Annotated in this window: 56 protein-coding genes, 1 tRNA gene and 2 pseudogenes (1 of these 59 running past the window's edge); 22 read left to right on the forward strand and 37 right to left on the reverse strand. The window is 63.0% G+C overall.

Features of this window, described 5'->3' with window-relative positions; genetic code table 11:
• Positions 1 to 200: 200 nt before the first annotated feature.
• On the reverse strand, positions 201 to 1889 hold the full coding sequence (aceB, locus tag CXY73_RS07660; RefSeq protein ID WP_104137800.1) for a malate synthase A: 1689 nt from the start codon (positions 1887 to 1889) through the stop codon (positions 201 to 203).
• Between the two features lie 267 nt (positions 1890 to 2156).
• On the opposite strand from aceB, the gene CXY73_RS07665 reads away from it, so the two are divergent.
• Positions 2157 to 3638, forward strand: a complete 1482-nt coding sequence (locus tag CXY73_RS07665) for an XRE family transcriptional regulator (protein WP_104137803.1) — start codon at positions 2157 to 2159, stop codon at positions 3636 to 3638.
• A gap of 49 nt (positions 3639 to 3687) precedes the next feature.
• Here the strand turns inward: CXY73_RS07665 and CXY73_RS07670 are convergent, their stop codons facing one another.
• On the reverse strand, positions 3688 to 4269 hold the full coding sequence (locus tag CXY73_RS07670; protein ID WP_104137806.1) for an HAD family hydrolase: 582 nt from the start codon (positions 4267 to 4269) through the stop codon (positions 3688 to 3690).
• Between the two features lie 325 nt (positions 4270 to 4594).
• Here CXY73_RS07670 and CXY73_RS07675 point away from each other — a divergent pair, with 325 nt between their 5' ends.
• Complete coding sequence (locus CXY73_RS07675) at positions 4595 to 5551, forward strand: ATP-binding cassette domain-containing protein (RefSeq protein WP_104137809.1); 957 nt, start codon at positions 4595 to 4597, stop codon at positions 5549 to 5551.
• Between the two features lie 88 nt (positions 5552 to 5639).
• Complete coding sequence (locus CXY73_RS07680) at positions 5640 to 7073, forward strand: aminobutyraldehyde dehydrogenase (protein ID WP_104177354.1); 1434 nt, start codon at positions 5640 to 5642, stop codon at positions 7071 to 7073.
• 190 nt (positions 7074 to 7263) lie between these two features.
• Here the strand turns inward: CXY73_RS07680 and rplA are convergent, their stop codons facing one another.
• From rplA to CXY73_RS07715, 7 genes are all read right to left on the reverse strand, one after another.
• The gene (rplA, locus tag CXY73_RS07685; RefSeq protein WP_104137815.1) at positions 7264 to 7953 is read right to left on the reverse strand and encodes a 50S ribosomal protein L1; all 690 of its coding nucleotides are present in this window, start codon (positions 7951 to 7953) and stop codon (positions 7264 to 7266) included.
• 122 nt (positions 7954 to 8075) lie between these two features.
• Complete coding sequence (gene rplK, locus CXY73_RS07690; RefSeq protein ID WP_104137817.1) at positions 8076 to 8507, reverse strand: 50S ribosomal protein L11; 432 nt, start codon at positions 8505 to 8507, stop codon at positions 8076 to 8078.
• Positions 8508 to 8626: 119 nt separating this feature from the next.
• A complete protein-coding gene (gene nusG, locus CXY73_RS07695) occupies positions 8627 to 9580 on the reverse strand; it encodes a transcription termination/antitermination protein NusG (protein ID WP_104137819.1) in 954 nt (317 codons plus the stop codon).
• Positions 9581 to 9680: 100 nt separating this feature from the next.
• Complete coding sequence (secE, locus tag CXY73_RS07700; RefSeq protein ID WP_104137822.1) at positions 9681 to 9953, reverse strand: preprotein translocase subunit SecE; 273 nt, start codon at positions 9951 to 9953, stop codon at positions 9681 to 9683.
• 42 nt (positions 9954 to 9995) lie between these two features.
• A tRNA-Trp gene (locus tag CXY73_RS07705) sits at positions 9996 to 10068 on the reverse strand.
• Positions 10069 to 10350: 282 nt separating this feature from the next.
• Complete coding sequence (locus CXY73_RS07710; RefSeq protein WP_104177355.1) at positions 10351 to 11805, reverse strand: NAD(P)/FAD-dependent oxidoreductase; 1455 nt, start codon at positions 11803 to 11805, stop codon at positions 10351 to 10353.
• A complete protein-coding gene (locus CXY73_RS07715) occupies positions 11802 to 12644 on the reverse strand; it encodes a UbiA family prenyltransferase (RefSeq protein WP_104137827.1) in 843 nt (280 codons plus the stop codon). The genes CXY73_RS07710 and CXY73_RS07715 overlap by 4 nt, the downstream gene beginning before the upstream one ends.
• A gap of 154 nt (positions 12645 to 12798) precedes the next feature.
• On the opposite strand from CXY73_RS07715, the gene CXY73_RS07720 reads away from it, so the two are divergent.
• The 3 genes from CXY73_RS07720 to CXY73_RS07730 all read left to right on the forward strand — a co-directional run bounded on the left by CXY73_RS07720 (position 12799) and on the right by CXY73_RS07730 (position 15874).
• On the forward strand, positions 12799 to 14001 hold the full coding sequence (locus CXY73_RS07720) for a pyridoxal phosphate-dependent aminotransferase (RefSeq protein WP_104137830.1): 1203 nt from the start codon (positions 12799 to 12801) through the stop codon (positions 13999 to 14001).
• 77 nt (positions 14002 to 14078) lie between these two features.
• Positions 14079 to 15023 (forward strand): ABC transporter ATP-binding protein, encoded by a 945-nt coding sequence (locus CXY73_RS07725; RefSeq protein ID WP_104177356.1) that lies wholly within the window; start codon positions 14079 to 14081, stop codon positions 15021 to 15023.
• Positions 15020 to 15874, forward strand: coding sequence for an ABC transporter permease (locus tag CXY73_RS07730; RefSeq protein WP_104137837.1), 855 nt, complete (start codon positions 15020 to 15022; stop codon positions 15872 to 15874). The genes CXY73_RS07725 and CXY73_RS07730 overlap by 4 nt, the downstream gene beginning before the upstream one ends.
• Positions 15875 to 15895: 21 nt before the next feature.
• On the opposite strand, the gene CXY73_RS07735 is transcribed toward CXY73_RS07730, so the two are convergent.
• Together CXY73_RS07735 and CXY73_RS07740 are read right to left on the reverse strand one after the other, a co-directional pair.
• Complete coding sequence (locus tag CXY73_RS07735) at positions 15896 to 16606, reverse strand: response regulator transcription factor (RefSeq protein WP_104137840.1); 711 nt, start codon at positions 16604 to 16606, stop codon at positions 15896 to 15898.
• The gene (locus CXY73_RS07740) at positions 16603 to 17985 is read right to left on the reverse strand and encodes an ATP-binding protein (protein WP_233198205.1); all 1383 of its coding nucleotides are present in this window, start codon (positions 17983 to 17985) and stop codon (positions 16603 to 16605) included. Before CXY73_RS07740 ends, CXY73_RS07735 begins: the two co-directional genes overlap by 4 nt.
• A gap of 113 nt (positions 17986 to 18098) precedes the next feature.
• On the opposite strand from CXY73_RS07740, the gene CXY73_RS07745 reads away from it, so the two are divergent.
• Both CXY73_RS07745 and CXY73_RS07750 read left to right on the forward strand, forming a co-directional pair.
• Positions 18099 to 19640 (forward strand): PspC domain-containing protein, encoded by a 1542-nt coding sequence (locus CXY73_RS07745; RefSeq protein ID WP_104177358.1) that lies wholly within the window; start codon positions 18099 to 18101, stop codon positions 19638 to 19640.
• Positions 19641 to 19649: 9 nt separating this feature from the next.
• Positions 19650 to 20063 (forward strand): hypothetical protein, encoded by a 414-nt coding sequence (locus CXY73_RS07750; protein ID WP_104137848.1) that lies wholly within the window; start codon positions 19650 to 19652, stop codon positions 20061 to 20063.
• A gap of 186 nt (positions 20064 to 20249) precedes the next feature.
• Here the strand turns inward: CXY73_RS07750 and CXY73_RS07755 are convergent, their stop codons facing one another.
• Genes CXY73_RS07755 through CXY73_RS07765 form a run of 3 tightly spaced genes read right to left on the reverse strand, consistent with a single transcriptional unit; the run spans position 20250 to position 22283 of the window.
• Positions 20250 to 21413 carry a UDP-N-acetylmuramate dehydrogenase gene (locus tag CXY73_RS07755; protein ID WP_104177359.1) on the reverse strand — a complete coding sequence of 388 codons (1164 nt, stop codon included), beginning with the start codon at positions 21411 to 21413 and terminating at the stop codon, positions 20250 to 20252.
• A 4-nt stretch (positions 21414 to 21417) separates the two neighbouring features.
• A complete protein-coding gene (locus CXY73_RS07760; protein ID WP_104137853.1) occupies positions 21418 to 21840 on the reverse strand; it encodes a MaoC/PaaZ C-terminal domain-containing protein in 423 nt (140 codons plus the stop codon).
• Positions 21837 to 22283, reverse strand: coding sequence for a MaoC family dehydratase N-terminal domain-containing protein (locus CXY73_RS07765; protein ID WP_104137856.1), 447 nt, complete (start codon positions 22281 to 22283; stop codon positions 21837 to 21839). Before CXY73_RS07765 ends, CXY73_RS07760 begins: the two co-directional genes overlap by 4 nt.
• A 207-nt stretch (positions 22284 to 22490) precedes the next feature.
• On the opposite strand from CXY73_RS07765, the gene CXY73_RS07770 reads away from it, so the two are divergent.
• Entirely contained in the window at positions 22491 to 22940 is a 450-nt protein-coding gene (locus CXY73_RS07770; RefSeq protein WP_158253135.1) for a GNAT family N-acetyltransferase, read from the forward strand.
• 17 nt (positions 22941 to 22957) lie between these two features.
• Here CXY73_RS07770 and CXY73_RS07775 read toward each other — a convergent pair whose 3' ends face one another.
• Positions 22958 to 23521 carry an ATP-binding cassette domain-containing protein gene (locus CXY73_RS07775; protein WP_369831226.1) on the reverse strand — a complete coding sequence of 188 codons (564 nt, stop codon included), beginning with the start codon at positions 23519 to 23521 and terminating at the stop codon, positions 22958 to 22960.
• Positions 23522 to 23807: 286 nt separating this feature from the next.
• Here CXY73_RS07775 and CXY73_RS07780 point away from each other — a divergent pair, with 286 nt between their 5' ends.
• On the forward strand, positions 23808 to 24413 hold the full coding sequence (locus tag CXY73_RS07780) for a HEAT repeat domain-containing protein (protein WP_104137863.1): 606 nt from the start codon (positions 23808 to 23810) through the stop codon (positions 24411 to 24413).
• A 48-nt stretch (positions 24414 to 24461) separates the two neighbouring features.
• Here the strand turns inward: CXY73_RS07780 and CXY73_RS07785 are convergent, their stop codons facing one another.
• The 8 genes from CXY73_RS07785 to CXY73_RS07810 form a co-directional block, all read right to left on the reverse strand.
• The gene (locus tag CXY73_RS07785; protein ID WP_368665901.1) at positions 24462 to 25142 is read right to left on the reverse strand and encodes a carbohydrate kinase family protein; all 681 of its coding nucleotides are present in this window, start codon (positions 25140 to 25142) and stop codon (positions 24462 to 24464) included.
• Positions 25133 to 25333: a PfkB family carbohydrate kinase gene (locus CXY73_RS23520; protein WP_368665902.1), complete on the reverse strand. Its 201-nt coding sequence runs from the start codon at positions 25331 to 25333 to the stop codon at positions 25133 to 25135. The genes CXY73_RS07785 and CXY73_RS23520 overlap by 10 nt, the downstream gene beginning before the upstream one ends.
• A 244-nt stretch (positions 25334 to 25577) precedes the next feature.
• A complete protein-coding gene (locus tag CXY73_RS07790) occupies positions 25578 to 26441 on the reverse strand; it encodes a hypothetical protein (protein ID WP_199185309.1) in 864 nt (287 codons plus the stop codon).
• Positions 26356 to 26550, reverse strand: coding sequence for a hypothetical protein (locus tag CXY73_RS07795; protein ID WP_233198206.1), 195 nt, complete (start codon positions 26548 to 26550; stop codon positions 26356 to 26358). The genes CXY73_RS07790 and CXY73_RS07795 overlap by 86 nt, the downstream gene beginning before the upstream one ends.
• 25 nt (positions 26551 to 26575) lie before the next feature.
• A complete protein-coding gene (locus CXY73_RS07800) occupies positions 26576 to 27058 on the reverse strand; it encodes a zeta toxin family protein (protein WP_104177361.1) in 483 nt (160 codons plus the stop codon).
• Positions 27024 to 27299, reverse strand: a complete 276-nt coding sequence (locus CXY73_RS22670) for a hypothetical protein (RefSeq protein WP_104137869.1) — start codon at positions 27297 to 27299, stop codon at positions 27024 to 27026. The genes CXY73_RS07800 and CXY73_RS22670 overlap by 35 nt, the downstream gene beginning before the upstream one ends.
• A gap of 173 nt (positions 27300 to 27472) precedes the next feature.
• Positions 27473 to 27595, reverse strand: coding sequence for a hypothetical protein (locus CXY73_RS23205; RefSeq protein WP_255411370.1), 123 nt, complete (start codon positions 27593 to 27595; stop codon positions 27473 to 27475).
• A gap of 51 nt (positions 27596 to 27646) precedes the next feature.
• A complete protein-coding gene (locus CXY73_RS07810; RefSeq protein ID WP_104137872.1) occupies positions 27647 to 27871 on the reverse strand; it encodes a hypothetical protein in 225 nt (74 codons plus the stop codon).
• 988 nt (positions 27872 to 28859) lie between these two features.
• Between CXY73_RS07810 and CXY73_RS07815 the strand changes: the two genes are divergently transcribed.
• Positions 28860 to 29312: an SHOCT domain-containing protein gene (locus tag CXY73_RS07815; protein WP_158254063.1), complete on the forward strand. Its 453-nt coding sequence runs from the start codon at positions 28860 to 28862 to the stop codon at positions 29310 to 29312.
• 205 nt (positions 29313 to 29517) lie between these two features.
• Positions 29518 to 33138, forward strand: a complete 3621-nt coding sequence (locus CXY73_RS07820; protein WP_104177363.1) for a hypothetical protein — start codon at positions 29518 to 29520, stop codon at positions 33136 to 33138.
• Positions 33139 to 33876: 738 nt separating this feature from the next.
• Here the strand turns inward: CXY73_RS07820 and CXY73_RS07825 are convergent.
• From CXY73_RS07825 to CXY73_RS07845, 5 genes are all read right to left on the reverse strand, one after another.
• The gene (locus tag CXY73_RS07825) at positions 33877 to 34263 is read right to left on the reverse strand and encodes a tautomerase family protein (RefSeq protein ID WP_104177364.1); all 387 of its coding nucleotides are present in this window, start codon (positions 34261 to 34263) and stop codon (positions 33877 to 33879) included.
• A gap of 170 nt (positions 34264 to 34433) precedes the next feature.
• Entirely contained in the window at positions 34434 to 35540 is a 1107-nt protein-coding gene (locus CXY73_RS07830) for an FtsX-like permease family protein (RefSeq protein WP_233198208.1), read from the reverse strand.
• Positions 35537 to 36184, reverse strand: coding sequence for an ABC transporter ATP-binding protein (locus tag CXY73_RS07835; protein WP_104177365.1), 648 nt, complete (start codon positions 36182 to 36184; stop codon positions 35537 to 35539). The genes CXY73_RS07830 and CXY73_RS07835 overlap by 4 nt, the downstream gene beginning before the upstream one ends.
• A 2-nt stretch (positions 36185 to 36186) precedes the next feature.
• Positions 36187 to 37266, reverse strand: a complete 1080-nt coding sequence (locus CXY73_RS07840; protein WP_104177366.1) for a peptidoglycan-binding domain-containing protein — start codon at positions 37264 to 37266, stop codon at positions 36187 to 36189.
• The gene (locus tag CXY73_RS07845) at positions 37259 to 37930 is read right to left on the reverse strand and encodes a hypothetical protein (RefSeq protein WP_104177367.1); all 672 of its coding nucleotides are present in this window, start codon (positions 37928 to 37930) and stop codon (positions 37259 to 37261) included. Before CXY73_RS07845 ends, CXY73_RS07840 begins: the two co-directional genes overlap by 8 nt.
• 671 nt (positions 37931 to 38601) lie before the next feature.
• Here CXY73_RS07845 and CXY73_RS07855 point away from each other — a divergent pair.
• From CXY73_RS07855 to CXY73_RS07870, 4 genes are all read left to right on the forward strand, one after another.
• Complete coding sequence (locus CXY73_RS07855; RefSeq protein WP_104177369.1) at positions 38602 to 38850, forward strand: hypothetical protein; 249 nt, start codon at positions 38602 to 38604, stop codon at positions 38848 to 38850.
• A gap of 222 nt (positions 38851 to 39072) precedes the next feature.
• A complete protein-coding gene (locus CXY73_RS07860) occupies positions 39073 to 39528 on the forward strand; it encodes a GNAT family N-acetyltransferase (protein WP_104177370.1) in 456 nt (151 codons plus the stop codon).
• A 241-nt stretch (positions 39529 to 39769) separates the two neighbouring features.
• Positions 39770 to 40003: a DUF2188 domain-containing protein gene (locus CXY73_RS07865; protein WP_104177371.1), complete on the forward strand. Its 234-nt coding sequence runs from the start codon at positions 39770 to 39772 to the stop codon at positions 40001 to 40003.
• 193 nt (positions 40004 to 40196) lie between these two features.
• Positions 40197 to 40703: a GNAT family N-acetyltransferase gene (locus tag CXY73_RS07870; RefSeq protein WP_104177372.1), complete on the forward strand. Its 507-nt coding sequence runs from the start codon at positions 40197 to 40199 to the stop codon at positions 40701 to 40703.
• 150 nt (positions 40704 to 40853) lie between these two features.
• Here the strand turns inward: CXY73_RS07870 and CXY73_RS07875 are convergent, their stop codons facing one another.
• Positions 40854 to 41501 (reverse strand): maleylpyruvate isomerase N-terminal domain-containing protein, encoded by a 648-nt coding sequence (locus CXY73_RS07875; RefSeq protein WP_104177373.1) that lies wholly within the window; start codon positions 41499 to 41501, stop codon positions 40854 to 40856.
• Between the two features lie 102 nt (positions 41502 to 41603).
• Positions 41604 to 42539: a uridine kinase gene (locus tag CXY73_RS07880; RefSeq protein WP_369831227.1), complete on the reverse strand. Its 936-nt coding sequence runs from the start codon at positions 42537 to 42539 to the stop codon at positions 41604 to 41606.
• 202 nt (positions 42540 to 42741) lie between these two features.
• On the opposite strand from CXY73_RS07880, the gene CXY73_RS21925 reads away from it, so the two are divergent.
• Positions 42742 to 43185 (forward strand): DUF4232 domain-containing protein, encoded by a 444-nt coding sequence (locus tag CXY73_RS21925; RefSeq protein ID WP_158254064.1) that lies wholly within the window; start codon positions 42742 to 42744, stop codon positions 43183 to 43185.
• Between the two features lie 23 nt (positions 43186 to 43208).
• Here CXY73_RS21925 and CXY73_RS07890 read toward each other — a convergent pair whose 3' ends face one another.
• Together CXY73_RS07890 and CXY73_RS07895 are read right to left on the reverse strand one after the other, a co-directional pair.
• Positions 43209 to 43637 (reverse strand): DUF6234 family protein, encoded by a 429-nt coding sequence (locus CXY73_RS07890; protein WP_104177375.1) that lies wholly within the window; start codon positions 43635 to 43637, stop codon positions 43209 to 43211.
• A 147-nt stretch (positions 43638 to 43784) separates the two neighbouring features.
• The gene (locus CXY73_RS07895; RefSeq protein ID WP_104177376.1) at positions 43785 to 44369 is read right to left on the reverse strand and encodes a recombinase family protein; all 585 of its coding nucleotides are present in this window, start codon (positions 44367 to 44369) and stop codon (positions 43785 to 43787) included.
• Between the two features lie 303 nt (positions 44370 to 44672).
• Here CXY73_RS07895 and CXY73_RS07900 point away from each other — a divergent pair, with 303 nt between their 5' ends.
• The 4 genes and pseudogenes from CXY73_RS07900 to CXY73_RS22675 form a co-directional block, all read left to right on the forward strand.
• Positions 44673 to 46619: a class I SAM-dependent DNA methyltransferase gene (locus CXY73_RS07900; RefSeq protein WP_104177377.1), complete on the forward strand. Its 1947-nt coding sequence runs from the start codon at positions 44673 to 44675 to the stop codon at positions 46617 to 46619.
• A 197-nt stretch (positions 46620 to 46816) separates the two neighbouring features.
• The gene (locus CXY73_RS07905; protein WP_146071686.1) at positions 46817 to 47833 is read left to right on the forward strand and encodes a restriction endonuclease subunit S; all 1017 of its coding nucleotides are present in this window, start codon (positions 46817 to 46819) and stop codon (positions 47831 to 47833) included.
• Between the two features lie 37 nt (positions 47834 to 47870).
• On the forward strand, positions 47871 to 50963 hold the full coding sequence (locus CXY73_RS07910) for a type I restriction endonuclease subunit R (protein ID WP_104177379.1): 3093 nt from the start codon (positions 47871 to 47873) through the stop codon (positions 50961 to 50963).
• Between the two features lie 178 nt (positions 50964 to 51141).
• Positions 51142 to 51359 (forward strand): annotated as a pseudogene (locus CXY73_RS22675) (transposase); the annotation flags it as partial.
• Positions 51360 to 51714: 355 nt separating this feature from the next.
• On the opposite strand, the pseudogene CXY73_RS07920 reads toward CXY73_RS22675, so the two are convergent.
• Positions 51715 to 51953: pseudogene (locus tag CXY73_RS07920) on the reverse strand (transposase); the annotation flags it as partial.
• A 29-nt stretch (positions 51954 to 51982) separates the two neighbouring features.
• Between CXY73_RS07920 and CXY73_RS07925 the strand changes: the two are divergent.
• Entirely contained in the window at positions 51983 to 52438 is a 456-nt protein-coding gene (locus CXY73_RS07925; protein WP_146071687.1) for a hypothetical protein, read from the forward strand.
• A 175-nt stretch (positions 52439 to 52613) separates the two neighbouring features.
• Here the strand turns inward: CXY73_RS07925 and CXY73_RS07930 are convergent, their stop codons facing one another.
• The 4 genes from CXY73_RS07930 to CXY73_RS07950 form a co-directional block, all read right to left on the reverse strand.
• Entirely contained in the window at positions 52614 to 52982 is a 369-nt protein-coding gene (locus CXY73_RS07930; protein WP_104177382.1) for a hypothetical protein, read from the reverse strand.
• Positions 52983 to 53144: 162 nt separating this feature from the next.
• On the reverse strand, positions 53145 to 53807 hold the full coding sequence (locus CXY73_RS07935) for a hypothetical protein (protein WP_104177383.1): 663 nt from the start codon (positions 53805 to 53807) through the stop codon (positions 53145 to 53147).
• Positions 53808 to 54233: 426 nt separating this feature from the next.
• Positions 54234 to 54476 carry a glutaredoxin family protein gene (locus CXY73_RS07945; RefSeq protein ID WP_104177385.1) on the reverse strand — a complete coding sequence of 81 codons (243 nt, stop codon included), beginning with the start codon at positions 54474 to 54476 and terminating at the stop codon, positions 54234 to 54236.
• A 256-nt stretch (positions 54477 to 54732) separates the two neighbouring features.
• Positions 54733 to 55694 carry the 3' portion of a hypothetical protein gene (locus CXY73_RS07950; protein WP_233198209.1) on the reverse strand. It continues 100 nt past the right edge of the window, so 962 of the gene's 1062 nt are visible here — the last part of the coding sequence; its start codon lies beyond the right edge, outside the window; the stop codon is at positions 54733 to 54735.

Genomic DNA, 55694 nt, shown 5'->3' on the forward strand with positions numbered 1-55694 from the left:
TTCGCCATGCTGCGAGACGGCACCCTCTACGAAACTGAACACCAACTCGCTGCTTGACAAAAACATAGGGGCACCCCCCCAACTAGGGGATGGAACGACCCGTCGCCCGAAAACAAAAAAGCGGGCAAACGGATGCTTCACCCCGGCATCATCACAGGGGTGAAGTAACTGTTTGCCCGCTTTCGCGAACGCCGAATAAGTTAGAAGAAGCGGGCGTACGCTCCGACCGTCAAAAAGGTCGGAAACTCGGGCTCGAGCGCTGAGGTGCGTAGCACCGTGAGGGCGTCGTCGAAGCGGTCGGAAGGTGTGCGCTCGAGGCCGTCGACGATCTCGTCGAGCACCTCTTCAACCCAGTCGGAGTCGATTCGGCGCCCCTCGGCGGTGATCGAGTTCTCGTGGATCCACTGCCAGAGCTGCGAGCGGGAGATCTCCGCAGTGGCGGCATCTTCCATCAGGTTATCGATTGCCGCAGCCCCAACGCCGCGCAGCCAGGACTCAATGTAGCGCAGCGCTATGAGCACGTTGCCGCGCACGCCGGCCTCGGTTATCTGACCGCCAACCGACGCGACATCGAGCAGCTGGGCGGCCGTCACGCTCACCTCTGGGCGAATGCGCTCGAGCTGGTTGGGCCGGTCGCCGAGCACCGCGTCGAACTCTGCCTGTGCGGTCGGAATCAGGTCGGGGTGCGCTACCCAGGAGCCGTCGAAGCCGTCGGTGGCCTCACGCTTCTTGTCGGCCGCGACCTGGGCGAGCGCCTGCTCAGTCACGGCCGGGTCGCGACGGTTCGGAATGAACGCGCTCATGCCGCCGATGGCGAAGGCTCCGCGACGGTGGCAGGTTGCCACGAGCAGCTCGGTGTAGGCCCGCATAAAGGGCACCGTCATGGTGATCTGCTTGCGGTCGGGAAAGACAAAGCGACTGCCGCGGGCACGGAACGTCTTGATGATGCTGAAGATGTAGTCCCAGCGGCCGGCGTTGAGGCCGGCGCAGTGGTCGCGCAGCTCGTAGAGAATTTCGTCCATCTCGAAGCCGGCCTGAATCGTCTCGATCAGCACGGTGGCGCGCACGGTGCCGTACTTGATTCCCAGACGCTCTTCGGCGTAGGTGAAGATGTCATTCCACAGGCGAGCTTCCTTGTGGCTCTCGAGCTTAGCGAGGTAAAAGTAGGGGCCGGTGCCGTTCTCGATGAGCTTCTGCGCGTTGTGGAAGAAGTACAGGCCGAAGTCGATCAGGCTGCCCGAGGACTTCATACGACGGTTGGCGCGGTCGACGAAGGTCACGTGCTTGTCCACCAGGTGCCAGCCACGCGGACGCACGACGATGGTCGGTGTCGTCTTATTCGTGATCTCGTACTTCTTGCCCTCGGGACTCGTGAAGCTCAGCTGACCGCGCACTTGGTCGAACAAGGTCAACTGGCCCTCGATCACATTGGCCCAGGTAGGGCTGGTGGCGTCTTCCTGGTCGGCGAGCCACACCTTGGCACTCGAGTTGAGCGCGTTGATGGCCATCTTGCGATCGGTCGGACCGGTGATCTCCACGCGGCGGTCCTCCAAACCGGGTCCGGCTCCTGCAACCCTCCAGCTTGAATCCAGACGGATGCTTTCGGTTTCGCTCAGAAACTTGGGGTCGCGACCATTCGCGGCATCCACTCGAGTCTGCAGTCGGGCGGCGAGCAGGTCGTGCCGAGTGCCGGCAAAACGCTCGTGCAGCTCGGCGAGAAATTCGAGGGCACCGGGCGTGAGGATCTCGTCATAGCGGTCACCGAGCGGGCCGGTCACCTCGAGGTGCGGGCGAATGGTGGCGAAGCTGCCGGTCGTGGTCTTCACCTTGTCGGTCTTGGTAGGCGCGGAGGCGACCGTCTGATCAATGGTCGGGTTTGGGGTGTTCATGGTCTGGCTCCTTGCGAAAGTAGGTGAAACCGACAGGGGACGAACCCGAATTGCTGTTCGCCCGATCTCAGGCTGAATGGTGGTGGAACGGTTCTGCTTCGGTCGAATCGATGGGCGCGAGGGTGGATGCGTTCAGTGTTCAAATCGACGTTACGGGCCTGTGGTCATACTCTGCCGGGTCTGCGCGGTGCAAAACCAAAATATACAGGCAGAAGAAACCCTGTTCTTCTGATTGTGGAAACTTTTGAATCGTGTGACACTGTGTGAATGGTTCCCGCTGAAGCCCTCGCCGCCCTGTCATCCCTCGCCGTCGATGAACCCGAGCTCGACGCGCTCACCCTCGGGCGGCGCATCCGCGAGCTGCGCACAGCCCGTCACCTGACGCTCGACACCCTCGCCGCCGCGATCGACCGCGCGCCGTCGCAGGTGTCGATGATGGAGAACGGTAAGCGCGAACCACGCCTCTCCATGCTGCGCACAATTGCCCTCGCCCTCGGCACGACCGTCGATGAATTGATGCGAACCGATGCCCCCTCCGAACGGGCCGCACTGGAAATCTCGGTTGAGCGCGCCCAGCGCGGCCCGGTGTTTCAAGCGTTGGGTCTGCCCCGCATTCGTGTGAGTAAGGGGCAGAGCGACGAAACCTTGCACACCATTCTGAGCCTGCACAACGAGATCGACCGACTCAACCGGGAACGAGCCGCGACCCCGGAGGAAGCCCGGCGGGCCAACTCGGCCCTGCGCCAGATCATGCGGCAGCAGGACAATTATTTTCCGGAGCTCGAGGCCCAGGCCCTCGAAATTCTCACCGCGGTGGGGCATTCCGGCGGGCCGGTATCGCAGCAGCTCGTTGCCGACATGGCCACCCATCTGGGCTTCTCGCTGCACTACGTCAACGATCTGCCGCACTCCACCCGGTCGGTTACCGACAAACGCAACGGGCGCATATACCTGCCGACAAACCGCTCGGCCTCGAGGGATTCCCGCTCCCCGATCGTACAAGCCTTCGCCAGCGAACTGTGCGCGCACGAGGAACCGAAGAATTATGCAGAATTTCTGCGTCAGCGGGTGGAGACGAACTATCTCACCGCAGCCATCCTGCTGCCGGAGCGTGACGCCGTGCGTATGCTCACCGAGGCGAAAACCCTGCGGCGCATCTCGATGGAAGATCTGCGCGACGCCTTTGCCGTCTCCTACGAAATGGCCGCGCACCGCTTCACCAACCTCGCCACCGCCAGGCTCGAAATTCCGGTGCACTTCATGAAGGTGCACGAGTCAGGCACCATCATCAAGGCCTACGAAAACGACAACGTGCGCTTTCCCAGCGACGCGCTCGGCGCGGTCGAGGGCACCACCGTTTGCCGCAGCTGGACGGCCCGTACAGTATTCGACGTTGCTGATCGCTTTAGCGCGTGGTATCAGTACACCGATATGCCGGCCGGAAGCTTCTGGTGCACTTCACGCGTCGAGAAGGCCAAGGAGGGCGAATATTCGGTGAGTGTTGGTGTTCCATTCGCCCACGTGAAGTGGTTTCGCGGGCGTGAAACGTCAAACCGCGCCGTGTCGCTCTGCCCGGACGAGTCGTGCTGTCGCCGGGCGCCCCACAACCTGGCCGACCGCTGGGCCGGGCAGTCCTGGCCGGCCGCGCGCACGCCGACGAGCCTGCTCGCCGCACTGCCCACCGGCACCTTTCCCGGCGTCGACCAGACCGAGGTCTACCAATTTCTTGAGGCCCACTCTCCGCGCTAATCCTCGATCGATTTGCGGAGGGCCAGAAGTTAGACGTTGGGCGTGAGATTTAGGCTGCATTAAACCGGTGAGCGTCGTTCACTCCGTCACCCACCATCGCCACGACGTAGCTCTCAGCCTGAAGACCGAACACAAGGTCGAGTTTGTCTTCGGGCAGGAACGAAGCGTGAATCTCATAAACGCCGGTGATAGACCCGACGACGTTCGCGGCCAGCGATGAGTCGCCGGTCAGCCTGACGACTCGTTTCGCACCGCCAGCGTGCAGGTTCGTGCCCATCTGGGCGGCGCCAGGTCGCACTTCATCGGCAACGCCGATAACACGAGCAGCGGTTTCGTCGATGGTGACAATCGTCGGCGTGCGGCCTGCCTCGGCCGGTTCGTTGGCGGCGCGCGCTGCGGCGCCCATATCCACGCTCCCGCACTGCGCGGGTGGCGCCGGATTTCCAATCACAACGCGGTGGACGTTGGTGGCGACCGCGATGCCCTGGTCGGGGACCGGTTCAGTTGACTCCGGCAAACCGGTGAGGTCTGGCCCTTCGTGTCGTACGGCATCCAGTATCGTGCGGGCCAGCGGATGCTCAGGGCCGGCTTCGGCGCGCCCCGCCCAACCCAGTACCTGCTCACGGGTCATGCTCGCTACAGCACGATCACGTCGGTTACCCACGAATCAACCGGGAAATGCTCAACGAAACAGCGTTGAGGCCAAGGCCCACGACGACCCGGCGCCGGGGGAATCACTGGGTTTACTGCTGGGGACTACTGGGGTCTGGGCATCCGCTTAAAAAGAAGAACAAACCGGTACGTTGTTGGCGTCAGTCCTAGCTAATATTGGTACACGTGAGGGTGGTGTCGGTCGAGGCACACGCTTACCGTTCCACGCACCAGAGAGTTTCGGTTGTGAACGTCAGTCCCACGTTTCAGTCGATGCTCTCGCCCTACTGAAATGCGAGCTGACCATGTGTGATGCTCGCGCTGTGCTGCGTCGGATCAATCTTGCCGTGCGGGCAGGAATCCCCTCGGCCGAGGCGGCACTCACTCCGCCGGACGAATGGCTCGACCCCGCCCCACCGGCTGCACCGACCGCGGAGACCACGGCTCCGCTGCCGTCCCACTGGTTTCGCTCGGCGGCTGTGCTGGACGTGCGCGGACTGCGCATTGCTGCGGGAGCCCGACCCGACGCACCGTTGCTGGTCAACGGCATCTCACTTTCCATTACCCGAGGTGAAGCGGTCGGGCTGGTCGGTGACGCCAGTTCCGGAGCCCTCGAGGTCGCACAGTGCATCGCCGGGCTGCTGCCGGCACCGGCGGTGATCCGTTCCGGGTCGATTCTGTTCAACGGCGGGGAGCTGGTTGGGCTGCCCCCACGACCGCGGGACCGGCCGCGGTACGCGAAGATCGCCTACCTGCCACGCGATCCACTCGGCAGTCTCGACCACGGAGTGACCGTCGGAACACAACTGACCGCACCGTTGCGCTTCCTCGGCCTGGCCAAGACGGCCGCCTATGATCGATCGTTAGCGCTGCTGGATCAGGCGGGTGTCGAGCGCCCCGAGCACACGTTCACGTCCTACCCGCATCAGCTGTCGCACCTGGTCGCGCAGCGCGTGCACATTGCCGCTTCACTTGCGGGCAAACCCGACCTCGTCGTGGCCGATAACCCCACAGACACCCTGGACGCGTCAGACAGCTCAGACATTTTGGACCTGCTGCGGGTGCTGCAGCGCGACAATGGGCTGACGATGATCATGGTGACGCGTTCGATCAGCGTGGCGGCGCTGACGTGCCAGCGGGTCGCCGTTGTTCAGGCCGGCGCAATCGTGGAATATGCCTCGGTCGCCGAACTCTTCGGCTCACCGAAGCATCCGTATTCCCGAGAGCTGCTGTCTGCGGGGCAGGCGCACCCCACCGTTTAGCTTGGGGATCTAATCATTGCATTCCGAATGATTTGCGGTATCGTCACGGTAGGGCGTCGCTGCCCACCCCGGCTTTCGAAAGGACCACATGTCTATCCGTGAACTCCGAAATTTTGTCAATGGGGATTACGCCGCGTCTACGGCCAGTGAGCAGCTGGACATCATCAACCCTGCCACGGAAGAGGTCTTCGCACGCACGCCGATCTCGACCGAAGCCGACGTGGCCGGGGCCTATGGGGCCGCCGCGACCGCGTTCGAGACCTGGGGCGAGACCACTCCGAGTGAACGTCAGCTCGCGCTGCTCAAGTTCGCGGACGCCCTGGAGTCGCGGGCCGAAGAACTCGCCGACGCCGAGTGTGAGAACACCGGTAAGCCCCGCGCCGGCATCGTGGGCGACGAGGTCGAGGTCATGATCGACCAGGTGCGCTTCTTCGCCGGAGCCGCCCGCCTGCTCGAAGGCAAGGCCGCCAGCGAGTATCTGAAAGACCACACCTCGTTCGTACGGCGCGAGCCGATCGGTGTTGTCGGCCAGGTTACGCCGTGGAACTACCCTATGATGATGGCGATCTGGAAGATCGCCCCAGCTCTGGCTGCCGGCAACACCGTCGTGCTCAAACCGAGCGACTCGACCCCGGTCTCGACCCTGCTGCTGGCCGAGATCGCCTCCGAGTTTCTGCCGGCCGGAACCTTCAACGTCGTGACCGGAAACCGCGACACCGGTCGAGCCCTGGTGACCAACCGAACCCCGCAGCTAGTGTCGATCACCGGTTCCGTGCGGGCGGGTATGGAGGTGGCCTGCGCCGCCGCGCTTGACCTCAAGCGCGTTCACCTGGAACTTGGCGGCAAGGCGCCGGTAATTGTGTTCAATGACGCCGACATCCAGCAAGCCGTCGAGGGCATCGCCGCCGCCGCGTTCTACAACGGCGGCCAGGACTGCACTGCGGCCACCCGGGTGCTCGTGCAGGAGGGCGTCCACGACGAGTTCGTCGCTGCCCTCGCTGCCTATGCCAAGGACAACGCCCGCACCGGCGCACCGCTCGACGAGGGCATTCTGTTTGGCGCACTGTCGAGCGCCGATCAGCTTGCGCGGGTGCAGGGCGTCATCGAACGCCTGCCCGCCCACGCCACACTCGCGCTCGGTGGCCACCGCCAGGGCAGCACCGGCTATTTTCACGAGGCGACCATCGTGTCGAACCTGCTGCAGACCGACGAGGCCGTGCAGAACGAAATCTTCGGCCCGGTCATCACGGCACAGAAGTTCACCGATGAGGCGCAGGCCCTGGCCTGGGCTAACGATGTTCAGTATGGGCTCGCTTCGTCGGTCTGGACCTCGAATCACGGTGTCGCGATGCGGATGGCGAAGAACCTCGACTTTGGCTGTGTTTGGATCAACACGCACATTCCGTTGGTGGCCGAGATGCCGCATGGCGGGTTCAAGCACTCCGGCTACGGCAAGGACCTTTCCATGTACGGGCTCGAGGACTATACCCGCATCAAGCACGTCATGAGCTACATCGGCTAATTCGCCGGCAGTCGACCGATGTTCGCCTTTCCCGGCTCTTGCGAGACGGAAGTTGCGCGACCGGCACGGCGTTGGGTCATTTGCACGCAGCGCAAGCCGCTATCGTCACCACCGTTTACCGCCAGCAGTATCCACTTAAATAAGGTCGGGCCCGTCCGAAGACGGGCCCGACCTTATTTCTAACGGTTACTTAGATGCTGTTCACATCGAGCGGGATACCAGGACCGAAGGTGGTCGAGACGACGCCCTTCGTGATGTAACGGCCCTTGGACGAGCTCGGCTTGAGACGAACAACTTCTTCGAGCGCTGCGGAGATGTTCTCGTTAAGCTGCTCGACGGAGAAGGATGCCTTGCCAACGACGAAGTGCACGTTGGAGTGCTTGTCGACGCGGAATTCGATCTTTCCACCCTTGATGTCGGACACGGCCTTGGCGACGTCGGGTGTCACGGTTCCGGTCTTCGGGTTCGGCATGAGGCCGCGCGGGCCGAGGACCTTTCCGAGACGACCTACCTTACCCATGAGCTCGGGGGTCGAGACGGCAGAGTCGAACGAGGTGTAACCAGCGGCTACCTTCTCGATGAGCTCGTCGCCACCGACCTCGTCGGCGCCGGCTGCGATAGCGGCTTCGGCGGCGGGGCCGGTTGCGAAGACGATGACGCGGGCGGTGCGGCCGGTACCGTGCGGGAGAATGACGGTTCCACGGACCATCTGGTCGGCCTTGCGCGGGTCGACTCCGAGGCGGAGGGCGACCTCAACCGTGGAGTTGAACTTTGCGGAGCCGGTCTCCTTGGCGAGGGCTACGGCCTCGGCGGGGGTGAAGACGTTGTCTTCGCCGATTTTCGCGGCGGAGGCGCGGTACGCCTTTGACTTGGTTGCCATGTGAAATCTCCTGTATGTACTTCAGAGTGTGGTGCGAGCCTGGCTGGCTCTTCCACTAATTGCTTAGGGTGCTCAGGCGCCGAATGGCGCCGAAACGGAGTTAGTGCTTGAGCGCTGCGTGCCTAGGCGCTGACCGTGATGCCCATGGAGCGGGCGGTTCCGGCGATGATCTTCGCGGCGGCGTCGATGTCGTTGGCGTTGAGGTCAACCATCTTCGTCTCGGCGATCTCGCGGACCTGGGCCTGGGTGAGGGTGGCAACCTTGACGGTGTGCGGGGTTCCGCTGCCCTTGGCGACTCCGGCGGCCTTCTTGATGAGCTCCGCTGCGGGCGGGGTCTTCAGGATGAAGGTGAACGAACGGTCGTCGTATACGGTGATCTCAACCGGGATGACGTTGCCGCGCTGAGCTTCGGTCGCCGCGTTATAGGCCTTGCAGAATTCCATGATGTTAACGCCGTGCTGACCCAGTGCCGGCCCGATGGGCGGTGCGGGGTTGGCTGCGCCGGCCTTGATCTGAAGTTTGATCAGACCGGTAACCTTCTTCTTCGGTGCCATTGTGTTGTCCTTCGTATTGATGTGCGAGCAGCCCGAAGGCGGCTCTCCCGGCGGCCCGGATGGGCCCCGGTGGTTTTGGGAAACCAGCGTGGATGACCCTTATCGGGGCATCCGTTTGGTTAGAGCTTGGTGACCTGGTCGAAGCTGAGCTCGACCGGCGTCTCGCGTTCGAACAGGGAAACGAGCACGATGAGCTTGCCGCTCTCCGGCTTGATCTCGCTGATCGAACCGGGCAGGCCCGCGAACGAGCCTTCCTTGATCGTGATGGTCTCGCCGATTTCGTAGTCGACCTCTGCAGCGATGACGCGCTGCGCCGACTTTCCGGGGGCACCGCCAGCCTTGGTCGGGGCTTCGACGATTTCGACGAGTCCCTTGAGCATGCCGAAGGCCTCTTCGAAGCGCAGCGGCGTGGGGTTGTGGGCGTTGCCGACGAAGCCGGTCACACCGGGGGTGTGGCGAACTACCGACCAGCTGTCTTCGTCGAGGTCCATGCGCACGAGCACGTAGCCAGGGATACGCACGCGAGTGACCATCTTGCGCTGGCCATTCTTGATCTCGACGACATCTTCCATGGGAACTTCGCACTGGTAGATGAAATCTTCCATCGCCATCGACTGCTTGCGGTTCTCAATGTTCGACTTCACGCGACGCTCGAAACCCGCGTAGGAGTGAATGACATACCACTTGCCCGGCAGAAAGCGTAATTCCTTGCGGAAGGCTTCGTAGGGGTCGACCTCGGCATCGTCTTCTGCATCTTCTGCGTTGACGAGCTTGTCCTCGTCTTCAACGGCTTCGACGGAGGCATCGGCCTCTTCGGCGGAATCAATGTCGAGAGCGTCGTCGACAATGGCGTCAGCTTCGGGATCTGCGGACCCTGCCAGGGCATCGAGAGCGGCGTCGAGGTTGACCTCAACGTCGTCGTTCTCACCCATGACGTGCAGGGCGACCTGCTCGGCGGCCTCTACGGAGTCTTCCTCGGCCGCGAGGGTACTGCCCTCTTGCGCTTCGTCGTCCTCGGAGGACTGCTCGGCGGCAGTGGCCCAGTCGACATCGTCGTGCTTCGTCTCAGTCACTAAATCTCAATCCTTATTTGTTCTACGTGTTCAAGTTGTGCGGGCACGGGTGCCGTTGATGCTTGGCGGTCCGATTCAAAGCGGATGCCGGTGGCGCGAGTTACCCCGGCGTTCCGAAGACGTAGAGAACGGCGAGGCCGAACACCCAGTCCAGGAGCGACACGATGCCCATCATGATGACAACGAAGACGAGCACGACGCCGGTATAGCTCAGCAGCTCTTTACGAGTCGGAGTGACTACCTTGCGCAGTTCTGCGAAGACCTGCTTGATAAACAGGGACAGCCGAGCGAAAGGACCGCGATGTGACTCGCGTGCCATTCGTGCGTTTGCGACGACTTCCTCACCGGGTTCGTCGACAACTTTTCGGGCCACCTGTTTACACCTCTCATGGTCGGCGGACTAACCACCGATGTGCAGGGCGGACAGGACTCGAACCTGCAACCTGCGGTTTTGGAGACCGCTGCTCTACCAATTGAGCCACCACCCTATAGGAGTAAACTTACCCTGCTTGCTGCACCTCAATTGCTTAGAAAAAGGCACAGAAAAGCATGGCAGAATTCAACTACCTTCAACCAGTCTAGGTCACGGACCGGCCACTGTAAAGCTGAGGCGAACTTACTCGAGGAGCGAGCCATCGCTTCCTTGTCAGCTTGGCACACGAACCCTCGAGGGCGCACCCCCGGAGGAGTAAGCTCTCATCGATTGATCTAGTGTCACGCACCCGAGCAGCGCTAACTTTCTCATGGGAACGCTCGGCCGGAACCCGGAATCAGGAATTATCGAGGCGACCGATCAGCTTGTGCATCGAGGTCATGGCGCCGCCGAGCACGGCCGGGATACCGCCGCCGGGGTGCACCGATGCGCCCACCCGCCACAGCCACGGGCGTGCGCGGCTTGAGTAGCCGGGGCGGTGGAACGGCCCGCTTTGCCAGAGCGGATGGGTGGCGCCGTACAGTGCTCCGCCGGCGGAACCCCAGCCGCCGAAGTAGTGCGGGTCGAACACGACGTGGTCCCGAAACAGCTCGCTGATCGGCCGGTCCAGGCCCACGGCGGCGCTCACCCGAGCAACCTCACGCGCCACCCACGGGCTGTCGAGGTCGTAGTGGCGGCCATCGGCGGGCGCGGTGAGGAGTACCGCCACGGTGGCGCGGTCGTTGGGATAGACCTCGTGCGGCCGGTAGTAGTTCAGGAATGCCATCGTCTGCTCTGGCACGAGTCCGGCATCGAGGCTGCGGTGCAGGGCGCCCGGGTCGTCGGGTAGCACGACGGAGTGCGTGGCCGTGCCCTCTGGCAGCAGCGTCTCGAGCGCTGCATAAATGGCCACCCCCGAGCACGAGCACGAGCGCGCCCGCGTCGGTGGCGCGCCGAGCAGGCCGTCGAGCACCGCGCTGTCGAGCCCGCTCACGATCACGTCGGACGGGTACGTCGCCAACGCCGTGGTCACGAGACCTTTCGACACGGATGTGACGGGCTCGCCGGTGTGCACGTTCGCGCCGGCGTGCAGGGCCAGCCGGTGCAATGCGAGCGGGAGCTCGTTCACTCCGCCCTCGGGAACCCAGACGCCGTCCCTGGCCATAATGGCTGGCATACTCGCGTACAGGGCGAGAGTCTGCCGGGGAGAGACGCCCGCGTTGAGGGTGTGGATGGCGATGACCTCGCGCAGTCCGTCGGGCATCCAGCTCAGGCCATCAAGAAAGCTGCGCGTGGTCAGGCGGGTGCCGTACAGGCGAAATACGCTGCGCACGGCCGGCAGCGACGCCGGATCCAACGGGTTGGCGGTGAGCATGCTCGTGAGTTGGGGCCCGAGGCCGCCGTGTTCCCTTTCGAAGCGGGTCCAGGCCGCGTACCAGGGGTGCCCGGCCGGCACCGGCAGGGTGGTTGCTTCTCCCCGGTAGAAGTACCGGCCCACTTCGGGCAGTCTTTGCAGCGTGACCCCGGCCACCGCGGCGGCCTCCGCGGGGGCAGAGCAGCGAGCTCCGAGCGCGTCGTAGCGAGCGAGCAGTTCCTCCCAGACCGGGGGGAAAGTCACCAGCGCCGGTCCGGTGTCCACGCGCTGCCCGTCGATCTCGAGGCGCCTGCTCTTGCCACCGATCCAGTCGGATCCCTCTAGTACGGTCACCGAATGGCCTGCACGGGCCAATAGGGCGGCGGCCGTGAGCCCGCCGATGCCCGCGCCGAGCACGGTGATGCGCTGCGGGGACGTATTCACGCGTGATCGGGTCATGGATAAACTCCCAGCAACATGGCTGCCACAATTTGGGCCCCGGCGACGGAACCGGCAACGTAGGGAAACACGATCGAGTATCGATACAGGCGGCGGGCCGTTGCCGGTGTGGGGCTGCGCCCCAGCGATACCACCAGCCAGCCGGCGATGAGTGCATTCACCGCGGCGACCGGCCAACTGATCAGCGCGAATCCCACGGTGGACAGAGCCCACCACACGCCGCTCCATACCGTGGCGCCGCGCGCACCGAGGCAGACGGCAGTGGTGTGAATTCCAGCGGCGCGGTCCTCGTCGATATCCTGCACCGCGTCGTAGGTGTGCTTGGCCACGCTCCACGCCATCAGCCCGATAGCCGCTGCCCAGACCGGCGACTTGCCGAAGGCCAGGGGTACGAAGATCAGCGGCAAGGCGTAGGCGGCGTTGCTGAGCGAGTCGAGGTAGCGCCGGGCCTTGAAACGCAGCGGGGGTGCCGAGTAGAAGATGAAGATGATCGTGTACACGGCAATCCAGGCGAGCGCCGCCGGCGGCAACGTGACGAGAAAATACGCCACAAACGGCACGTTGATCAGCACGACCGCGAGCACGATACTGCGAGTTTCCGAGCTGAGGATGCGAGCCCCTTCGAGGCCGCCCTTGCGGGCGTTCTGGGCATCCGTTTCCTGGTCGAAGATATCGTTCACGCCGTAGATCAGGAGGTTAAACGGCAGGGTCGCCCAGAGCAGCAGCGCAATGATGTCCCAGCGCCACAAATCCCCGATCAACCACATGCCGATGACGGTCGTTCCGACGGTGTTGACCCACAGCACCGGTCGGGAGATCTGAACCAGGCGGGTGATCATTTGATCACTCTATTCCTGCGGGAGACCCAATTTTTGCGGGCATCGCATCGCTCAGCCAACGCGCGACAGATCTGCGTCACCGGGGCCGACACGAGCGCTGGCACAGCCGGGGTTTCGCTAGCTTGCGCGCGGGTCGGGTAGCTAAACTCAACACGTGGATCACGAACTCAAGCGAATTTCAAGTCGGATCGGCTCTATTGCCGAGTCAGCGACCCTCAAGGTTGACGGCAAGGCCAAGGCGCTGCAGGCGGCGGGAAGGCCGGTGATCAGCTTCGCGGCGGGGGAACCCGATTTTCAGACCCCTGAACACATCGTGGAGGCGGCGCTGACCGCCGTGCGCGATCCGAAGAACTATCGATATACCCCCGCGGCTGGACTGCCCGAGCTGCGCGAGGCCATCGCGGCCAAGACACTGCGTGACAGCAGCCTCGCGGTCTCGCCGGGCCAGGTCGTTGTCACCAACGGTGGCAAGCAGGCCGTCTACCAGGCCTTCGCGACCCTGCTCGATCCCGGTGACGAGGTCATCGTACCGACCCCGTATTGGACCACGTACCCCGAAGCGATCCGCCTCGCCGGCGGCGTGCAGGTCGACGTCTTCGCCGGCAGCGACCAGGGCTACCTCGTGACCGTCGAGCAGCTCGAAGCCGCACGCACTCCGCGAACCAAGGTGCTGTTGTTCGTCTCACCGTCGAACCCCACCGGCGCCGTTTACTCGCCGGAGCAGACCCGTGCCATCGGCCAATGGGCTGAAGACAACGGTCTCTGGGTCATCTCCGATGAGATCTACCAGAACCTCACGTACGACGGCGTGCGCGCCGTTTCTATCGTCGAAGCCGTTCCGGCGCTCGCCGACCGCACGATCCTGGTCAACGGCGTCGCCAAAACGTATGCCATGACCGGCTGGCGCCTCGGCTGGATGGTCGGCCCCGCCGACGCCATGAGGGCGGCAGCAAACCTGCAGTCGCACCTCTCCTCGAACGTGTCGAACATCTCTCAGCGCGCCGGAATCGCTGCGTTGAACGGCCCGCAAGGCGCCGCCGAGGCCATGCGGGTGGCCTTTGACCGCCGCCGCAAGCTGATCGTGGCTGAGTTGAACAATATCCCCGGCGTCGTGACACCCACCCCGCAGGGTGCCTTCTATGTCTACCCCGATGTGACCGGCCTGCTCGGCCGCCAGTGGGGCGATGTGACGCCAACGACGTCACTCGAACTGGCCGACCTCATTCTCGATCGGGCCGAGGTGGCCGCAGTTCCTGGCGAAGCTTTCGGGCCGAGTGGATTCCTGCGCTTGTCATACGCCCTCGGCGATGACGCCCTGCTCGAGGGCGTGCAACGTCTGCAGCGCCTGTTCGCCTAGTACGGCATCCGGCGACTTGTGAACGGGGGACACGACCAACGGCGGCTTCGGGGGCGCGGGAGTAAGATTCTGAGTCCATGACAACCACAGCCCCGGTCGTGCAGGTGCGCGACCTGCAGAAATCATATGGCGGCGTCGAGGCGGTGCGCGGCGTGAGTTTCTCAATCGCGGCCGGTGAGACTTTCGCCCTGCTCGGCCCTAATGGCGCCGGCAAGAGCACGACGATCGAGATTCTCGAAGGTTACCGTGACCGTTCCGGCGGCGAGGTGAGCGTGCTCGGCATTGATCCGCATCGCGGAGGCCTGGACTGGAAAGCCCGCCTGGGCATTGTGCTGCAGACCAGCGGCGAGAGCGGCAATGCCACAGTGACAGAGCTGCTGCGCCACTTCGCCGGGTTCTATCCCCATCCCCGCGACGTCGACGAGGTCATCGACGCGGCGGGCCTGCGCGAGAAGGCCAAAACCCGCGTCGGCAAACTTTCCGGCGGGCAGCGTCGCCGAGTTGATGTCGCCCTCGGCATTATCGGACGCCCCGAGTTGTTGTTTCTCGACGAACCGACCACCGGCTTCGACCCCGAGGCCCGGCATCAGTTCTGGAGTCTGATTCGCGGGCTCAAGGCGGAGGGCACCACCATTCTGCTGACGACCCACTACCTCGACGAGGCCGCGCAACTCGGCGACCGAGCCGGAATCATCGCCGGTGGCCAGCTCATCGACATCGGTTCGCTCGACAAACTCGGCGGAGCGGATGCCCGCGTTCCGGTCGTGCGCTGGCGTGACGGCAACGGATTGGTACGCGAAGAGCGTACGAGCCGCCCGGCGCAGGTCGTGGCCGAACTCGTCCGCAGCTTGAACGGTGCCGAGCCCGCGGATCTCGAGGTAATCCGGCCAAGTCTCGAAGACGTGTACCTGTCGCTCGTGCGTGGTCACGAGGCAATGCCGGCTGGGAGCGGGGCGGCAGCATCCACCAATGAGGGTCGGTCGGATCCGAGCCGACGCATCTATAAGGACGTACGAGCATGAGCGCCACGGTTTTGGTCGCCCGCCCGCAGAACAAGGCTCCGAGCACACTCGTGCTCGGCCTGTCCCGCATCGGCTATGAAACGCGCCTGTACTTTCGCTCCCCCGATACCCTGTTGTTCACGTTCTTTTTTCCGTTCATCATGCTTGGCATATTCACCGCTGCGTTCAGCTCCTCCGGCAATATCGGTGCGAACCCCGACGGAACCGGCGGCGTCAGCGTGGGCGCCTACTATCTGCCCGGCATGCTCGCCGCCGGCATGCTTCTCTCTGGTGTGCAGAACCTCGCTGTCGATATCGCCGGCGAGAAGAGCGATGGCACCCTCAAACGCCTGGGTGGCACCCCACTGTCCCCGCTGAGCTATTTTCTCGGCAAGATCGGGCAGGTCTTCGTCACCGCGATTCTCCAGGCTGGCCTTCTGCTTCTCGTGGCGCGGCTTGTGCTCGATATCGCGCTGCCGACTGAGCCCGAGAAATGGGCGACTTTCGCCTGGGTGTTCGTGTTCGGCGTGATCACGAGCGCGTTTCTCGGCATAGCGCTGTCGGCGGCACCTCGGTCGGGGCGCAGCGCCACGGCCGTGGTGGCTCCCGTGGTGCTCGTGCTGCAATTCATCTCGGGCGTCTATCTGCAGTTCACGACGCTGCCCGAGTGGATGCAAAATTTGGCGAGCATCTTTCCGCTCAAATGGATGGCTCAGGGCATGCGTTCGGTCTTTCTTCCGGAAAGCTTCGCGGCTGCCGAGCAGAGCGCTTCCTGGGATTTACCCTGGGTGGCCGGCGCCCTCGGCATCTGGCTGGTGCTGGGTCTCGTGCTGAGCCGGGTGACGTTTCGCTGGATTCGACGCGACGCGTGAGCCTGGCCTAAAGCCCGGGCGCTAAAGCAGTTTGCGCTCGAGTGCCCAGGCGGTCAGTTCGTGCCGACTCGACAGCTGCAGCTTGCGCAGCACGGACGAGACGTGCGTTTCGACGGTCTTGGCCGCGATGAACAGGGTGCTGGCGACCTCCTTGTAGCTGTAGCCGCGGGCGATGAGGCGCATCACCTCGGTTTCCCGAGCGGAGAGCCGGTCGAGTTCCTCGGTCGTTTCGGCGGTCTCGCCCGCAACAGCGCCGAAGGCGTCGAGTACGAATCCGGCCAGGCGCGGCGAGAACACGGCGTCACCGTCGGCGACGCGGCGAGCCGCTTCGGAGACCTCGGCTCCGGAAGCGCTCTTGGTGATGTAGCCACGAGCGCCAGCTCGGATGACGCTCACTACGTCGTCGGCGGCGTCCGAGACGCTCAGCGCCAGGAACAGGGTGTGCGGAGCGCGCGGTGCCGCCTCACGAATAACCTCCGCGCCGCCCCCGCCGCGCCCGCCGGGCAGGTGCACGTCGAGCAGTACGACTCGCGGCTGCAGTTCGATCACGCTCGCGATCGCGGCGTCGACCGTCGCCGCCTCACCGAGCACGACGATGTTCGGGTCGAGCTCGGCACGTAGCCCTGAACGGAAGATGGAGTGATCGTCAACGATGAGGATAGGCAGACCAGCGGATGCCGCGGCCGGCCCTGTTGGCGCAGGGCTGCTTTGTATCGGGTCGTGGTTGGTCATCGCACGCTCGTTTCGGTGTGGTGCTCACCAATCGCCGGAGTGGCCGCCAGCGCCGGTAAAGTCAGCAGAATCTCGGTGCCGGTGCCGCCCGGGCCTGGGCGCACGGCGGCGTTTCCACCAGCCCGGCGCATCCGTCCGAGAATGGATTCGCGCACGCCGAGCCGGTCTTTGGAAATCTGGTCGAGCCGAAAACCCGGCCCGCGGTCGGTCACGCTCAGTTCAACACCCCGGGCGCCGGTCTCGAGGTACACCGACACCGCTCCGCCGGCATGCCGGGCCGCATTGAGCATGGCCTCGCGGGCGGCTGCGGCGAGTGCTTCTCGAGCGGTGGCAGCGGGCGAGTCGGAGCCGTCGGCCGATCCCGCGCTCACACCCGCCCCGACCGTCACCACCTCGAAGTGCACCGCGAAGTCCTCTTCGATCTCGCCCGCGATGCGGCGCAGCGCGGTGGCAAGGTCTGACGCCGATTCGACGCTGCCGCCGCGGGTTCCGGTAAACAGCCACTCGCGCAGTTCGCGTTCCTGCGCCCGGGCGAGCCGCGCGACGTCACTGTGCGGGCCAGCCTTCTGCTGAATGAGCGCGAGAGTCTGCAGCACCGAGTCGTGCAGGTGCGCGGCGATATCGGCCCGCTCGGCCTCGCGCGCCCGCGCGGCGCGCTCGTCGGCGAGGTCGCTCCACAGGCGCAGCAGCCAAGGTGCGGTCACCACGGCTACTCCCAGCAGAACGGATGCCGCCGCCAAAATAACCGTCCACGCGTTCGGATTGGTACCGGTCACGAAAAACAGCAAAATGCCGACGGCAACCAGCACGAGCGCCCCGAGAATGCGCACGAGCAACGCCGAGGATTGCTGCGCCGCACCACTGCGAATGTCGGCGAACTGGCGCCAGGCGAGCGCGGTTCCGGCGAGTACGACGATGGCGGGCACCACCACGGCGAGTGGGATGTCGGCGCCGAGTCGGCTCGCCACAAGGGCACCGCCGGCGGCCAGCAAAGCGAGCCCGAGCAGGATCTCGGTGACGGGCGCAGCGCGCGCTGAGTCGGCATCCGTTTTGACGGCGGGCGTTGCAGGGCTGGCGAACCGAGAGACGCCGGGTGACACGGCGAGACGGGCCAGAGGTGCCAAGCCACCGGGCGCCGCAGAGGAAACGCGACTTGCGCGGGCCAGGCTCGACTTGGGCAACGGGTCGGCCGTCGCCGCGCCCGAAGGAACCGTACCCCAGAGCCAGGCGTAAAGCAGCGCGCCGAAGCCGCCGCAGAGACTCAGCAGTACGGTAAGCAAACGCACGGTAGCCACCGGAACGCCGGTGTGCTCGGCGAACCCCGCGCACACACCGCCCACGAGGCGCAGCCGGGGCCGGGTCATCCGCTCTGTTCTCACGTGTTTATCCAAGCACGCCCCACCGACACGACGGAACCTGTTCAAAATCAATCAGGGTTCAATCAGGGTCATCCCCCATGGCAGCGGTCTCGGCGCGCTGACAGACTCAAACCATGACCGACGCACCGAGGGCCGACAGACCCCACCAACCGCCCAAACCCGACCAAATCACCCGCTTCTTCGACTGGATTCGTGGCAGCGGCCTGAACCGTGATGGCGAACGCTGGATCGCCGGCGTCTGTGGTGGTATCGCCGCCCGCACCGGGCTCGACCCTCTCATAGTGCGCGGCATCGCCGTCGTGATTGCCATCCTCGGCGGACCCGTCGTCTTCGCCTACGCCGTAGGCTGGGCGCTCATGCCGCGCGGCGCCGGCCGCATCTACGCTGAGGAGGCCATCCGCGGCCGGTTCCAACCCGCCATGGTCGCCATCGGCGCTCTGCTTCTGGCCACCGTCGTGCCGATGCTCCGTGGACTCTCGTGGAACGGCCCGACCGGATTCTGGGCACTCCCCGATTGGCTCTCCACCATGCTCTCGGTCGGTTGGGGCCTGGCCGTGGCCGCCGGCAGCGTCTGGCTGATCGTCTATCTGATTCGCCGCGCCAGGAAACCCGGCAGCACTGGTCCCGGGTCTGGCCGGTTCCCTCCCCCGGCCACCCCGTTCGGCCCGGGCAATGTCTACGATCCAAAACCGTCCACGGGTACCGACTCCAGCCCGCAAACGGATGCCCCGGATACGACCACGTCCACCGTTAGCGCCTCGCACACCACCGGAGCCCCCGTCAGCGCCGACACCGAACCGGCAACCGCCCCAACGCTTGCTTTTGCGGCCACAACGACGTCGGCCCAGAACCCGTTCGTCGCCGGCGCTCTTGGTGAGACCTATCCGCCGGCCAACCCGTACGCGCCCGAATCGGCCCGGAACATCCGCTCCGAACAGAATCGCCACTGGCAGGAACAGAACCGCGCCCGCCAGGCCGCCCACCGTGCCCGGGTGCGCGCCCGCCGTCCCGGCGCCGGGTACAGCGCAATCGTGCTCGGCCTTGCCCTGGCCACGGGAGCGGTTGCCGCCGGAGTGAACTCGACCGGGGTCTGGTCGCAGGACGCGATCCTGCTCGGCGTCGCCTTCGCCCTCGGAGTGCTCGCGCTCGGCATCGTGATCGCCGGAATTCGCGGTCGCACCGACGGCGCCATGGGCGGGTTCGCCTTTCTGGCCGCGGCTACGCTCGTCGTGCTCGGCGTGTTTCCGCAGGGCAGCCAGTTCACCGCCCTCGGCGACACCGTCTGGCCGCTCATCGCAAATGACGCCGCCGTTGACCCGTCGACGAGCTACGTCATGATCGCCGGGCAAACCACCCTCGACCTCAGTGATTTCGACAACGCAGGGCTCGACGCGGATCGCATCTTCGACGTCTGGCTCGTGGCTGGCGTCACCAATATTCAACTCCCCGCAGATGCCCCGGTGCGCGTCGAAACGCACGCGCTGGTCGGCGGCGTGGAGTATTCGGGTCGGGCGGCGGACGCGGAGAACGGCGAGCGCACGGGAGTTTTTACCTCGGATCAGCGCACCTTCAACGCGAGCAGCCGCAGCGACGGCCCCTTGCTGCGCATCTGGACCATCGCCGGCGTCGTCACGCTCGACTCCTCCAACAATTAGGACCTCACAATGACCACTCCACTTTCTCCCGCGAACTCCGGAGCCGACCACTCCGACACCCCCACCGAGGTCTTCGCTGCAAATCCGCCGGCTGGCGACGCGACCGTCACCGAAGCAAACCCGACCGCGCCGAACGCCGCCGCGGCCAGCCCCGCACAGGAGACCGATACGACGCCGAGCTTCTTCAGCCCGAACCAAGCCGTGCCGGCTGGCGAGGCGACAACGTCCGTTCCCCGCTTGCGTCCACGCTTCGGCACGATTTTCTGGGGCATTCTGCTGCTGGCGTTCGCCACCTACATGGTCGTGTTCACCCTGCTTCCGGTGCCGCCGGATCCCACGCTATGGCTCCTCGGCGGCGTGATCGCGGTCGGGCTGGGCCTCGTCGTGGCCGGCATCGCGGCCGCTGCACGTCGCGCCGACTGACCGGCCGCGTTCTGCTCGCGGGCACGACGCGAGCATCTCGCGGGCACTGCGTCGGGCATCTCGCGGGCGCGATGCCGAGGTGTGAGTTCGCGCCTGCGTCTCACCAAAAATGGGCTGAAACTCACACCTCGACATCGCCGGCATCGCCGGAATGCGTCACCTGGCCGCAACCAGCCCGCCCAGCTGCTACAGCGCCAGGCCGACCAGAACTGGTTCGGGCTGCAGGTTTACGCCGAATTCGGCCTGCACCCGGCCGAGCACGTAGCGGGCAAGTTCGGCCACCTCCTCGGCGGTCGCACCGCCCGTGTTAGTCAAGGCCAGGGTGTGTTTGCTCGACACCGCCGCCTTCGACCCGGCCAGCCTGAACCCGCGGGAGACGCCGGACTGCTCGATTAGCCAGGCGGCGCTGAGCTTGACCAGGCGCACCGGTTCCTCGCCGGGAATGGGCCCAACACCCATGTATTCCTCAATTGGAATAACTCGATCCGGCAGCTCCGTCGTCATCGGCCACTGGGGCGCCGATGCCGGAAGCGAGCGCGCAAACGCCTCGGTCACGATCGGGTTGGTGAAGAAGGATCCCGCGCTGAACGTGTCGGGGTCGCTCGGGTCGAGCACCATGCCCTTACCGGCGCGCAGGCCCAGGACTGTGTCGCGCACGGTCTGCAGCGGCACGCGGTCGCCGAGCTGCACGCCGAGCGCACCGGCGAGTTGGGCATATTTCAACGGCTGACCTAGCGTACTTCCCAAAACGGATGCCTCGGCGGCGGTATCGTGCAACTCCAGCTCGATCGCCAGCACGACACCGCGCAAGCCCTGTTTGAGCACCGAGGTGCGGTAGCCGAGGCCGAGCTCGGCGCGTTCGAGTCGTTCGACTTCGCCGGTTTCATAGGAGAGAAAATCGATCGCGACGAGGCAGTCCGAGATTTCCTGGCCGTAGGCACCGATGTTCTGCACCGGCGCGGCGCCACACGATCCGGGGATGCCGGAGAGCGCCTCAATGCCGGCCCAGCCGTGCTGGACGGCATAGGAGACCAGTTCGTCCCAGGGCTCGCCGGCCTGCACGCGCAGCCGAACCCGGTCTGCGGGACCGACGCCAGCGGCATCCTTTGCGCTGGAATCATCCAGGACCTGGATGCCGCGGGTCACCACGTGAATGACGACGCCGTCGAAGCCTTCGTCGGCGACAACGGTGTTGGAGCCGCCACCGAGCAGCAGCCAGTTTTCGTCCATGCCCCAGACCGAAAGGGTTTCGTTGATGAGGTCCTGCTCGGTGACCGGGGCCACCCGGGCTGCGGGCGGGCCGCCAACGCGAAAGGTGGTGAGCGCGCTTAGGGCAACGGGTTCAATCATGCGTTCAGGCCAGGTTGACGCGCGCCTGCGCCTTGCCAAGAACGGTCGTACCGTTGAAGGTCACGGTCAGGTCGATACGGGCCACACTCACCTCGACATCGAGGGCGCCGACCTTGGCGACCACGGTGACGGTCGCGCCTACCGCCCCGTCGACGAAGACCGGGCGGGTGAACCGCACCTGGTAGTCCACGACGCGGGCCGGGTCGCCGGCCCAGTCAACGACGGGCTGCACGGCAAGGCCCATTGTGAGCATGCCGTGGGCGAGCACGCCCGACAGGCCCACCGACTGCGCCACATCATCGCGGTAATGAATGGGGTTGAAATCGCCGGATGCCCCGGCGTAATGCACGAGAGAATCGCGCGTCAACGAGAAACTCGCCTCGGCGACGACGCTGCCGACCTCGAGGTCGGCCAGAACAGGAATCATTCGTCTCCCCTGACGACGAGAGTGGAGATGGCGGTCACGACGTGGCCACCGGTCGCGTCGACGATGGTGGACTCGGCGGTCACCATCGAATGGCCGCCCAGGGTCTTGATGCTCGTCACCGCGAGGGTCGCCGTGAGCTCATCGCCAGCCACGATCGGCCGGGTGTAGGTGAAACGCTGATCGCCGTGCACGACGCGGGTGAAGTCGATGCCGCCATCCGGTTCGGCCAACAGCTGGGCCAGAGTGGCCTCCTGCACGACCACGGCGAATGTGGGCGGAGCGACGACGTCGGCGTGGCCGGCCGCGCGGGCCGCTTCGGGATCGTAGTTGATCGGGTTGGTCGCGAACACGGCGCGGGAAAATTCGCGCACCTTTTCGCGGCCGACAAGATACGGTGCGACCGACGGAAAGACCCGCCCCTGCAACTCTGGGTTCACTGACACGTCTCGAGTCTACTAAGCATCGATCTACCGGCCAGCGTGAGTGCGCGGCGGCACCGGTTCTGCGCGGATTCTTGATTGCGAAACTCCACTCCGACAAAAAATGGAAGGGTAGACAACGCATAAGCGGGAGAGTGAGGCCGCGTGGACTCGTCTGTCGACCGTGCCACCGGTCACGATCACATCTCGCCAGGGCGCACACTGGTATCCGTGAAATGTGTATCCGTGCGCCTCGGTGATTCCGAGGTAGCCCCTCTTCTGCTTGATCTGCACCGCGAATATGAAACTCGATATGGCACGGGCGATTCCGTGCACGACGTTGACGGCTCCGAGTTCGATCCTCCCTTCGGCGGCTTTCTCGTGCTCCTCGACGGCGACACGACGGTCGCCGGCGGCGGCCTGCACCAGTTCAACGCCACGACCGCCGAGGTCAAGCGCATGTGGACCAACCCCGAATACCGCCGCCAGGGCCACGCAAAAACGATTCTGCGCGAACTCGCGTCCCTCGCGCGCGATCTCGGGTATGAGCGGATGCGCCTCGAAACCGGCTACGCCCAGCCCGAAGCGCTGGCTCTCTATCGCAGCCTCGGTTTCACCGAGATCGGCAACTACGGCATCTACGACCACGCCTCCGGCTTCGAGCTGAACCTCACGCGTTAGAACCTCAGCCTCACTCCTTAACCACCGAATGCCGCATCCCCGACGATCTCCACGAGCAGTCCCTGCCCGCGCAGGTCGGCGATCGGGGCGGCGTTGGCGAGCGGAGAGCCGGGCATTGAAATGAGCGACACCACCTTGCCCTGCTCGAGAATACGGCCATTTTCGAGCAGGGCGGCCGAGTCGGAAACCCGTTTGACAACATCCATTTCATGCGTGATCAGCAGAACGGTCAGGCCGAGCTGCACGTTGATGGTTTTCACGAGCTCGAGGATGGACCGAGTCGTCTCGGGGTCGAGGGCGCTCGTGGCCTCGTCGGAGAGCAAATTCTTGGGGTTGCCGGCGAGCGCCCTGGCGATACCAACGCGCTGCTTCTGGCCGCCGGACCGCTCGGACGGGTAAGCGTCTGCCTTTTCGGTCAGCCCGACCAGGTCGAGAATCTCGAGCGAGCATCGGCGACGTTCGATGCCGGTGATGCCGGTGATTTCCAAGCCCAACTCGACGTTGCCCTGGGCGGTCCGCCCGGCGAACAGGTTGATCGCCCGAATGAGCGTGCTCTTGCCGGCGCCGCTCTGCCCGATCACGCCGTAGATTTCGCCGCGAGCGACTTCGACGCTGACGTCGTCGAGAGCGGTCGTTGCGGCGGCACCCGACCCGAGGGTCTTGGAGACTTTTTAGACGCAGATCACTGGGCACCCTAGCCTGTTGACGCGCGGCACCCATTGACCGCAACGGTTTCAATCTTTCGAACCGGGCCCGGCTCACCAAATGGACCGTCCCATCCATTGCGTCGTATTACGCCTGCCGGATCGCTGCCTGGGAAGGGATTAGATGGCCCAGGGTGCGCCAGGGAGGTAGCGTTAGAGCGCTATGCAAAACAAACTGACTCCGCACCCCGACCTTCCGATCGACCTGCCGACCGAGGAGCGCATCCGCGCCGCCGTCGCGCACTACGGCGAGAGCGTCGTCATCGACAATTCCGTGGCCCTGTTGCGTGCCAAGAACGCCGGAAAAGACTTTCTACTTTACGCCGGCGGGCGCCACGCCCTCGGCATTCTCGAGGGCGCACCGGCCCTGTACTGGCCCGAGCTGTGGGGCGCTCGCGCGCTCCTGCACGTCTGGGGCGAGTCGGCGGCGCCGTACATCGTCGTTGGGCTGAACAACCAGGCCTGGCGGGTGCGCGAAATGTGCGCCAAGGTCGTACTGCTCCGCGGCCTTCAAGTTGTCCCCAAGCTCGTGCGTCTCACGACCGACGAGCACCCCCGCGTGCGCGCCGCCGCCCTGCACGCCCTCGCCGATCAGGGAACCACCGCCAACATCGCCACGATCGAGGTGCGCCTGCGCGACCCCGACAAGGAGGTGCGCCGCGCGGCCCAGCAGGCCCGTGACGCGATTCGCACCCGGCTGAAGTTCACCGATCCGGTTCCTGAGACGAGGACCGAAACGGACGTGCCTGAAACGAGCACCGAGGCATAAGCGCGGCTCCCGACGAGCAGCCGGCCGCGGCATCCGCTCCGCCGGTGGTCAGGGGCGTCGCAGCAGAGCACCCTCGTGCCGGCAGGTCGCCGCGGCGGTGAGCATCGCGTCAGCCAGCAGTGCCTGCCAGCCAGCGGCATCCTGCGGCACGCCGCTCGCCACGATGATACAAACGGATGCCGCGAGCGTCGCGTCCCCGGCACCCATGGTGTCAATGACCGAACCATCGAGCTCAGCGATCGGCACGCTGACCGGCTCATTCAGGCCCACGACCACCGATGCACCGAGGCGCCCGGCAGTCGCGAGCACGGTGCCGACTCCGGCGTCGACGAGACGCTCCCGCAGCTCCTCAAGCGTGCTGTCGTAAAGAAGGTCGGCGTCTTCATCGCCGACCGTCACGAACAGGCTGCGTGCCGCGCGCACCTCAAAGTTGCGCACAAAGCGCGGCCCGTCATGCAGCATGCCGGCGCGGGGATTGGGGTCGATCACGAGGCGCTGTTCCGGGTCATGCACACAAGCCGCGAAGACCTCGGTCTGCACGGTGTCATCGAACGGAAAGCAGCTCACGACGACGAGTTCGGCGTCGTTGAGCGCAGCTCGCTCGACCGCACCGAATTCGATGCGGCGTGCTTTGGCGGCGTCGTTGAAAAAGTAGCGCGGTTCGCCGTCGGTGCGGTCGGAGACGGCCCGCGATGAGCCCAACGGGCCCGCTGTCGCGATCAGCTGCACCCCGTACTCATCGAGGAACGCCCGAATAACGGTGCCATCAGCGTCGTCGGCACGCCGAGCACAGCCAGGCCGACTGCCACGTTGAGGGCGGCGCCGCCGGGAAACTCACGGCTCGCCTCCGAATCACGGAGCACGTCGATCAGAGCGTCGCCGACGACGGCGACACGGGCGGGGGCGTTCAATGCAGGCACGAGGTCCAATCTTGGCGCACGCCGCTGGCGCACGGGGCCGTGAACTCGCCGATTAACACCGGGCGCTCCGCCTTGATTTCAGTGCCTTTGCTCGATAGCAAACGCTCTGGCAGCGTTTCTCGCGCGGCAGCGGTCTGTTTCGCCGGGCGACACAGAAACAGCCGGAACAAAGAGTGCGTTCTCCTTCCACCGGCTGTCGTCAGTCCTGCTGGTCAGGCGCCCTTGCGCCCGGACATCGACCGCATCAGGAACGACAGGTCAAGCCAGGCCGGAATAGCGGGCTTGATGCCAACGGTGACCTGGCCGAAGCCGCTCTCGACCTGCACGGACCCGTTCGAAACCTCGCGCAGCTCGATGCTGCGTACGCGGTCTTGGCCGAAACGGAGGCGAGCGCTCTGGCGATCTCGAGGTCGCCGTAGGACAGCTTCATGTCGAGGTCGTCGCCACTCTCCCCCACTGCGATGCTGCCGTGCAAGGCCTTGAGAAGCGCGTCGCCGATGACCGTGCCGACCCGAATCTGACCGTGGTCGACCGTGATCTCGATCCCGCCGCCGGCGGTGCCCACGGTAGCGTTGCCGCGTCCGGCGCTCAACCACAGATCGCCGGTCGTGTCGATATCGACCAGGCCCATCGAGTTCCTGATGCGGGTGGCGCCGAGGGCGCCGATGGTGCGCAATCCGCCGACCGAAATCTCGGCGGTGAGCCGCGATCCCGTCCGTAGCTTAATTTTCAGGTCGACCGACTCGGTCGGGCCGATCCAGCTCATGCGGGGCTTCGGGCCGGTGATGGTGAGTCGTTCGCCGTCGAAGTCGACCTTGGTCTCCTCCGCACCTCTGCAGTCGACGGCCTTGGCCGGGTTGGTGGCCGATACGGTCACGACCGTGTCGGCGCGGTCGCCGGCGACGACTTCGATGGCGCTGACCGGCAGGTTGATGGCGAGGTCGATCGGGGTGGGGTGCTGAATGTGGGCATGCTGACGCTGCGTTTCTGAGGCGTGGGGTATGCGTGGTGGTTTGAGCGGGTTAGCGGGCCCAGCCCACGAAGTTGTCGCCGGTGCGCAGCGCGCGCTGAGCAGATCGGCGCTGCCTGGGTTGCAGGGCGGCCGCAATCGCGCGTACCAGCCAAGTGTTGACGGACACGCCGTCGATCGTCGCCGCCTCATCTACTCGGGTCTTGAGGGCGTCCGGCAGGTGCAATGTCGGGCGTGACGTGCTCACATCGTCCATCTCAACGGACGACGATCTAGTTGATAAGTACCGCCGGCACCCAGACCGGCCAGGAATGTTCGCCGATGAGCAAGCCATGTTCATACTCCGAGACGCGGCGGAACGGGTTTCTGGCGGTGCTGTTGTCGAAAATTTCCGTTCGATGAGCAGTCATGCGGGCCTTCGCGATGAGGTCCCACAGTCGTTCGCAGCGCTCGCGGATCTTCTGCTCGGGCACGTTATGACCGCCGTACTTCACGCGTTCAGCTACGCGGCTCACCGCCACGTCGACGGGAAGCAGGATCACGTGTATGTGCACGAGGTAGCCGCGTGCGATTGCGCCCTCAGCAAGGTTGAGCTTGCTCTGGTGGCTGAACACGGTCTCGGTAATGAAGGACTCCCCCGCTGCCATCAGTTGCGCGCGCTGTTCGGCCACGGCGCGAGACGCTGCGTAGGAATGCTCTGGCTGAGTATCCGGCCAGCGCTTATTCCGCGATGCATTCCTGGCGAACGGCTCCACGTGGCAATCGCCAGGTACCCGAAGTCCTGATCCGAGTCACGCTATCGGTGCCTACAGTTTCCCTGGCCCAGTCAATGATCAGGCAGATACCGTCGGTAAAACTCGGTTCGAGCGGGTGGTTGAGGAAAGCGTGGAATGTTCCGAGCAGCACGTGGCAGTCCACCTCGGCTCCAGCCTCTGCAAGTTCCTCGGCGAACTGACCACCGGAGGAACGCATTGAGTCGAGATCAGCGTCGATCATGAGCGTCAATCATGAGCGTCGACGGGAAGCCATGGTGGGCGTGGCCGCCGGCAAATGCGTGACGTTCCGCCAGCGTGGTTCGCGTGCGGCGGCGCCATAGCCAGGAACCACCGTGTCTACGAATCGTTGCCACTGGTCGAGCAGGTCCAAACCGTCTTGTGTGATCGAACCTTTTACTGGACATCGACGCTTGTGCGTGCCAGCGCCTTGTCGAATTCCATCACGAAGAACGGCGTTACGTCGATGGAGTAGGTCGGCGGCAGCTCGATGCTGGCTGGATCGACCTCGGCACTCATGGTTGTAGCGTCTCGCTTCTGACCTGTCGAGTTCCGGTCATGATGTCGGCCTTAGCCGGACAGGCCCGTGTCGCCGTAGAGTTTGCCGCCAGCCGGTGTTTCGTTCGCAACGGCAGCAGTGTTTGAGGTCCACTCGACGCTCGTTCCCACAGGGAGGGATGATTCTTTGGTGGGGTCCACGAATACGGCGCGTTCTCCGATTACTTGGCCCGTCTCGGGGTCGATGGTGATGTCATGGCGGAAGCCGTCACTGGGTTCAGTGTGTTTAGTGAACACCCCGGTGCGGTCGTTCAGGGTAGCTGCGCTGTCCGTACTCTTCCGGACTGCCGACCGAACGCTCGATCACTCTGTTATCTGTGCTCACACTAGTTATTGCTCATTCACGAAGAAAAGGTTCGTGATTCGACCTTAGAAGCACCACACCGCTTCGACAGGCGACGGCAGACGCTTAGCCGGCGGCATTCGCGTGCTTGTACGGGTGGCGGTATCCGCTTCTTTCAACCGCTGAGCCGTGAGTTTCAGGCCATTTTACTGCGGAAAAGTTCAGCACTCACGGCTCGGCGACCGGATGCTCCGGCGCGCGGCGCGCAGTCCGTTGAAGCCTTGAAACCGAAGAAACCCGCGATCTCAATCTGAGAGGTTGACAGCGCGGCAAGACACAAAGATACCCCGGCCTTCCGCAGAAGTCCGGGGTATCTAATGAATCTTTGTAGCGGGAGCGGGAATTGAACCCGCGACACCACGATTATCGTGAACCAGACTCAGCCGGGTCACGGAAGCCTCATACGATCATCGATCCCAGTAAAACACTGGGTCGATGATCACACTGGCAGCCCCATGCGAATTTCAATCTGCGGGGTAAATGCGGGGTTTCTGCGGGATTTAGGAAATGAACACTTTGTCGCCGATCCCGGTCACTGCTGATGACCCACAGTCGAAGTTCCGTCTCCGCCACCGATCACTGGAATTCGCGGCGACGAAAGTCAATCGCGAGGCACATGGTTATGAGCCATAAGGCCAATAAACAGACCCACCGATGGTCCCACGCACCACAGGAACGAACCGGTGGGATTTGAAACCTATTGCGGCTCTGTGAGCGGCTCGCCGAACTCCGAAATCCTCATATTTACGCTGTTTTCGGTCACAACACCTGGAGGTGACACTGGGCCCTCAGCTTCAAGTGTTGCCAAAATGTTGCCACGGACACCTCGCGTCGCCCAAAATGAATCTCCATCAGAACGGTAGGCTCCTACCGGGGGTTTATATGAGTAAACGTGTTAGTGGCTCAATGTTGCTTGTGTTTGGTGTTGTACTGGGAGCGATTGACGCGGTGATCGCGTTCAAGCCAGTCGAGAACTACTGGGGACAGAATTGCGGGTCTGTTCTGGCCCCAGCGAATGCCCCATCGGGGAACGGTAACGATTTGATGGATGGAGCTGCGTTCAGCAGTTCTTGCCCGGCATCAATGGAGCCGTTCGTTTTCTGGTCATGGGCATTGCTTATTATCGCAGTAACTGCGCTAGTCGTTGGTGCGGCCCTCACCGCATCATCCTCATCTCAAATCAAGGCTGGTGAAGGCGCTGCGGATCAGGCTTCAGCAAACGGTGTCGGTGACCAGCTACAAAAACTGCATTCTCTGCGCGTCAGCGGAGTTCTCACTGATGAAGAATTTTCTGCTGCGAAAGCACGCCTTATCCGCGACGGCACTGCGCGCTGAAATAATGGCGGGGCGTGACTTGCGCCGTCTTGTATCCCATGGGGTCCCGAGACGTCTCGGCGGGTGCAGGGAAGCTGACACAAATGGCGAATTCGAGCGCGTGCTGGTGAATTGTTTCTTCGGAGGAACGTCCGCATCTCATGAACTGCAGCAGAAATTTTCAGGGGACCATCGGCCTGGATCTGACGTGTGAAATGATTCGCACATGACTGACACCGCTAACACCTCTAATGCGGGTGGAGCGGCAAATGAGCTTGGCAGCCTCCACCGCAATGGGTTCGCCGCGGTACTGGCCGCGCATGGCCTTTCCGGGACACCGCTGGACGGAGTAAACGGCAGGGTCCCGACTGCGATTGCTCTCGAGGCGGCGGGTGCCGTAGATGACATCGTCTGCACGATGGAGAACGGGGAGCGATGGTTCATCCAGGCAAAACGATCTCTGAACGGTGCCTCGCTTCGAAGTGCGCTGCGCCAGTGGGCCGCGCAAACGGTGGGAGCCGATGACACGCTTGTGCTTGCCTTACGAACGGTCCGCGGTGAAGTCGCCGGAGCGATGCGTGTGTTGGATGGTCGTCGCCTCGGCCGTTCACCGAAACCGTCTGCAGGAGACCTCGCTCACTTCGAGTCATTCAAGGCCAAGGTTCGCGAGGAGTGCGGCCCTGGTATGGACGAGGTCCTCTCGCACGCGCGAATTATGTCCTGGGAGGTCGACGACGTCAGCGATACCCGCGCAGACTCCGCGGCAGCCCGGATGGAACGACTTTTGTCGCCTGGGTCCGGCCCGGCGGCGTTTCGTTGTCTGCAGGCCTTCTTTCAGCATCAGTCCTCGATACGGACCCGCACTGGCAGTCGTGACTGGATAGAATCACTGATCGACAACGGCATGGATGTTGCGATCAATGGCCTAGGCAGCGTCGCGGCCGCCCACGAACTTGACCATCAGGCATTGGTGGAGTACCGCGACATCATGGCGAGTCACCGGGACCGGCTGGATCTTGCGATGATCTCTCAGCAGGTTCCGGTGCTGATTGTTGACGACTTCGTCGGGTCGGTCGACGTCGAGTATGACGTCGGCAAGCAGCGCGCTGGCACGGATCCGCTCACGCACATGCTACGTCGGAACGGTCGGCTCATTCTTCGAGGCCTCCCTGGTGCGGGGAAATCCGAGGCTGTGCGACAGGTTGCGGCGTGGCTTGCCGTTCAACCGGCGGCACCTCTTCCATTGTTGGTGCGGCTTCGGGATATCGCACCCGCTGTGAGAGCCGCAGACGATGTGTCTCTCGACCTGCTAATCCGCACCGCTGCCTCTCACGGCGGTCGCGAGCCATCGGCTCCGCTTTTGCGCGCCCTGAAGTCGGAAATCCGAACCGGCTACTGCGTGCTGCTGCTGGACGGGCTCGATGAAACGCACGCCAAACGGGGCGCTATCGCGGCAGGCATCGCGCAGGTTCTCGATGGGCTCAGTGCGGATGTCGGAGTTCTCCTCACCACCCGTGAAAGCGCGATGGACGCAGCGGCACACCTCGCAATGCCGGTGGTCGATCTCAAACCTCCTTCTAGCCGAAGGGCGCAAGCTGCCCTCGTCGAGTCGTACGCGACTGCGACGCTTCCCGCAGCTGATCGCGACGAGTGGTGCCGAGTCAAGCTAGAACGGATCAATTTCTACGCCGACTCCCACCGGGATATCTGGGAGGTACCCCTCCTGGCCACCCTGGCGACACTGAGACTGCTCGACGGGAAGTCGTCCGTGGGCTCGGCCGTCGAGCTACTGAAGAATGTCATCGACGACAGCATCAATCGGTGGGAGGTTCACCGCTCCGCCAACAATCTAGATGCACCCGACCCCGGATTCAGCCCGGGAATGTTCCTCGACGGTTTCGCGGTAATCGGCCGCGCTCTCAACGTGAGTGCCACATTGTCGGTCTCTGACGCCCGACAATTAGTCATGGCCGCGCTTTCCAACTGGGCGCTGTCACCTCGATCTGCTGAGCGGATAGCTGAGTTTGTGGTCACATTCTGGGATGAGACAGTGGGAGTCTTCGTCGACACGGGCCAAAACCTTCAACCACGATCACGTGTCTTCGCAGAGTTGGGCGACGCTTACGCCGCCGTCCGGCTCGATTCGGTCGCGTCGCTGAAGGACTGGCTGACGCAGTGCCTAGATAATTCCGCGCGTGCCAACGCGCTTGCGCTTGCTACGAGCGCAGATGTCGACATTGCCAGATGGGTGGTCGCTGCTGCGGTCGAAGAAGTCGGCGACCGACGCGCACGAGCCGCGAGTTGGATGGTCGAGTCCTTTCAATCCTGGTCGCATTTGACGGAATCAGACGTGAGTGACGTCATGTCAGCACTAGCCGTCGCGGCCGTGGATCGTATTCCGTTCGTCGCGACCCAATCCCATAACGGCTTCCTCGGCATTCGAGGTAGGGCTGAGGAATCTAAGGACAGGAACGACGGACTTGGCTGGAGATTCGCCGTCGAGCTCGCCAGTCTGCCAGTCCCGCCGCACTTGCGGCCGTACAAGGACGCGCTCCTGGATAGATACGCCACCGATCCTGACCATTTTGTGATCCTGCGCGCACTCTGCGACCTGGCGGTAGCAGTTGATTCCACCGGCGTCGTAGTAGATGCGCCCGTCGTTAGCGCCATCGAACGGGCGCTGGCATACCCCTTGGCCGAATATCGAGACACGCCGCCACGGCACGACCGCTTCGGCACTCTCAACATCGGCACCAGTAATGAGTCGCCACCAGCTGGTCTCGACCGCGTGGTGAAGCAAGCCGCCCACTTTGTTACACACCTAACCGAGGCCGCCGTCGACCGCATCTGGGACATATCGATTCGTCTCCCAGCGGGACAGTACGACGAAGTGCGCAGAACGCTCGCCGCTGCTGGATACGACAGTCCATACGAGACGGCGAGTAAGCTGTCATGGCTCGCTCAGGCGAAGGTCGCCGAGTTCGAAATGGGCTGGTTTTTGCCGCACCTGACCGCCGGAGAGGCATCGGCCTCGGAAATTGGGGCAATGGAGCGTTGGCGGATGTGCGCCCTGGCCGATTTTGTGGACTTTGCGCAGCTGGGTAGGGCCGCCTATTGGGAACTGCGAGAAGCCAGCAAGACCCCCGCGAGTAGCGTGGCGGTTCTGTTCAAGGCCGCGATCGGCAGCGCGCAGCTCAGCCATGCCGCAGTGCGCATTGAAGCCACGAATGTCAGGAGCGTTGGTGGTGCCGAGCACGATGACCTCGTCTCGTACCTCTTCACCCCAAGCCTTCAGCCCGCAGCAAGAACAGACGGCGTTATCCCGGAAGGCTGTGCAAGAGATCTGGTCGCGATCGTGGCCGGCCATGGAGAATGGGCATCGAACCTCGCACGTGACGTGTTAATGAGGCAGTCATACCCATCGGTCTGCGACACTGCACGCGAGGTGCGCGCTGCGAACTGGCGCAGTGAGCGAAACCTCGCTTTCGTACGACTAATGAATGCCCCCGCGGGTGCACATGAAGCCGCTCTTTTGATGACTGAAGGTGACGGCGCACGTGCGGCAACCGGCCTTTACCTCGCTGCAGACGATACTGACGTCGATGAAAAACTGTTGCTCGTCGCCAGAGCCGACGCTGACGGGACTGTGCGTGATGCCGCGGGGGCGACACTGGAGGAGGTCTTGACTGCCGAGTATTGGACCTGCATCTGGTGTTCCGAGAAAAATCCGATCTCCGCCTACGTCTGTGGCCGCTGCGAACAGAGCTCAAGCAATTCCTTGGCTACGCACGAGAACATTCGCGAATACGTGAAGCAAGCCGAAGCGCGTGCCAGGCACGATAGCTAGATTGAAGCAGATAAATTGGCGACTCTCCGGGATACGGACGGAACCTGCGCCGCGCCAGCAACGCGGCGATTACACGAGGGCCCGACGTGCGGGGCGGTAGCTGGCCCTTGGAAATGCCTCCTACGATCGCGAGCGTGAACTGGCTACAGGATCCACGAGTTGATCTGATGGAGGATGCTGCATTTCGCCGCCTGCTGAAGATTCACGCAGGTGCCTCATGCGCACGAGGTACGGCGCTTTTGATCGTCTCGTAACCCTAGGGATATAAGCCGCCTCACGCCCCTGTCTCGACTCCCTCGGTGTTGTACGGAATCGTGCGGCGCGCCGATTCGCATAACTACATCGCATAACCGCATGCCTGAACCGTGGTAGGCGCCATTGGTTATGAGACACCCCGGGAGCAGAAATGACGAAACTGATCGGTGTCATATTTCGAATTCGTCTACAAACATGTTCGTACTCGCGTGATCACCTCGCTCAAGCCACCGACGAATCTCAATTCCCGCAAGGGGAACCTTCAACGGGCGGTTTCTCGCTGCCTTTCTAGTGCGGTATCAGTGCGCGGTAAGAGGCTGCCGCGTTTCATCGAAGTGCGGCAGGGGCAGCCCACCGACACGCACGCCACCGAAGCACGACCCATAACCTGCGAGCCTTGGACTATCTGATCCGCCGAGCTTTGATCGAGTGATCAGTGTCCACATGCCGGACACCTGAAGGAGAGTAGAGATGCTCGCGTGCTCAAACGTTAACTGAGTAGTTCAGCTCCAGCTCGTCAGCGGGCACTCCCCGAATGCCCCAGTTCGCACGAGGCGTCTCCGTGATTGTGATTTCTAGATCGTGCGGTGTGACGCCGACGGCTGCAATCTTGCTGATGAGTTCGCGGATGAAGTTTTTCTTCGTTTCCGTCGAGCGACCCTCAAACATGCTGACCTCGACGATGGTGTAGTCGATCGAACGATCCTTGGGCGTGACGAACTCGTGGGGGTCCAGGGTGATGAAACGATGGAATCGCTTTTCAACCGGCAGCTGAAGCGCCGATATCGCCGCTGCGTGGATCGCGTCGGACAGCGAAGAGATGCGCGGAGTAAGCGCCGATTTGTGACCGTAAACAATGATTTGAGCCATACCTCAGTTTCGCAGGTCGCCCAGTGTGCGTCGTCCGAGCACACATGAATTGAAGTCCGAAAGGGAACCCCCTACGGGACAATTTGGCCGAGCTGTCTGCTCTTGGCGATTAATCCTGGATCAGCTATGTCGCCCTGTTCGTTTCCTGATATTGGTCGGTGCGCCGTTGGTTACGGCACGCGGAGTTCTTTGAGCGGATCGCGGCGGGCGGCCGCCAGCGCGGGTACCAGGGCCGCGATCACGCCGATGGTGGTCGACAGGAGTGCGACGGCGCCGACGAAGTCCCAGCCCGGGAGTGGATCTCCGGAGGCGGTCAGCCCGATCGACGCTGCAATGCTGCCGATCGTGGCACCGACCAGGGCGAGGGCACCGGTTTGCGTGAGGAGCAGCGAGATGATCAGGGCTTGGGAGGCGCCCAAGGCGCGGCGGCGCCCGAAGTCCTTGCGACGCAGCATCACCAGGCCGTAAAGAATCGCTGCCACCAGCACCGCGGTCAGTGCGAAAACGACGACGACGAGGCTGCGGCCGAACGAATCCAGCTGTCCTTCAACCAGGCCACGGAGTGCGGCGAGGTTTTCACTCGTGGTCAGGGTCACTTTGGCGGGATCGGTGACCGCCAGGACGGATCGCACCGCGTCGGAGACGGGAGCGACCAGGTCGGGGCGGTCGGCGATGACAATGAGCACGGCGACCGTTCCCGGGGTGTTTTCGGTCTGCGGGGCGATGACGAGGGGTTCAAGGAAGGCGAGAAAGTCTGGAACGGTCAGGCTCCCGGTGACGGCGAAGTCGACGCCGGAGTCGTCCACGACAGCCCCGACGGCGTCCGGCATTCCCAGGCCCGCCAGCGCAGTCGGTGATGCCCAGATCGAGGCGTTGCTCACTGGCGGCAGCGTGGTGATCCCGAGGTGGTTGAGTTGGCTGCTCCAGGCCAAGCGCATGGGGACTTTGGTCGCGCCGGCAAATTGGAGGTTGGTGACGTCCTGGGCGATACCGAACGCTCCAGCCCATTGGATGCCGTCGATGTGTGCCAGCCGGTCCAGCACTGTGGCGTCGAGCCCGGCGTCGGTGTCGGCACGAATGATGATGGAACGCGTCCCCTCCGAGTCGATTGAGCCGAGCACGGCCTGCTCCGCCCCGACCGTGCGTCCAGTCGTCAGCAGTACCGTGGCACACATACCGGCGACCATGACGATGGTGACAACGGATGCGACGGGTTGTGCCCACGCCGTCGCCAACGCTTCCCGCACCACGGCAGCCCACCGGCGCAGCGCGCTCATAGTTCGAGTCGGCGGTCGCAGCGGGCGACCAGTGCCGGGTCGTGGGTGACGACGATGACGGCCGCGCCGCGGTGGGCCTGAGCGTGCACAGCATCGACGACGAGGTCGGATGAGGCCGGATCGAGGTTGCCGGTGGGCTCGTCCGCGAGCAGAATCTGCGGGTCGTTGAGTAGGGCACGGCAGAGCGCGATGCGTTGCGCTTGTCCGCCGGACACCTGACCCGGTTTCGCCCCCGCTCGCAGCGCGACGCCGAACTGGTCCATCAGCTCGTGCGCGCGACGAATGGCCGGCTTCCTGGGGGTTCCGCGGTAGAGGGTGGTCTCGATGATGTTGTCCAGCACCGTTCGGGTGGCATCGAGGGCAGCGTCTTGAAAGACGAAGCCATACTGATGCGCCCGTAAACCGGCGCGGTCTGCGTCGCGCCGGTGCGCAGCATCCGTCCCGTCGATCTGCACCTGTCCGGCGGTGGGTTTGAGCATGAGGCCGAGCACGTAGAGCAGGGTGGACTTGCCGCGCCCGGACGGGCCGGTAATGGCGACCACTTCCCCGGCATGGAAGTCCGCGCTCCAGTCCGAGAGAATCGGCGCGGTCGGCACGTAGCCGAAGGTGATGTCGCGGGCGGCCAGCCGGATGGTATCGACCATGGCTAGTCGGCCGTCGCCGGGATGCGCACCGAGGTGCCGTCGGCGACGCCGTCAATGATCGACATTCCGCGGGCGCTGGTGACCACCGTCACGGGATGACTCGTGCCGGCGTTGTCGATGACGGATGCGGTGCCGTCGGCCGCGCTGAGCAGCGCGGCACTCGGGACCATCAGTCCGGCGATCGATTCCACCGTGACGATCCGTGATGACAGCAGCGACGGCCCCGTGACGGGGATGCTCGCGCAGGCATCGGCGCAGATGACCGCGCCGTCTTTGCCCACGAGGGTGATGACAATCAGTCCGGTCTCATCAGCGGCCTGGTCGGCCACGAACCCTTCCCAAATGCCGCCGTCGATGCTGGTGATTTCTACCCGGGTACCCGTGGGCATCAACGCGGCCTGGGATTCGCTGACCGGTACGGTGAAGATGGGCGCGGCCGGTAACGCCCGCACGACGTTTTCTCCGCCGGTGAGGAGCGCCCCACGCGTGACGATCTCGGTATCGAGAGCTACCTGGGTCGGCAGCGTCGGGACAAAGATGATGTCGCCCGGCTGCACGACGCCGTCGGCGGGAACGCCCAGAGACTTCTGCCACGTCTTGACCGCCGTGGTGGTGCGGGGGCCGAACTGTCCATCGACCGCGCCAGTGTAGAGCGCCAGGTCGGTGAGTGCCTGCTGCAGCTGCGTGACATCCACTCCTTCAGCGTCTTGCGCCAGCGCACGGAACGCCGGCACCTGGCCCTGGGCAATCACGACCGGTCGCAGGTTCACGGTGTAGAGCGTCGCCCCGACCGCGACGCTTTGGCCCGCGGTGACATTCACGGAGGTGACGGTGCCGACTGCCTGGTTTGATCCGGCGGGCACCAGAGTCCACTGCGCCACCGTGTTCAGGTTGATGCTCGACCCCACCTCGCCGGGCACAACCTCGACGAGGGTGAACGCGGTTGTGGCCACAACATCCCGTGGGGGTGTCAGCGCTGTCGTCGCTGCCCACCCCACGCCGGCGCCAGCCCCGACTGCGACGAGCAGGCCGGTGACCCAGCGAGCCCAGCGCGGTGAGCGACCCGCTGCTGTGTCACTCATTGAAGTCGACGGGGAGTTGCGGGCACTTCTTGTTGATCGCATTCCATTCGGACTGTCCGCCTCCGGCTACGCCCTCGTAGAGGTTCCAACCACCGGTCTCGGCGTAGGTATCGATGAACGTCTCCCGGCTTGGAGCAGCCGGAGTGTCATACCCTTCGGCCGCTAAGCAGGGCTGGAGCTCATCTGTGAAGTAATCAAACAACTCCCCGAGACCCTCGTCGGTAAGCGGCACGTTGTACTTCGGATCCATCGGGTACTTCGCGTTACACGTGTACATGGCCAGAGCATGCGCTCCGGCCTGGGAGTTTTGAATCATGCCGGACTCCAGCCCGCCATCCGCAGTGGCGCGCACGTCGGGCCAACCCAAATCGTGCATGCAGCTTTCCCTTGCCGTTCCCCAGTCATCGTTGTCAACGAAGCGAACGATGTCGATCATCGGTCGCACCGCATCGGGCGATTCGCGTAACACTCGCTCCCATTCCCAGTCGAGTTGTTCTTGACCCGCGACGTCGAGGGTGAGCGCGAGCGAGCTCGCTGGGGCTGTCGAGCTTGAGGCCGCTGGGCCAGGGGTGGCGTTCGCACAACCCGAGAGGAAAACGAGGGCGGACGACGTCAGTACAAACAGCGCCGCCCATGATTTACGCGACTTAATAATGGCGAGCATTTTTCCCCCAAATCAGGCCCGGTTGTACCAAACCAGTTCTGTGGCGACACTAGCGAGTGTTGGTGAACATCTGGTTTCGCCGCTCGAATGGCTCAGGCTCGGAGCCAGGTGGGAACGGTGAAGTGCAGAGTCATGATCATCATCCCAGCCTGTCATCGCCCGCAGAGGAACCCCCTACGGGACGCTCGCGACCGCAGGCACCGCTCGGTACGACCGACGTTATGCACTGCGCCCAGTTGATTGGGACGCATTAACTCGGTGGAGGTTGTCACCCGCACAGAGCCCCAAGGTGACTACTCTGGAGCGGTAGCACGTCGGTATTGAGGATTCCACGGCCCCACTTCGAATGGGAGTTTCCTATGGAAAATGTGTCTGGTAGAGACGCTGAGACACCGGACATGCGGCGCGCGAAGTTGAGCTTCCTTATCACGCTGGCCGTGTTGGGACTTGCTGCCGTCCTTGTGGGACTGGTCGTCGGCTTGAACGAAGCCCCTTGGGGATTTGTGATTGCTGGCGTGGGGTTGGTCCTCGGAATAGCAAGCACAATCGCTCTGGTGATGTTTCATCATGCTCACTAGCAGGCTCTTTATTCGGGCGAATATTGCGGCGGAGAGCGGCAGCGGTGCCGGCCAAGCCATTGGCACCGCCGTGGAATCGGGAGGGCCAGTCACGTGTTGAACGACAACGACAACGACAACGACAACGACAACGACAACGACAACGCGAGCAGCAACAACCGTCTGCCGGAAATATTCATAATTGGTGGTCTGGTGACCTTTGTGATCTTTGGGGCGTTCCTTGTTCTCGGGATTCCTGAAGGAGGCTCTGCGGTGCCACCGCTCATGATGGGGATCGGACTTATCAATTCCGTCGGCGGCGTCGTTGTCTGGGTCGTGCGCCGACGACATACGCGACCATGACCTATCCGGCGAGGTGCCGCCACATCGCCTTGCATCACAGATTGATCGCTCGTGCCCCGTTCCGTATGCCGAACCCTCTGCGGGACGGGTCGCGGAAAACCCGTGCCATGGTGCGGTTCTGAAGGTCTGTACCTAAATCGTTCGGTCTGGGTGCTTCGCGAGGACGTTCCAGCCGGAGAATGCTGACCGGCAGGCGTTCTGCGGGAGCGATATCGTGGAGCAATGCTCGATCTGACACTAACGACGCCCCAGGATCTCGACGAAGTGACCGCGTTCCTCCGCGTCGCTGACTTGACGCTAAGCGGACTCGATTCCCCAACGGTGCGCCTGTGGAAGGCACGCGACGCCGAAACCGGACGCATCGTCGCCAGCACGGGCTACGAGCGCAGCGACGACAACGAACACGTTCTTATTCGCAGCGTTGCCGTCGATCCGGCACTCCGAGGCCTCGGTATGGGCCTCCGATTGGCGCGCTTCGCGCTTGACCGAGCCGCCGAATCCGGAGCAACTCGAGCCTGGCTCTTCAGCCGACGTTCCGGCCCGTTCTGGCAAAAGGTCGGATTCAACTCGGCAGACAGGAATGAACTCGCGATCGCACTCAAGTCCACGCACCAGGTGCGGCTCTTCACTGAAACAGGACAGCTCCAACGCGAAGTGGCGTGGAGCCGACTGCTCTAAAGAAATTCCGGCGCACACCACCCCGGGCTCGACCGCGCGGGGAACCTGCTATGGGCGCCAGATGAATGAGCGATGCATCTAGCTCATTCGGCCAATGATGCCGACGCCGGTGCCCAAGACAGTCGTCAAAAGTTTTCCACGGCGCTAGCCTAGGGCCGCGCGTGGACCTAGTCTTTTCCGTTTCCAACTATCGGGCGACTCGCGAGGTCTAGTCTCTTCTGTATCTATGAGAGGAACAAAAATGGCTGACTATCACGTGCAATACGACAAGGACAAGGGCGACTGGGAGACCAAAAAAGCTGGGGCTACGCGCGCATCGACCCGCACCGAAACGCAAAGCAGCGCGATCGCAGATGCCAACCGTCTAGCCGACAGTAGTGGCGGTGGCGAAGTAAATATTCACCGAAAAGACAACAATCAGATTCGGGACAAGAACACCATCGGTAAAAAAGACCCCAATCCGCCGAAAGGCTAGAAAGCGCTCCTACGCGCAGCGAACGATCTTATCGCCTGAGTCCGCCGTGGTCTCGCTGCTGCACTGAAGCGGCACCCGCGCGGCGGACTCTCGTTGCTTGCCCGTTGGGAACCTTGACCGGGCAACAGGTGGGATCGGCTGCGAGTACTGTTAGCTGGTGTTTGAACCTCGTCACCTTAGTAACAATGTCAGCATGCGCATACTTCGCTCGAGTGATGCGCCAGCACTTGCCGCTGCGTATGTGCGCAATCGTGAGTACCTTTCTCCGTGGGAACCGGTGCGTCCTGAGGAGTATTACACCGAGGCGTGGCAAGCCTCGGACATTGCCAGCCGCCTTGTTGCGGAGAAAGCCGGCGAGGGGTATCCCTTGGGTTTGTTTGCCGACGATATCCTCGTGGGCCGGTTTAACATGGCAGGGATCGTGCGCGGCCCCTTCCAGAGCGCCGGGCTAGGTTACTGGGTCGATAACACCTACGCGGGCCGCGGACTAGCGTCTGCGGCCGTTCAGGTGATCGTCGGAACGGCGCGTGACGTGCTTGGACTGCACCGCATAGAGGCGAGCACTCTCCTGCACAATGCTGGCTCGCAACGGGTGCTGCTGAAGGCGGGCTTCCGGCAGATTGGTATGGCTCCACGGTACTTGCAGATTGCCGGGGAATGGCAAGACCACAACCTTTACCAAGTTGTCCTCCACGACTAAGCCCCTGACCTTCACGTCAACGAACGTCCGGAGCTAGACGCGTAGCTGACTGTCCGTATGCGCCAACCCTCTACGGGACCGTCCCCATCAACCGTGAACGCGGTGTCCGGGCGCCCCTGAACGGGCGGCGAAGTCTGTGCCGTCGGACGGCTAGAGGACGCGAAGCGCGGAACGTTCATCTCGTTCTCGGCGGCTGAGTGCGTGGAGAACAGCCCTGTCGCCATGACGTTCACGCGCGGCCGCTACGAGCACGTCGACGGCGCGGGTAACCGCAGCCAGAGGTGCCTCCGCCGTCGAACCTACGCTCAAACTGAGATCCTCGATGTGCACAGACAACTCGACCAGACGAGTCGCCAGATATTCATCCAGCAGCAGTTCCTCACCGGGGCGGTGCGCGACAGCGACCCGCCGATTCTCGCCCTCGACTTCGAAGCGGTGACGAAGCAAAGCGAGCGCCTCCCGCGTCTCAGCCGACGTGAGGGAAGCGCCCTTGGCTGCAGTCTCAGCGCTTCGCGTCTGGACGCCCTGGTTCAGAGCGGACGATCGGCTGGTCGTGTCTGTCAACCGTGCGTAGTAAGTGGAGGCAGTTACGGGCGACGATTTGCCCAGGACGTCTCCGTCGAGGAACCACCCAACTTGGAGGACGCTCCGAGCGAGGTGCGCAGCCAACACGCCAACACTCATCCCCTCAAGGACGGATGGACGATCCCACGCCTTCGCCGTCCGCTCTTCAGCGAGTAGTTCGACGGCAGCGCCAGCGGCCAACAGATACGACCGCCGAGTTTCATTCACACTCATCACTATGCCAGCAAGCGACGCGAAAGATTCCAGTAATCACTGGATAGATCGTCAGCTCATTCCGGGTGAAGGACGACCGGATTCTTCTCATAGCGGGAACCGTCAGCCGGACGTCGGGTAAACGACGTCCGCCAGCGTTCGAGGAGCGAATTGATCCTCAAAGTCGCGCTCATTCGGCAGCCAGACGTCGTGCCAGAGGGCATCGTGGTTTCGGCCCATCCGTGCGTCCCGATTTATCCCTCGTTGAGCCGACGTCTCCAGGTCGACGTCACACCAGATCGCTAGATCAATTAAAGGAAACGCGTCAGGGTGGAACAGACCAATCAGATCTACGACCAAGATTTCTGCGTAGGGAAGCCGTTCGGGCACACCAAGTTTTCTGCTGCTCCAGTCGTAGCGTCGGAACATGCTCGGCCGACCGTCTCGTACCGGTGTCAGAACTTCTGAGACGAGGCGTAGCCGCTCTACACCGTCCCAGTCAGCGGATCGTTTGTGAGATCGTGCGGGGTCGAGAAAATCGTCTCCACGTATTCTCACCGCACCCGGGAGTTGAGCAACAAGCTGACGAGTGAGGGTGGATTTCCCGGAACCGCAGTATCCGGATACTCCAACTACAATCAGTCGCGCTGCTTCTTGACGTCGCGTCTCGATTCGCTGAATTAGTTTGGGCAGTTCCACAGCTCGATCGTACAAGGCCGTATCGTACGGACGGACAAGCACGCGACTCGGTCGCTGCCCGTAAGGCGGACCTCCTACGGGAATAGCCCCGCCAAGGCTGGGCGCAGCCGCCTGCCTGAGCAAGCCTGTCGCGTTTACCCTGCCCGTAAGGAAATCCCGCATGCGTCTTACGGGACACGAATTCGAGTCTCTGAACGTCGTCCAGCCAGGGGTTACATGGCCCACCACAGTTCCGAGACACGTTACGGTGGTCGTGGATAGCGTCTGCGACTGGGAGCGGCACGTATCCGGTCCCAGAGTTGCAATTTGCTCGTATCTCTTGACCTCGTCATCCCCAGTCGCGGAGCGGTGGTCATGCATCAATGGACACCACGACAACCGGGGGAAATCAATGAATAAGGCTTCTCTGCTCTGCGCTGGACTAACCGTCGTCTTCTTCTTGACTGGCTGCTCTGGCCAGGGGAGCGGTGCGGCATCAACTTCGACCCCTTCGCCCACTAGTACCGGTCACCCTTCGGCCTCCCCGTCGGCTTCTCCTTCGCCAGAACCGCCTGGTTCGGCGGTGTCCGAGCCCGCCGGATTCGCTGAATGTGACGGGGACAACCTGAACATCTCGATCGCCGCACAGCCAATGGCCAGCGGAGCCGGTTCGTTCTACTCCGAGATCACGTTTACTAACACCAGCAGCGACACCTGTCTCGTCGAGGGACCGCCTTCCATCTTCAACCTCGCAGACAGCGCTACGGGGGCGGTCGTCGGCAAGCGCGCGGAAGACAGCGGGCTGCCAGAGGTGGTGCAACTTGCTCCTGGGGCGTCTGCCTACAGCACCATCCACTTCACCAATGCTGGAGCCTACGACTGTGAAACCGCCGTCGCCGATGTGGCCTACGTGAGTCCTCCCAATTGGGATGCATCGCGGACCATCGCGCTGGAAAGTCCCGTCACGGTCTGCAACACACCGGCTACCTACAACGTGTCGTGGATCAGCGCGAGCAGTCTCTTCTGACATAGACGCATGGGCAGCGACGCTCAGCCGCCGATGCAATCGCCACTGCCGCTGTAGCAGGGTCGATAGTCCGGATTGACGGTCGCCACTGGACGATCAGGACGCCAATCGATCGCTGGAACGGACACCAACAACGACACACCCACGGTCAGGATCACAGCCACGCTCGAGATCAGCACAAGGCCGCCGCGGCGCCGCACGAGCGCCCGTACGAGCAGTCCGACTTGGATGGCGATCGTAATCCCAGCGGTCGCCCAGTAGGTCGCTACGGCCGAGGATGACGGCTGCGTGTCAACGCTCGCTGAAAACCACTGGCGGACGAGCTCGACGGTGAGCATGAAAGTAAGCAGCGCACACCCGAGGGTGAGCAGGTCGAAACGGCCAGCCTTCGCGGGCCAAGTGGTGCGGTCGCTTACGGTCTCTACTTTGCCGCATCCCTGCCACTCGCTCATCCCGCCAGCCTAAGTCACCATCATTCGCGAGGTGATCTCCGGCAGGCGAACCGAAGTCCGATTGTCTAGGACACCTTCTGATGTCCGAGTTTCACGGATACGAAAACGCACGGGCACTGCCGGCGCGGTATCCGGGCGTCGCTGCGTCTACTTTGCGTGGAGCTCCGAGATGCGCCGATACAAAGTGGCACGCGACATACTCAGATCCCGCGCAACCTGCGTGGCCGATTCTCCGGCGTTGATCGAGCGACGAGCGTTCAGGATCTGGCTTTCGGTGAAACGCGGACGTCGTCCGCCAAGATCTTTCCCCGCCGCCCGACGCTTGCTGACGCTGTCCACGATGCGTTCACGTTTAATGGCGAGTTCCATCTCCGCCAGTGCCGCCATTACCGTGAACACCATGCCGCCCATCGGCGTGCTCGTATCCACGTCTCCCCCACCCAGATTCAACACACGAAGCGCCGCACCACGCGTACGCAGACTTCCTGCTAGATCGAGCATGTTCGATGTCGACCGGCCCAAGCGGTCAAGCGTCGTGACGACCAGAGTGTCCCCCGCTTCCAGAGCATCCCGCGCTGCATCGAATCCTGGCCGCTGTGCCCGCCCGCCACTGACACCGTGATCAACGTAGACGTCATCGCGGCGAACACCCGCAGCGAGCAAATCGCTGAGTTGCCGATCCGTTGCCTGGCTCTTGGTGGAGACCCTCGCGTACCCAATTAGCTTTGCCACTTACGCCTCCCGATGTCTCGCAACCGTCCCTACCTACGTGAATCCTATCCACGAGTAAAAACACACGTTGCGAGACACGCTGCCTCGTCTGCTGCCTTCAGGTACCTGTGACCTCATCCCAGTCCACGTAAGGGATGCGGCTCATGTCGCGCTGCACAATCTCGCATCATCGATCTGTCTCGCCGCGATGTCTCGCAGCCCACGGGTTACAAGAGCGCGCCGCGATGCTCACCCGGCGAATATGGCAATGTCGCCCGACGCTAATAAGCTCACCCGTATACGTCAACGAGGGGTCATCACGTTTTGAGCAATAACCACGCCACATTCATCTGGTCAATTGCGGATCTACTTCGCGGTAGCTTCAAGGCCCACCAGTATGGCGACATCATCTTGCCCTTCACTGTGCTGCGCCGACTCGACGCAGTCTTGGCACCCACTAAGCAGACCGTGTTTGCCGTCGTCGACCAGGCCGAAGCTGACGGCATCCCCGTGCGTGCATCATTGTTGCGCACCAAAGCCAACCACGGGTACTCGTTCTGGAACGAATCAAAATTTGACCTGAAGACCGCCCTTGGCGACTCCGGGGATCTTGCAGCAAACCTCCTGGACTACGTCACCGGTTTCTCCGAGAACGTCAAGGACATCTTCGACAAGTACAAGATCTCCGAGCGCATTGCCGAGCTCGACGAGCACGGCCTGCTGTTTTTAGTGACCCAGAAGTTTGCTGCGGTCGACCTGTCGCCGGAGACGGTACCGAACGAGGAAATGGGGCACATCTTCGAGGAGCTGATCCGCAAGTTCGCGGAAGCCTCTAATGAAACCGCCGGTGAGCACTTCACGCCCCGCGATGTGATCGAGCTGATGGTCGATATTCTCCTCGCCCCCGAATCCGACACCCTCTCCAAAGCCAACGTGGTCCGTTCCGTCTATGACCCCACCGCCGGCACTGGCGGGATGCTCTCCGTCGCCGAAGACCACATCCGCTCTGCGAACCCGACGGCGACCCTCACGTTGGCCGGGCAGGAGATCAACCCGCAGTCTTACGCCATCTGCAAGGCCGATATGACCGTCAAGGGCCAGTCGGTCGATGCAATCTATTTTGGCGATACCCTCATCAACGATGGGCACAAAGGCGCCACTTTCAGCTACGGGCTATCGAACCCTCCTTTTGGAGTCGACTGGAAGAAGCAGCAGAAGGCGGTCACCGCGGAGCACACACAGCACGGCTACGCCGGGCGGTTCGGTGCGGGGCTGCCCCGCGTCTCGGACGGGTCGATGCTATTCCTGATGCACCTAATCTCCAAGATGCGCACAAAGGAGGATGGCGGTGGCCGTGCCGCGATCGTGCTCAACGGCAGCCCGCTGTTCACCGGCGGCGCCGGCTCCGGGGAATCAAACATCCGCAAGTGGGTCCTCGACCGTGATCTGCTCGAGGCGATCGTCGCCCTGCCCACGGACATGTTCTACAACACCGGCATAGCCACCTACATCTGGGTGCTCTCCACCCATAAGAGCGCCGACCGGGTCGGTAAAGTGCAGCTGATCGACGGATCGAAGCTGTTTCGCAAGATGCGCAAGGGCCTCGGTTCCAAGCGCAGCGAGCTCGGGTCCGATGACATTGCCGCCTTGGTGAATCTCTACGAGAACGAAACGGATGACGCGCGGTCGAAGACCTTTGCCAAAGAGGACTTCTTCTACCGCACCATCACCGTGGAACGCCCTCTGCGCCTGAACTGGGCTCTCACCCCCGAGCGTGTGGCGATCGCGAGCGAAGTGAAGGCCCTCGCGGCTATCGACTTCACCGCGTTCGCTGCCCACACGACCGCTCACTCCATAGAGCCGACAGCGGATGCCCCTGCGTTCCGCACCCAACTCACCGCAAGGCTTGCCGCCGGCGGGATCACCGTCACCGCACCGCAACTAAAGGCACTCCTTGCGGCACTATCCGAACGCGACGAGACTGCACCCGTGACTCTGGACGCCCGGAAGAAGCCGGAACCTGACCCGACCCTTCGCGACACCGCGAACGTGCCTTGGAGCGAAGACATCCACACCTACTTCGATCGCGAAGTGACGCCATTCGCACCAGACGCTTGGATCGACGAATCCAAGACCAAGGAAGGGTGCGAGATCCCCTTCACCCGCCACTTCTACCAGTACGTGCCGCCACGGTCACTCGCCGAGATCGACGCGGACCTCGAAGCCGTGCTCGGCCGAATAAGAGCCCGGCTCGAAGTAGTGAAAGCGTGAACGATATCGCACTGCACGACACTCAACTCCGCCATCTGAGTACGATTCCAATCGCGAATGGGCTAGGCGAAGCGGCTTCAGCCGGGTCGCCTGAGTGGCCGAGATACATCCGGATCACGGATTTCTCCACGCTATTCAGCCTCGATCCCACGAAGCGGGAGACGCTACCGCCAGAGGTATCTTCGAAGGCAGCCGTGATGAAAAACGATCTACTTCTCGCGGCCGTCGGAGCGACGGTCGGGACAGCGTATCTTCACGAGTCGGAGGAGCCATCCTGCTTCGCGGGTTACCTGGTTAGGGTCCGACCGGACATCTCAAAGGTTCTACCCCGCTTTTTGGGCTACTGGACCCAGTCCGCTGAGTATTGGGCACAGATTCGAGCGGGGGCGATCGGGTCGACGATTGAGAACTTCAGCGCCAGCCGCTATAAAGCGATGATCGTTCGCCTGCCACCACCCGAAGATCAGGTTCGGATCGCCACTTTCCTGGACCGGGAGACAGCGCAGATCGACGCGTTCATCGCGGATCAGGTGGAGCTCATCGGGTTGCTCGCCGAGCGGCGTGCCGGGACGATCGAGAGCGTGTTTGATCGAGCTGTCGATCGTAAGCCGTTGCGAAACACAATCGCAATTGCGCAGACAGGGCCATTTGGTACGCAGCTTTCGGCAACCGAGTATGTGTCGGGAGGGACACCGGTGTTGAATCCTACACACATCCAGCAGGGTCGAATCGAAGTCGACAATGACGTCAGCGTGACGCCTGAAACCGCGGCCGTGCTGTCGCGATTCGCGTTCGTGGTTGGTGACATCGTCCTTGGACGCAAGGGCGAAGTGGACAAGTCGGCACTGATCGATGAAACGCACGCCGGCGCAATTTGCGGTTCAGACTCGATGCTTATTCGCCCTGACAGGTGGACGAATCCACGCTACCTGTGGTGGTTCTTTCAGTCCGTGGGCGCGCACGGTCAGCTCGAGCGCTGGTCCGTTGGATCGACGGTGAGTGGACTAAACCAAAACACCATCTCCCAAATCCGAGTCCCCTATGGGGATGAGAATTTTCAGGCGCTTTGCGTGCACGATCTCGATGCCGAGATAGGTGAGCTCGACGCGGCTATCGTCGATGCGCGTCAGGCCATGATGCTTTCCCGTGAACGGCGAGCTGCGCTGATTTCGGCGGCAGTGACAGGCAAGATCGACGTTCCCAGCGCGGCGTGATGGTTTCTCGCGGCTTCATGACCGAAGGATAGACACTGTGGAAATTCAGCATGAGGATACGTTCGAGATCGAGCTGTGTGAGTACCTCGCGGCGCATGGGTGGGAGTTTTCACCAAATGCGAACGGGTACGACCGGCAGCGGGCGTTGTTCCCGGCCGATGTGTTCGAGTGGTTAGAGGCGACGCAGCCTGAGCAGCTCGAGAAGCTGGTGAAGCCGGGCGCGAGTGAGGGATCCCGTGAGCTGGGGCGCAAGCAGATCCTCGACCAGATCGTAGCGGTACAGACTATCGACACGATGAATGCCGGCGGCACCCTCAATGTGCTCAAGACCTCGATTGGGGTGTTGAACGCGAAGTTCTCTATGTCCCAGACGCGACCGGCAACCTCACTGAATGCGAAGACGGTCAAAAAGTTTGCGGCGCACCGGCTGCGGGTCATGCGACAGGTCGTGTATTCGACGAAGAACGCGAACCGGATCGATCTGGTGCTGTTCGTCAACGGCATCCCCGTCTCCACGATCGAGCTGAAGACCGACCTCACCCAGAACCTGGCTACGGGGCTCAAGCAGTACGCGCAGGATCGCAAACCAACAGGCGAGCCGCTGCTGACCTTCGGCCGTGGCGCGCTGGTGCATTTCGTTGTAACCAACGAAGAAGTGCACATGACCACCAAACTCGAAGGCCCAAACACGAGGTTTCTGCCGTTCAACCGAGGCAAGAACAACGGTGGCGGCAACTCTGCCATCCCGGGCACCAGCCCCACCGCGTACTTCTGGGAGGAGATCCTGGAGCGCGGCACCTGGCTGGATCTGATTGGACGGTTCCTGCACTACCGGTTTGAGGAGAAGACCGACCCGATAGATGGGAAGAAGACGTACGCCAAAGACCTGCGCTTCCCGCGCTACCACCAGTGGCGGGCCGTATCGAAGCTCGAGGAGAAGGTGCTGGAGGAAGGCCCCGGCAAGAATTACCTGATCCAGCATTCAGCCGGGTCCGGCAAGACGGACTCCATTGCATGGACGGCGCACCGGATGGCTCAGCTTCACAATCCCGACGGCACAAAGGTGTTCGACGGGGTCATTGTAATCTCGGACCGCCAGGTCCTCGACGGACAACTGCAACGGGCAGTCGAGCAGCTCGAAACCACTCCGGGGGTGTTCCAACCCATCACCCGCGGCGGTGATGCATCGAAGTCTGCGCAGCTCGCTGAGGCACTGCTCGCTGGTAAACAGATCATCGGTGTGACCCTGCAGACCTTCCCACACGCGCTGGAGACCATCGAGAAGAACACGGGCCTCGCCGGACGCCGGTACGCCGTCATCGCCGACGAGGCCCATTCCTCCCAGAGCGGGGAGGCGGCAGCATCCCTCAAGCAGGTACTTACCGCTGGCGTTAAGGACACCAGCGACGGGGAGACGACCATCGACGCGGAGGATGTGCTTGCCGATGTGATGGCCCGAAAGGTCGGGGTTGGCACGATCTCGTTCTTCGCTTTCACCGCCACCCCGAAGGGCAAAACGGTCGAGCTGTTCGGCCGCAAAGATGGCGCCGGCGTGAAGCAGGCGTTCGACCTGTATTCGATGAAGCAGGCCATCGAGGAAGGCTTCATCCTCGACGTACTGAAGAACTACCTGCCCTACGACCTCGCCTTCAACCTCGCCCACACCGACAAGGCCACCGGGCTGGATGTCGAGATCGATACGGCCAAGGCAGGTAGCGAGGTTATGCGATGGGTGCGACTACACCCCACGAACATTGCCCAGAAGGTCGCGATCATCGTCGAGCACTTCCGCGCGAATGTGCGCAGCGAGCTCGGCGGCCGGGCCAAAGCCATGGTCGTCACCGGGTCCCGAAAGGAAGCGGTGCGGTACAAGGTTGCTATCGATTTGTACTTGAAAGAGAACAAACTCGACGGCCAGCTCGGCACTCTTGTCGCCTTCTCCGGCTCCGTACTTGATCCGGAATCCGGGCCGGACGAGTTCACCGAAACCTCGATGAACCCCGCACTCAAGGGTCGTTCCCTGGATGCAGCGTTCAAGGGTGACGAGTTCCAGGTAATGATCGTCGCCAACAAGTTCCAGACAGGGTTCGACCAACCGCTCCTGGCGGGAATGTACGTCGACAAGAAACTGTCCGGCATCACCGCAGTGCAGACTCTTTCACGTCTGAACCGGGTGATCCCTGGCAAGGAAAATACCTATGTCATCGACTTCGTCAACGACCCGAACGAGATCCTCGCCGCGTTCCAGACCTACTACGAAGACGCCGAGCTGACGCAGCCGTCGAATCCGAACATCATCCATTCCATGCTCAGCAAGCTCCGCGGCATGAAGATCATCGACCCGCAGGATGTGGAGTCGGTCGTGGATGCGTGGCTCACCAAGTCCAGCCACAACAGCCTGTATTCGCACATCAAGACATCCCGCGACGTGTTCTGGACCCGCTGGAACGACGCCATCGACACCTCCGATGACCTGGATAAGGGCCGGCTCGAAGAGTTCCGCGGCACCGTGTTCGCATTCGTTCGCGCGTACGACTTCCTGTCGCAGATCATGGACTACGGAGACACCGACATCGAGAGGTGGGCAATCTTCCTCCGCGTCTACCGTCGGGTCATCGAACGCCAGGACACCGACCCCGCCGCGATTAACACCGATGACATCGTGCTCACCCACTACCGGATGCGCAAGCTCGACGCCCAGAATTTGGGGCTCACCTCCGGCGGTACCGGGGAGCTTGCGGGCATCACGGATGCCGGTTCCGCGCAGCCGCGCGAGGCGAAGTACGGGTTGCTGCAGGACGTTATCAACAAGATCAACAGTCTGTTCGCCGGCACCGATGTCGACGAAATCAACGGCGTCAGCGCGGCCGAGACAATCCTTCGCCATGTCGTGGATAACCCGAAGATCCAAGCCGAAGCAATGGCGAACACCCCAATCGACTTCGAGACCTCCCCCACGATTGTTGCCCAACTCGAGGACGTCATTTACGCTTCCGCCGCAGGTCACAGCAACGCCATGAAAACGCTGCTGCAGAAGAGCGATTTCGCCTCGATCGTCAACGTGCTGGTTGCGATGGGGCTGTACGAGAAGACTCGCAGCGAAGCCGAACGCGGGGCGACGAGCGGCTGAGAAGCCGGCCGATCCGGCCCGGCCAGCGCGCAAACATGTTGAGCCACCAGAGCGATCTGGTGATCCCGCCTGTCTCTCTCCTCGACTCGTCGCGAATCGATCTCTAGCTATGCAACTCGCCGCAAAATAAAAGGTACAAAGTGAACTGCGGGCGTAGACACCGGCAGATGCCGGTGACTTGGTGTGGTGCGACGGCCGCACCAGGTTGCCCGAAGTCATCGAGACGACGTGGCCCCAAGCGACGGTGCAGACCGCGTCGTGCACCGTCGCCTGGGGGGATGCTTCACCCCGTGCCTCGCCTTCCCACCCGAACTGCGCAGAGTGATCTACACCACCAACACCACGGAGTCGCTGAACTTCCACCTGCGCAAAGTGACCAAGAACCGCGCCCACTTCGCCTACGGTCTGGAAGCCCTGACAGATGGTGTGTCGCCGAGGATCTTTGCAAGCCGTGCGTCATCGCTACCGCCACCGAGGAGCACGGGCCTGAATCGGGTGAGGGCAGCGAAGCCGCTGTCCTGGTCTGGGTACACGCCGAGCGACACCAGGTGTGCGCTCCCGTTCGAGGTGGTCAGCTCCACACACGGGTAGTGCTCTTCCGGCGCGATTCCTTATCGCACGGCGTCCGCGAAGGTGTTGCTGTCGAGTTGTTCCTCGATCGAGACGACCTGATCGTCATCATGGCACCCTTCCCGCCAGACCTATGTCCCACGTGTCAGGCCGGAAACACCACTTAAGGGGCTCTTCGAAATCACGGGTGTAGTCGGGGTAGGAATCCGCCGGCTTCGAGGAGCGAACGGGCTATGTAGTGCGTCAGATTTCGGAAGCCCAAGTCTGTGCCGCGGAGTTGCTCGAGTCATCCTTGATGGCCTCGGTCGACCCGTTCGAGGACCCCGGTCTGTCGAAGAACGCCAGGATGTCGGCGGTCCGGTAGGCGACGACGATTCGCTGGGAGATGCCCCAGGCCGCCTGAACCTCAACGTGAGCGTCGCCGACCTGCTTCTGTTATGGTTGCGCGCATGAGCATCGGGGACGAGGCGCGAGCCAGGTTGAACGACGAGGTTAGCCAGACGCAGGAGGCCATCGTCTCAGCGGAAGCTCATTGGTTGCTGCTTAAGGGTTGGATTGACGAATTCTCAAAAGAGTTTGCAGGAGAAGCCTCAAAGTTGCCGTATCGACGGAACTACCATGAGCCACAAGCTCCTCAGACACCCAAGAGCTGGTTCGCCCGGCGGCTTATGGATCTAAAGCCAAAAGTCTGGGAAGTTCATGTGGGATGGTGCGGGGACGACTCGTCTACAGACTTGAATATTGCCATTGATACATCCGGAGGCTGGAGCTTCCTGGGCAGTGGGAGTTACTACCTAAATCGTTTCCTCGCTGGCGAGTTCAAGCCATCTCGCGGCATCTACGACCGCAGCGAGGTACGACGAGAGTTTGTTGCGCGGTTGAAGCATCTGATCGAACTGAGTTAGCGCGTAGATTTGGCAGAATACTAAGGCACTGTGCGAACGTTGTCGAATACTAACGATGAGCGCACATTGATGGCATGCAATTACCCTTCCGAAATCTGACGCACTACACAGCCCGCTCGCTCCTTGAAGCTGGCGGATTCCTACCCCGACTACACCCGTGATTTCGAAGAGCCACCTAAGGGACAATCCCCCTGTCCGACCCCGCCGGCATCTCTACCCGGATCCCTGCGAGCTGGGCGTCATCATCGCTGCCGCCCAGGAGCAGGGGTATGAAACGGGTGAGGGCGGCGAAGCCGCTGGCTTGGTCAGGGTACACGCCGAGTGACACCAGGTGTGTGCTCCCGTTCGAGGTGGTCAGCTCCACGCAGGGATAGTGCTCTTCTGCCGCGATCCGCTCTCGCACAGCGTCCGCGAAGGTGTTGCTGTCGAGCTGTTCCTCGATCGAGACGACCTGGTCGAGGTTGATCCAGACATCGTCGGCGCCGATGATCGGCCGGGAGCGGTCGTGTCCGTAGGTGGTGACGGCAAGTTTGATAAAACGCATGAGGTCCTTACTCGACGGGTAGACCTTGACGCTAGAGCGCGGAAACCGGGGGTCGCCGGAGACCGGGGCGATCTGCGGATATCGTCGCGTGGTGGGCGTGTGTGAGGGGGATGTTCCCCCTCACCGGGTGAGACCGCCGCCTTGCGGCGGTCTCACCCGGTGTTAGTGGCTGGTGTTGTCGAGAGCGGCGAGGGCGATTTCAAATGCACGGTCGTAGCTGATTCCTGCGGGTCGGATTGAGCCGGGCACGAATCGTTGGGACTTGGGCAGTCGGAGCGTCCCTGCGTATCCTTCGGGAGCGTCCTGCAGGGGACCGTAGCCGGAGTGCAGGAGCAGCCACTGGCTGAAGGGCTGGTCGGCGTCGTGGAGGACGGCGGCACGAAACTTGGCGGTCGGGTTGAGGCACTGCGCCCAGAAGCGGTCGGCTTGGCCCCGGGCCGTGAGACGTTCACTCACCGGGCGGGGCGTCACCCCGGGGGTTGGCAGGCGCTTCATGGTCGCGGCGTGCACGTAGGGACGTAGGCGGGAATCGTCGCGAGCGGGAATGTCGTTGAGGGCTGCTTGGGCGGCGCGTTCAGCTCGTCGTGCGGCGCGGTGTGCCACGGTGTCGTCGCCGTGGATTCGGGCCCATTCGCTGGCTTCGATGACGCAGCAGATGAGGTTCCAGTCGTAGCTGTAGAACCGGATGAGCGAGTCTTTGTCGCGCTGGCTTTTGCCCGTTCCGTGGGGCGCATATCGGGCGAAGAATGCGTTTGCGGCCTTGCGGTCGGCTGCTATGTCATCGCTGGTGCGTTCGGGACGGGTGGTGACGGGGAACTGGGGCATGAGACTCTCCGCTCAACTGATTTTTTTGCCTGGCTGGCAAGAGAATCGATAGAGAGCGGGAGTGCCGCAGTGCACGGCTGGTCGGGGGAAATAAGGGAGCGTGCGACCGCGCCCGAGCAAATGGGCACGTAGGCACGGAAGCGAACTACGATGACCGGCCAGACAGATAAAAAAACCGAAAAGGACGTCCGCGCAGCGGTCCGAGGACCCGCAGGGTCTCCCCCGGTTCCCCACGGGGTTGCGTCTGGTGTTAGCCGGCGTCGCCGAGGTGCGACCGCTGATTCACGAGGTTGAGCACGCCGAGATTTACGAGCTCCCGCGCCGAGCGGTGACCACCCTGCTGGTCGCCCCGCGGCGCGCGCCTGGTCGCTTCCCTGCCAGACGCGTGCCCCTGTTGCCGCGGGCCTGGTCGATCGGCCCTCGGGGTTAGTGGCCGATTTTGGCGATGAGGTCGGGGCGGAAGCCGGCCCAGTGGTTGTGGTCGTCGATGACGACAATGGGAGCGCTGCTGTAGCCGAGTTCGTCTTGCACGTAGGCGAGGGCGGCAGGTGTTTCGGTGAGGTCGACGACGGTGTAACTGATGCCCTGCTTGTCGAGGGCGAGCTTCGTCATCCGGCACGGCTGGCAGTTCGGTTTCGTGTAGACGATGACGCCGACTGTTTCGTTCATCGCGGGGCTCCTTTCACTCACGCTGTCGGGGTGGTGCTGTTCGGTAGCGGAGATTCGCTGTGCCCGGGAGGAAACGACCATAAGTGCGGGACCAACCGGTGGGACCAGTGGGTGAGGAAATAAGCGACCGGAGGGAACGCCGAGCCCAGTTGTCCCACCGGTCGGCACCTCGTGCGCACGTTGGTCAGCGCCCGCCCGGGCCAGCATGCTCCTCGAACGAACAGACACAACCCGTGACGTGCGTAGGGCCGCGCGGTTATCCAACGGTCATCAAATCGTCAGTGAACGCGACGTCGAGGTGCAGGTGATTGCAGGTGTCGTCGAACTGGGTGAAGTGCACCAGCGCCAAGTTGATGCCCGCCTCACGCCGGCAGTCTGCCTGCCCGATCCGTGCCCCGGTGGGCATGACCGGGTCGAGCAGTCCGATTAGGCGCAGGGACTGGCCGTCGGCGCCGGTGAGGCTGCGGCCGCCGAGGGAGTAGAAGTCCACGGCGCCTCCGCCGCCGTTGATCCAGTGCGATGACTGGGTGCCGGCGCCGAGGAGTTGCCCGGTGCATTTTCGGTTGATGTCGCTGACACCGACCTGGTGAAACTGGTTCACCGCCAGGACCATCACCTGCAGGATGCGGGTGTCAATGCCGCAGTCCGGCACGGTCTGCCCGTTGGCGATCCACCGGATCTCCTTCAAATGGTCCGGGACCAGGCCGCGCAGCTGCCCGTTGTCGGCAGCGGTGACGAGCTGCTGCGCCAGCCCGACCGCATTCCCGCCGACCTCGCACGCGCCGGCGGCACTGGCGGTTAGCGCGGTGACGACGTCGGTTGCCGGCGTGAAGAACGGTGCGTAGTGTTCCGGGTCGGCGTTGATCTGCACAGCGGATGCCGCCGCCGACGGCGTCATCGTCTCCCACCCGGTCAGCGCGGTCAGGCGTTGGAAGAACAGCCGGGCCGAGGTAGCGGGATCCATCCGCTCCGCGAGGGATCCCCAGGTGGCGCGTTGTTGGAACAGGCCTCGGCTGTCCGGGCCGGCGGTGTCGCCGTGGTCGAGGTTGATCAGGCTGGACTCCCCCATCGCCGTCATCACCCCCAGGGTTTGCGCCTGCATGGTGAGGCCGAGTTGGGCGCCGGCGTTGATGATGTCGGCGGCGTTGGCGAGCTGGTCGCTGTTATACCCGGCGACAGCCGCGTGCTGGGCGGCATCCGCTCGGCTGACCGCGGTCA

Origin of the sequence: Cryobacterium sp. Y50 (assembly GCF_002929805.1) — a bacterium.
Classification (GTDB): Bacteria; Actinomycetota; Actinomycetes; order Actinomycetales; family Microbacteriaceae; genus Cryobacterium.

Excerpts from the sequence above, each read along its gene's own strand:
- aceB (WP_104137800.1), bottom strand. The coding sequence starts at position 1,889 with ATGAACACCCCAAACCCGACCATTGATCAGACGGTCGCCTCCGCGCCT.
- CXY73_RS07665 (WP_104137803.1), top strand. The coding sequence starts at position 2,157 with ATGGTTCCCGCTGAAGCCCTCGCCGCCCTGTCATCCCTCGCCGTCGAT.
- CXY73_RS07670 (WP_104137806.1), bottom strand. The coding sequence starts at position 4,269 with ATGACCCGTGAGCAGGTACTGGGTTGGGCGGGGCGCGCCGAAGCCGGC.
- CXY73_RS07675 (WP_104137809.1), top strand. The coding sequence starts at position 4,595 with ATGTGTGATGCTCGCGCTGTGCTGCGTCGGATCAATCTTGCCGTGCGG.
- CXY73_RS07680 (WP_104177354.1), top strand. The coding sequence starts at position 5,640 with ATGTCTATCCGTGAACTCCGAAATTTTGTCAATGGGGATTACGCCGCG.
- rplA (WP_104137815.1), bottom strand. The coding sequence starts at position 7,953 with ATGGCAACCAAGTCAAAGGCGTACCGCGCCTCCGCCGCGAAAATCGGC.
- rplK (WP_104137817.1), bottom strand. The coding sequence starts at position 8,507 with ATGGCACCGAAGAAGAAGGTTACCGGTCTGATCAAACTTCAGATCAAG.
- CXY73_RS07710 (WP_104177355.1), bottom strand. The coding sequence starts at position 11,805 with ATGACCCGATCACGCGTGAATACGTCCCCGCAGCGCATCACCGTGCTC.
- CXY73_RS07715 (WP_104137827.1), bottom strand. The coding sequence starts at position 12,644 with ATGATCACCCGCCTGGTTCAGATCTCCCGACCGGTGCTGTGGGTCAAC.
- CXY73_RS07725 (WP_104177356.1), top strand. The coding sequence starts at position 14,079 with ATGACAACCACAGCCCCGGTCGTGCAGGTGCGCGACCTGCAGAAATCA.
- CXY73_RS07730 (WP_104137837.1), top strand. The coding sequence starts at position 15,020 with ATGAGCGCCACGGTTTTGGTCGCCCGCCCGCAGAACAAGGCTCCGAGC.
- CXY73_RS07735 (WP_104137840.1), bottom strand. The coding sequence starts at position 16,606 with ATGACCAACCACGACCCGATACAAAGCAGCCCTGCGCCAACAGGGCCG.
- CXY73_RS07745 (WP_104177358.1), top strand. The coding sequence starts at position 18,099 with ATGACCGACGCACCGAGGGCCGACAGACCCCACCAACCGCCCAAACCC.
- CXY73_RS07750 (WP_104137848.1), top strand. The coding sequence starts at position 19,650 with ATGACCACTCCACTTTCTCCCGCGAACTCCGGAGCCGACCACTCCGAC.
- CXY73_RS07755 (WP_104177359.1), bottom strand. The coding sequence starts at position 21,413 with ATGATTGAACCCGTTGCCCTAAGCGCGCTCACCACCTTTCGCGTTGGC.
- CXY73_RS07760 (WP_104137853.1), bottom strand. The coding sequence starts at position 21,840 with ATGATTCCTGTTCTGGCCGACCTCGAGGTCGGCAGCGTCGTCGCCGAG.
- CXY73_RS07780 (WP_104137863.1), top strand. The coding sequence starts at position 23,808 with ATGCAAAACAAACTGACTCCGCACCCCGACCTTCCGATCGACCTGCCG.
- CXY73_RS22670 (WP_104137869.1), bottom strand. The coding sequence starts at position 27,299 with ATGATCGACGCTGATCTCGACTCAATGCGTTCCTCCGGTGGTCAGTTC.
- CXY73_RS23205 (WP_255411370.1), bottom strand. The coding sequence starts at position 27,595 with ATGAGTGCCGAGGTCGATCCAGCCAGCATCGAGCTGCCGCCGACCTAC.
- CXY73_RS07815 (WP_158254063.1), top strand. The coding sequence starts at position 28,860 with ATGAGTAAACGTGTTAGTGGCTCAATGTTGCTTGTGTTTGGTGTTGTA.
- CXY73_RS07820 (WP_104177363.1), top strand. The coding sequence starts at position 29,518 with ATGACTGACACCGCTAACACCTCTAATGCGGGTGGAGCGGCAAATGAG.
- CXY73_RS07825 (WP_104177364.1), bottom strand. The coding sequence starts at position 34,263 with ATGGCTCAAATCATTGTTTACGGTCACAAATCGGCGCTTACTCCGCGC.
- CXY73_RS07830 (WP_233198208.1), bottom strand. The coding sequence starts at position 35,540 with ATGAGCGCGCTGCGCCGGTGGGCTGCCGTGGTGCGGGAAGCGTTGGCG.
- CXY73_RS07835 (WP_104177365.1), bottom strand. The coding sequence starts at position 36,184 with ATGGTCGATACCATCCGGCTGGCCGCCCGCGACATCACCTTCGGCTAC.
- CXY73_RS07840 (WP_104177366.1), bottom strand. The coding sequence starts at position 37,266 with ATGAGTGACACAGCAGCGGGTCGCTCACCGCGCTGGGCTCGCTGGGTC.
- CXY73_RS07845 (WP_104177367.1), bottom strand. The coding sequence starts at position 37,930 with ATGCTCGCCATTATTAAGTCGCGTAAATCATGGGCGGCGCTGTTTGTA.
- CXY73_RS07860 (WP_104177370.1), top strand. The coding sequence starts at position 39,073 with ATGCTCGATCTGACACTAACGACGCCCCAGGATCTCGACGAAGTGACC.
- CXY73_RS07865 (WP_104177371.1), top strand. The coding sequence starts at position 39,770 with ATGGCTGACTATCACGTGCAATACGACAAGGACAAGGGCGACTGGGAG.
- CXY73_RS07870 (WP_104177372.1), top strand. The coding sequence starts at position 40,197 with ATGCGCATACTTCGCTCGAGTGATGCGCCAGCACTTGCCGCTGCGTAT.
- CXY73_RS07875 (WP_104177373.1), bottom strand. The coding sequence starts at position 41,501 with ATGAGTGTGAATGAAACTCGGCGGTCGTATCTGTTGGCCGCTGGCGCT.
- CXY73_RS07880 (WP_369831227.1), bottom strand. The coding sequence starts at position 42,539 with ATGCATGACCACCGCTCCGCGACTGGGGATGACGAGGTCAAGAGATAC.
- CXY73_RS07890 (WP_104177375.1), bottom strand. The coding sequence starts at position 43,637 with ATGAGCGAGTGGCAGGGATGCGGCAAAGTAGAGACCGTAAGCGACCGC.
- CXY73_RS07905 (WP_146071686.1), top strand. The coding sequence starts at position 46,817 with ATGAAAAACGATCTACTTCTCGCGGCCGTCGGAGCGACGGTCGGGACA.
- CXY73_RS07925 (WP_146071687.1), top strand. The coding sequence starts at position 51,983 with ATGAGCATCGGGGACGAGGCGCGAGCCAGGTTGAACGACGAGGTTAGC.
- CXY73_RS07930 (WP_104177382.1), bottom strand. The coding sequence starts at position 52,982 with ATGCGTTTTATCAAACTTGCCGTCACCACCTACGGACACGACCGCTCC.
- CXY73_RS07935 (WP_104177383.1), bottom strand. The coding sequence starts at position 53,807 with ATGCCCCAGTTCCCCGTCACCACCCGTCCCGAACGCACCAGCGATGAC.
- CXY73_RS07945 (WP_104177385.1), bottom strand. The coding sequence starts at position 54,476 with ATGAACGAAACAGTCGGCGTCATCGTCTACACGAAACCGAACTGCCAG.